This is a genomic window from Streptomyces aurantiogriseus (assembly GCF_014649375.1).
GTDB lineage: Bacteria > Actinomycetota > Actinomycetes > Streptomycetales > Streptomycetaceae > Streptomyces > Streptomyces aurantiogriseus.
Window position 1 is genome coordinate 115,344 of sequence record NZ_BMSX01000008.1, and the last position, 57,671, is coordinate 173,014.

The following is a 57,671-nucleotide window of genomic DNA, read 5'->3' on the forward strand; positions in this document are numbered from 1 at the left end:
CGCTGCTGTCGCCGTAGGAGACGGTCACCTTGGCCACCGAGGGCTCGACCGTGCCGATGAGCCCCCAGCGGAAAGGCAGCTTCCAGTTGCCCTTGTCCATGAACGACTGCTGGTAGAGCTTGCCGCTGTTGATGTCGGCCACCACCGGACCCGCGTCGGGGGGACCGGCGTCGCCCGAGCTGATGTTGATGCCGGACGCCTCTCCGTCCTTGACGGTGCAGATCACCCGGAAGCCCTCGGGCTGCTCCTTCACGGCGACGACGAAGATGCCGTCGCCGGGGGAGTTGGAGTCCCCGGTGCTCTTCATGCCCAGGATGATCCGGTAGTCCGCGGCCTTGCCCGGATCGGTCCTGCCCATGCCGGCCGAGGCGTGCTCCTTGTCGAAGCCGATGCACTTCTCCAGGCCCTCCGCGGCCTGCTCGAACGTCACCCCGTCCAGCAGCTGCCCCGCCGTGGCCGGCCCCGTGGGCCCGGCGGGCGGCTTCGTCGAGGTGGCGGCCGTGCTCTGCGGGGCGCTGACCGACGTCATCGGTGTCGCCGTGTCAGCGCCCCGCCCCCCGTTCCCCCCGGCCACGGCGTACGCCCCCGCCGGCACGGCGGTCAGCGTGACCAACGCCGCCCCCAACGCCGCCATCCGCCGCCGCCGTTCCACCACGCCCCGCCGCCGGATCGCCGGGTAGGGCGCGGGCGCGGGATGGATCGTGTGGGCGTCCTCCGCGAGCAGCTCCCGCAGCCGCTCCTCGAAGTCCCCCTCGACGCCCCGCTCGTTCTCTGCCCCGTGGTTCACTTGCCGCCTCCCTGCCCGGACACCGTGCGCTCCTGACGCGCCAGCCCGGGATACGTACGCAGTTTCGCCAGCCCCTTGGAAGCCTGGCTCTTGACCGTGCCGGTCGAGCAGCCGAGCACATCGGCCACCTCCGCCTCCGACAGGTCCTCCCAGTAGCGCAGGACCACCACCGCCCGCTGCCGGGCGGGCAGCCGGGCGAGCCCGTCGAGCAGTGACCCGCGCATCTCCACCTGCCCGGCTGCCTGGTCGTACCCCGCCCTCTCGGGCGGCGCCGCGGTCAGCGCCTCGCTGACCCGACGCTTGCGGAACCGGTCGCTGTTGCAGCTGACCAGCATCCGCCGGACGTAGGCCTCCGGGTTGTCGCTGCGGGATATCCGCCGCCACGACCGGTACGCCTTCGCCAGCGCGGTCTGCGTCAGGTCCTCCGCGTGGTGGACGTCGCCCGTGAGCAGGTACGCGGTCCGGACGAGCCGTGACCACCGCCCTCTGACGAACTCCTGGAACTGCGCCTCTTGTTCGGCCTGCATCAACCCCTCCTCGCCCTCCAGACCACCGGTCGGGCCGATTCGGTTGCCCGGGGCTCGGAGCCGGGTTGGAATGGGGCCATGGAGAAGGACGATCGGGCCTGGCAGCCGGGGCAACCCGGAGTTCTCGCGTTGCCGTCCGGGCGGCTGGTACGCGGGCGCGGCCTGCGCCGGCCCCTCGACCCGACGGCGCCCACGCCCTCGTACGGCCTCTATCTCCTCGGCTCCCCGCCCCCGCAGGTCGCCTGGGAGGCGCGCTGGATCCGCTGGCCGGACTTCCGGCTCCCCGCCGACAGGGCGGACGCCCGTGCGGCGCTCGTCGAGGCGTGGCGGCGGGCGGCCGACGACCGCGTGGAGGTCGCCTGCGGCGGCGGGCGCGGGCGTACGGGGACGGCGCTGGCGTGTCTGGCGGTGCTGGACGGCGTACCGGCCGGGGAGGCGGTCGCTTTCGTGCGCCGGCACTACGACCGGCACGCCGTGGAGACGCCCTGGCAGCGGGGCTACGTACGGAAGTTCACGCGCGAGGGCGCCGCGGACGTCACAGGCTGAGCGTCATGAGGAGGCGGTGGGCGCCCGGACCGAAGTAGTCCTGGCGGGGGCCGCCGGGGTCCGCGGTGAAGCCCAGCGACTGGTAGAGGGCGATGGCGGCGTGGTTGCGCGGCTCCACGGAGAGGGTGACGGAGTGGACGCCCTCCGCGCGTAGATGACCCAGGATCTGTGTCATCAGTTGCTTTCCGAGCCCTTGGCCCCGCAGGCCGGGAGCGATGCCGAGGCTGAGGATCCAGCTCTGCGCCGCGTTCGGCGGCGTCGACAGCACATAGCCGCCCAGTCCCTCGCCGTCGTCCAGCACGAACACGAAGTCCGGGAACGAGGCCAGCAGCTGGCGGAGCACGAAGTAGGGGTACGGGTCGGCCGGGAAGGCCTCCTCGTCGAGACGGACGATATGGGGGAGATCCTCCTCCGTGGCCGCTCTGATCCGTAAGCGCCTTACTCCGGACACCTGGCTCACTGTCGAACCGGCGACCGACGGAAAACGATCTCCGGGAAGAGGAGTCATACCGTCCCCTTGTGAAGGATCGACAAAGCAAATGGCACGTGCGGTGGCTCTCGTGCTGGCCCTTGTGCTGGCCCCTTGTACTGGCTCTTGCGCTGACTCTTGTGCGATATGCATACCTGATCGTCCATCATTGCCCGGTGCATCCACGCCTTCAAGACCTCCGCGTCCTGCTAGGCTGAACCAATGACCTCGGGACCGCGCGCCGCTGACCAAAAGCTGAATGACGAAGTGCTCTGGGACACCTTCGATCCCGACGAGTACATCAAGCGCAATTACCTCGAGATCCAGTCCGTGGACAGAGAGATCCTCACCCGCGTGCGCGATCACTTCCGTGATCATTTCGGCAAGGACGGCGGTCGCGTCGGTTCCGGTATCGACGTGGGTGCGGGGCCCAATCTCTATCCCGCCCTCGCCATGCTCCCCTGGTGCGACCGGATCACGCTCCTGGAGCGGTCCGAGAGCAACCTGCGCTACCTCAGGAGCCAGCTCTCCGGCTACGACGCCAACTGGGACCAGTTCTGGGAGGTCCTGAAGAGCGGTGACGACGACGAGGGCCAGGCGTATGCCGAGCTCGGCACGGACCCCAGAGTGCGTTTCAAGGAAGCGGTCCAGGAACCCGTCGCGGGCAGTCTCTTCGACCTCTGCAGCGGCGCGGAGCGCTGGGATCTCGGCACGATGTTCTTCGTCGCGGAATCCATCACCACCTCACTCGACGAATTCCGTCGGGGTGTGGGCTGTTTCATGAGCGCCCTGAATCCCGGCGCGCCCTTCGCTGCCGCGTTCATGGAGCATTCCGAGGGCTATCGCGTGGGCTCGCAGGAATTCCCCGCCCGTGATATCGACCGGGCCGAGGTGACATCCGCGCTCAAGGATTACGCGGAGGGTGTGAGCATCCACCGCATGGCGAATCCGAAGCAACTCGTGCGCGAGGGATACACGGGAATGATCCTGGCCTGCGGGCGACGGAAACACTGACCCGATCCGTTTCTTTTTCCGTGCTGACGGGCCTGTGCGAGGGGAATGGGCATGCAGATCAAGCCGAGACAGAATCTGCTCGAAGTATGGCAGGCCGTCGCCCGCCATTCCTTCGACGGCGGTGAATGGGACTGGGGCGAATGGGGCGGCCGCAGCAGCGTCGCCGACGCCGAGCGGTTGCTGTGCCTGCTCTACCCCGCCACCGAGATCACCGCGTTCCGTCTCGACGACCCCGACACCACGCAGCGGGACGTGGAAAGAGCGCTGAGGAGCGCGGGCGACTCCAGCGAGATTCCCGGCAACCTCGTCAAGGTCCTCAGTGAGTTCATGGAGCAGCACCGCGGCGAGGAGAGCCCCACCTTCTCCGGCGGCTACTACTTCGCCCCCGAGGACCCCCGGCAGGAACTCACCAAGGAACAGCGGGCCGTGGGGGTGGTCGACGCCTACTCCATGTCGGTCACCCTGTGCCTCGCCACCCTCGGCTTCCTCAAGGTCTACCGGGGCAAGACCCAGCGCGCGAGCACCCTCGCCCAGATCGACCGGCTCTGGGACGCCACCAGCGCCCGGCTGACCGCCGCCATGGTGAGCCTGCTGCGCTCCTTCACCGTCAACGTCGTCGACGTCTCCTCCGACCAGGGACAGGCCCTCACCCGCCTCCTCGGCCAGGGCCGGCTCTCCGAACGGCAGGTCCTCCAGCGCTTCCAGGAGCGCTTCAAGGCCCTGCGCGCCGTCATCAGCGAGAGCGTCACCCTCGGTCTCGACAGCGACATCACGGACGAACTGCGCAACGAGAACCGGCTGTTCGAGTGCGGCTGGGCCTGGAGCCTGGTGAAGGGCGCCCCCGAGGTCGAGGTGGAGCCGCAGACCGCCGAGGGCATCGGCAAACAGCCCGAGGGCGTCGCCCACCCCACGCCCTACCTGTACTTCACCGTCGTCGCCCTCGACGGCATCCCCGACCTGTTCTCCGAGCGCACCCTCGTCCTCGGTCTGCTCACCACCGAACAGCAGAAGCTGGCCGACGCGCTGCGGCTGCGCTGGGAGATCACCCAGCAGTACTGGTCGGCCATCGCCCGCTTCGGCGACGGCACCTGGCCGCTGGAGGAGATCCCCTGGCGCACCACCCTCCAGCAACTGGAGTCGCCGTACTTCTCCCTCTCCGTCGCCTCCATCCTCGTCCACGACCTGGTCCGCCGTCGGGCCACCGACGACGACCTCACCCGCACCGTCAAGGTCATGGAACGCCTCGCCGAACGCGGCCGGATCACCAGCGGCATGACCCGCGACGACCCCGCGATCGTCCTGCACAACCCCGGTGTCACCCTGCCCCTGCTGGGCAGCGACGCGCTGGGCCCCGCCATGAAGTGGACGATGACGGACTTCTCCGCGCAGCTGCTCAAGCGGACCATCCAACTGTGCTCGCTGTCGCGGAACATCGCCTCCCAGGACCGGCTGCTGCGGCTCGCCGAGGACATCCTCGACCATCTCTGGCAGCGCCGGGTCAGCGACGGCGAGGGCGTCGGCCTGTGGGACGACGTGCACGCCGTCTACCCCGAAGCCGAGGCCCGCAGCCAGGGTCCGTTGTCCTGGAGCATCACCGAGCGCGTCACCGAGTGCATGGTCGCCGCGCACGCCCTCTACGACCAGCCGCCGATCCGCAGCGCCGAACTCTCCCTGCTGGCCAGGGCGTTGCTCAGCGAGGCGGCCCACCTCTTCGGCAAGGAGCAGATGGAACAGCCCTCCGCCGCCCTCAAGAGCCCCCAGGGAGAACAGATCAAGAGCATCGAGGCGGACCTGCGCCGCGCCCGCCGCCTCGTCGACGAACAGCCCGGCACCGCCTACGCGTTGGCCCTCGGCGTCCTGACCCGGCTGGACTCCCTCGCCCGCGCCCGGGGTGACGCCGGGTCCCAGGGGGTGTGAGGCGTGCTCGTCTTCGCCGCCTCCGACAAGGGGGGCACCGGGCGCTCGGTCACCAGCGCCAACCTCGCGTACCACCGCGCGCTGGACGGGGACGACGTCTGCTACCTGGACTTCGACTTCGGCTCGCCCACCGCCGCCGCCGTGTTCGACCTGCCCGACGTCCTCTCCGAGGCCGAGGGCCGCGGCCTGCACTCGTATCTGAAGGGCAAGACCGGAGAGCCCCTGCGGGTCGACGTCTGGTCCCGCACCGAACACCCCCAACTGCGCAGCCGGCCCGGCGGATCCGGGCGACTGGTCCTGCTGCCCGGAGACCGCACCGGCGGCGAATTCGTCACCGACGACGAGAACCTGCACCGGTGTGTGGACCTCGTGCTGCGTCTGAAACGCGAATTCGACGTCATCATCGTCGACTTGAGCGCCGGACGCAGTTATGCGATGGACCTCGCGCTCGCCGCCACCTCACCGCGCGGCGGACTCGGCCGCCTGAAAACCCGTTGGCTCGTCTATCACCGCTGGACCCGCCAGCATGTGATGGCGGCCGCCGAACTCGTGTACGGCAAACAGGGAATCGTGCAGGCGGGTATCGCCATGGGCCACGAGGCCGACGCGCTTTCCGCCGCGATCCGCTTCGTACGGGCCGCCGTACCGAATCTCGAGTCGCCGCTGTGGTCGCAGGTGTCGCCCGCGCAGTACGCGTGGATGCGGCAGTGCGACACCCAACTCGAGGAAATCGCGGCCGGCCGCGGCATCGGCAAGACCCGGGTGCTGTCGTCCATTCCGCTGGAACCCGTCCTGCAGTGGCAGGAACGCCTCATCACCGACGAGGACGTGCACGACCGTCGCATCGCCAATGTGGAGACCTGGCAGAAGATGGGCGAACTCGCCCAGCGCCTGACCGACGACAAGTACTGGGGGCAGCTGTGAGCGGACCGGGAACCGTCTTCCGGGAGACCAGCGCCCAACCGGCCACCAAATCCGTGCCCTTCTCCCATCTCTCCCTGGAATTGGGCCACTTGTACATGGAGGACTTCGTCGAGGGCCCCGACCGGCTGCGCGGTCACTTCGCCGCCGTACGCCCCTGGGTGGACGCCGCCCGGGCCGGCGTCGGTTCGCTGCCGGCGGGCAAGCGGCCCAGGATCAGCACCTGCTTCCTGATCGACGACTACTTCAGCCGGCTGTCCACCCCCGCCGAGCTCATACCGCCCCTCCTGGCGGCGGCCGCCGAGGCCGGCCTCACGATCGACTACCTGGCCCGCGAGTCCGGCTGCGCCGTCTCCCAGCCGGGCCGGCGCGACCGGGCCGAACTCGCCGAGTCCGTCCTGCACCGGCTCGTGGAGTCGCCCCCGCCCGGCAGCAACGGCTTCCGCCCGCCCGTCAGCCGCACCGGCTGGCTCACCAACGGCCGGCGCGCCCCCAGCGGGCGCACCTCCGCCGCCCTGGACGCCACCGGCGCCGTCTGGGAACCGCCGAGCGAGACCGGCGCCCGCGGCCACTCCGTCTTCATGGACGTCGAACTGTGGAGCGGGCCCGAGGACGAGCGCACCTGGTCCTGCGCCTTCCTCGCCTCCGTCTGGCAGCTCGTCCGGCTCGGGCTGCTGCGGGACAACGGCGAACCGGTGCTGACCCCCGCCCCCTGGGACGCCAAGGAGTTCCCCGCCGAGTGGGACGCCCTGCCGCCCGTCGTGCGCCTCAACCCGCTGGCGGCGCCCTTCACCGCGTACGCCACCTGCAGCATCCTCCCGGCCCGGTTCCTGCCGGTCGAGCACGCCGTCCGTGTCATCCTCGACCAGGTCCATGTGGAGCCCGAGGCGTTACGGCAGGTCACCGTGCGCTCCCAGGGGGAGGGGATCACCGTCCCCGCGGCCGTCGTGGACCGCACCTCCTACGTGTTCCCGCCGGGGCTGTGACATGGGCGCCCCGGGGAAGACCACGGACGCCGTCCTCGCCTGCGGGGAGGTGCGCACCTGCCTGCTGCCCACCCGGGAAGCGGTGGACCAGCAGGTCGCCGAGCGGCTGCTGCGCCTGCGCGCCGACGAACCCGTCCGGGTCTCCAAGCGCCCCAACCGGTACGCCGTCTCCCCGGACGTCCTCACCGGCGTCGACTGCCGGCTCCCCACCGCCAACGGCTCCAAGGTCCGCGCGGTCGGCACGGTGACCTCCCGCGCGGCCCTCGTCGAGGGCCGGGTCCTCCAGGCCACCGCCTACTTCTCCGCCCCGGCCGGCGGTCCCGACCGGCGCCGGCCCTGGGGGTACTACCTGGTGCGGCCCGGCGTCCTGGTGCCGATCGGCAAGGTGTCCCCGAGGGCCGTGGCCGAAGGCTTCCTGACCCGCCATCACCAGGACGAGCTGGACGTCGGCTCCATCGCCGAAGGCCAACTGTCGAGGATCTCCCGCCTGCTGGCGGACTCCTTCGACCCGCCGCTCACCACCACCGACACCCGGGTCCGCTGGGCCGCGTCACCCGCCTCCGACGGCGACGAGCCGCCCCTGCGCTTCACGGTCGCCGAGGACGGCCTGCGCACCCTCGACCTCCGGCTGCCGCCCGGTACCGCACCGGCCGCGGCGGCCGCGCTGTGCGAGGACCTCGCCCTGCACGACTGGCTGCTGACCACCGTCGTCGACAAGCTCGACGGTCTCAGGCTCGGCTCCGCGGACGGCAAGGCCGCGCTGAAGGTCCTGCGCCCGCTCGTCGACCACCTGCTGCACCTCTGGCTGCCCAAGGCCCGCGTCGAGCGGCCCCTGGAGGCGCTGTGGGACGCGCTCGAGCAGGAGCCGGGGTTCAGCCGCCAGTGGGAGACCCAGGTGCGGCGCGTCCGCGACCAGCTGCTTCTGCAGGCCATCCTCACCCAGCGCGAGGCCCTCGGCGCCTCGCTGACGACGTCCTGAAGACATCCGCACAGATATCCGAGAAGACATCCGAGAAGACATCCGCACGACTTCTGTCCGCGCACGATCCCGACGGGGGGAGAAAGAGAGATGAGTGCACCGACGAACTCGTTCAGGGGCGGCCCGCAGCGGCGGCCCGACGGTGACAGCGCACGGCAGCTGACACTGAAACTGCTGGTCACCGTGGTGGTGGGTGGTGTGGTCTACGTCCTCACCAACGTCCTGCTGCCGAAGGAGGAGGGGCCCTGGCAGCTGGTGCTGTCGGTGCTGTGCGGCGGCACGGTGCTGATCGTGCAGTTCATGGCGTCGTTCGTGAACCAGCTGGGCGAGCTGAAGGACGTGGTCGAGAAGCGGTTCGCCGACATCGGCGAGGCCACCAAGCTCTTCAACGAGGTGGAGAAACTGCGCGGGGACGGGGTGCCCCGGCTCGCCGAACACGCCACCAAGGTGGTCTCCATGGGCCCCGACATCCTGCACGAGTTCGCGCACGAGGAGATCAACCGCCTCGCCGGACAGATGGAGAAGCTGACCAACCTCAGCGCCGAGTGCCCCGGCGAGAACCACGACTGGCTCATCAACCTCACCAAGGGCACCAGAAGCAGCATCGACGCCGTCAGCACCAGCGTCGTCGACGACGGCTTCTGGACCAGTGAACCGGCGGGCCGCTATCTCACCGCGCAGGGCCAGGCGATCGAACAACACGTCACGATCAGGCGCGTGTTCATCATGAAGGACGGCCAGGACCAGCGTTCCCTCGACGCCCTCGCCGCGATCTGCAAGGAGCAGAGCGAGATGGGCATCCAGGTCCGCGTGGTCTCCCAGGAGAAGATCGCCCGCCGCCTCGGCCGCGGCACGATGATCGACTTCATCGTCTTCGACAGGGCCATGTCGTACGAGATCAAGGCGGACCAGCTGGAGGGCATCGCGTCGACCACGGTGAACGCCCGCCCGGACGAGGTGCAGACGCTGATCCGGCGGTTCAACGTGATCTGGGAGGCCTCCAGGGACCCCGCCACCGAACCCTCCCTGAACGGCTCGCCGAACGGTGTGCCCGACGGCGTTCCCGTCCTCACCAACGGGACCGACCCGGACGGCGCGTGACGCCCCCGGGCCGGTCCCCCCGGACGTCCCTCAGCCGAGCGTCGCCGCCAGCAGCCCGGCCGTCTCGACGATCAGGTCGTGGTCGTAGGCCGCGTCCCGGTCCGGCTTGGTGAGCTGGACCACCAGCACGACCGGGGCGCCGTCAGGCGTCCAGGCGATTCCGGCGTCGTTGTTCGCGCCGTACCAGCCGCCGCCGGTCTTGTCGGCGAGCGTCCACGTAGGGGGCAGCCCCTTCCGGAAGCGGTTGACGCTCGTCTGGTTGGCGAGCATCCAGTCCGTCAGCCGCCGCCGGTCGCCGGCCTCCAGCGCGCCGCCGAGCACCAGCCGGGCGTAGGACCGGCCGATCGCGTACGGGCTCGTGGTGTCCGTCACCCGCCCCGGCTCGGCCGAGTTCAGCTCCGGCTCCCAGCGGTCGAGACGGGTGACCGGGTCGCCGATCGAGCGGGCGAAGCGGGTGATCGCGGCCGGGCCGCCCAGCTCGCGCAGCAGCAGGTTCCCGGCCGTGTTGTCGCTGCGGCAGATGGCCGCCTCGGACAGCTCGGCGACCGTCATGCCGTCCGCCACGTGCTCCTTGGTGACGGGGGAGTTCTCCACCACGTCGTCGGCCGAGTAGTGGATGCGGCGGGCCAGCACCTCGCCGTCGCGGTCCAGGTCGCGCAGGACGGCGGCGACCGCGAGGACCTTGAACAGCGAGCAGACCGGGAAGCGTTCGCCGGCCCGGTAGCGCACGGAGCGCCTGGTACGGACGTTGTGCGCGAAGACGCCGAGGCGGGCGCCGTGCTGCTCCTCCAGCGTGCGCAGACGTGCGGTGACGTCGTCCTCGGCGGCGTGCGCGGAGCCGCTCGCGAACCCGGTCAGCAGGGTGGCCGCGGTGGCGGTGCCGGCGGTGAGGAGGGTGCGGCGATGCGTCGAGCGTAAGATCGTTCTCTCCGTTCGTCGGATGCGGTCAGGAGGCCTCGGCGGTCTCTCGGGCCTCTTCCGTCACGGACGTCTCCCGACGCTGCACGGTTGCCGGCAGCAACGGCGTCGCCGGCCGTACCGCCCCCGCGAGGACGAGGACGAGGGCGGTGCGCGGGCCGGTGAGGCCGGCCAGGACGCCCCACGGGGCGGTCAGCGCACCCCAGCTCGACCGCCATGAGGCAGGTACTGCCAGGGCGCGAAGCCGCGGGGAAGTTCCCTGAAGGAGACCCCGGAAGTCTTACTGCCGACGACGGTCGGGCGCCATGCTCATGGGTCGTGTTCACCCGGGGGAGGGGCTGCGCCCGTCCCTCGTAGGCGAGAATGGGTGGCATGAGTCTGTTCCGCGACGACGGCATCGTGCTGCGCACCCAGAAGCTGGGTGAGGCGGACCGGATCATCACGCTGCTCACCCGAGGACACGGCCGGGTACGGGCCGTCGCCCGTGGCGTGCGGCGGACCAAGTCGAAGTTCGGTGCCCGGCTGGAACCCTTCTCCCACGTCGACGTGCAGTTCTTCGCGCGGGGGAGCGAGCTGGTCGGGCGTGGGCTGCCGCTGTGCACGCAGAGCGAGACCATCGCGCCGTACGGCGGCGGGATCGTCAGCGACTACGCCCGCTACACCGCGGGCACGGCCATGCTGGAGACCGCCGAGCGGTTCACCGACCACGAGGGCGAGCCGGCGGTGCAGCAGTACCTGCTGCTGGTCGGGGCGCTCAGGACCCTCGCCCGCGGCGAGCACGCGCCCCACCTCGTCCTCGACGCCTTCCTGCTGCGCTCCCTCGCCGTCAACGGGTACGCCCCCAGCTTCAGCGACTGCGCGAAGTGCGGCATGCCCGGGCCGAACCGGTTCTTCTCGGTGGCCTCCGGCGGCTCCGTCTGCGCCGACTGCCGGGTTCCCGGCAGCGTCGTACCCTCCCCGCAGACCCTGGAACTCCTCGGCGCGCTGCTCACGGGAGACTGGGAGACCGCGGACGCGTGCGAGGCGCGGTACGTGCGGGAGGGCAGCGGGCTGGTGTCCGCCTACCTGCACTGGCATCTGGAGCGCGGCCTGCGCTCCCTCCGATACGTCGAGAAGTAAGACGCCGAGAAGCAAGACATCGCCAAGCAAGACACCGCCAAGCAAGACATCGCCGAGCGAGACATCGCGAGGCAAGGCATCGCGAAGCAAGAAGGAGACGAGAGGCACATGGTCGTACGCGGGTTCCTGGGGCGGCAGCGTCGGGAGTACAAGGCACCGGAGCCGCACCCCTCCGGCGCCCGCGCGCCGAAGCTCCCCGGCGAACTGGTCCCCGACCACGTCGCGATCGTCATGGACGGCAACGGCCGCTGGGCCAAGGAGCGCGGACTGCCCCGCACCGAGGGACACAAGGTCGGCGCCGAGCGCGTCCTCGACGTGCTCCAGGGCGCCGTCGAGATCGGTGTGCGGAACATCTCCCTGTACGCCTTCTCCACCGAGAACTGGAAGCGCTCGCCCGACGAGGTGCGCTTCCTGATGAACTTCAACCGCGACTTCATCCGCAAGACCCGCGACCAGCTCGACGAGCTGGGCATCCGGGTGCGCTGGGTGGGCCGTATGCCCAAGCTGTGGAAGTCGGTCGCCAAGGAGCTCCAGATCGCCCAGGAGCAGACCAAGGACAACGACCGGCTGACCCTGTACTTCTGCATGAACTACGGCGGCCGCGCGGAGATCGCCGACGCGGCGCAGGCCCTCGCCGAGGACGTCAAGGCCGGTCGCCTCGACCCGTCCAAGGTCACCGAGAAGACCCTGCAGAAGTACCTGTACTACCCGGACATGCCGGACGTGGACCTGTTCCTGCGGCCGAGCGGCGAGCAGCGCACGTCCAACTACCTGATCTGGCAGAGCGCCTACGCCGAGATGGTCTTCCAGGACGTTCTGTGGCCGGACTTCGACCGGCGCGACCTGTGGCGGGCGTGCGTGGAGTTCGCTTCGCGGGACCGGAGGTTCGGCGGGGCGATCCCCAACGAGGAGTTGCTGGCGATGGAGGGCAAGCAGGAGTGACCCGGACCGTCTGGGGGCTGCCGCCCCCGGACGCCCGGCGCAGCTAGGCCGAGGCCGCCGCGCAGTCGGCACAGGTACCGAAGATCTCCACCGTGTGCGCCACGTTCACGAAGCCGTGCTCGGCGGCGATCGCCTCGGCCCACTTCTCCACCGCCGGGCCCTCGACCTCGACCGCCTTGCCGCAGCTGCGGCAGACGAGGTGGTGGTGGTGTTCGCCGGTGGAGCAGCGGCGGTAGACGGACTCGCCGTCGGAGGTGCGCAGGACGTCGACCTCGCCGGCGTCGGCGAGGGACTGGAGCGTGCGGTAGACCGTGGTCAGTCCGACGGAGTCGCCCTTGTGCTTCAGCATGTCGTGGAGCTCCTGCGCGCTGCGGAACTCGTCGACCTCGTCGAGCGCCGCCGCCACGGCGGCACGCTGCCGGGTGGCGCGGCCCTTCACGGGCGATCCAGCGGACGTCACCGTTGCCTCCTCACGTCTGCGCGTTGCCGGGCCATTGTGCCAGCCCGGACTGTGCGCGGTCAGACGTCGACCCCGTGGTCGGCCGCGCGGGTGGCCGGAATCGCACACTCCGCGGGATCCCCGGCGGGCTGTGCCGCGGCGAGCGCGCGGGCGCGCCGCCGGGCCAGCGGGGCCGCCAGCGCGGTCAGCGCGATGAACGCGGCGATGGTCAGCAGCACGATCGTCGCACCGGGCGGGACGTCCTGGTAGTACGAGGTCACCGTGCCGCCGATGGTCACGGTGATGCCGATGGCCACCGCGATCGCGAAGGTCGCCGCGAAGCTGCGGCTGAGCTGCTGGGCCGCCGCGACGGGGACGACCATGAGGGCCGAGACGAGCAGCAGGCCGACCACCCGCATCGCGACCGTCACCGTGACCGCCGCGGTGACCGCCGTCAGCAGGTTCAGGGCACGCACCGGCAGGCCGGTCACGCGCGCGAACTCCTCGTCCTGGCTGACCGCGAACAGCTGGCGCCGCAGACCCAGGGTGACCAGCACCACGAAGGCCGCCAGGACGCAGATCGCCGTCACGTCCGACTCCGACACCGTCGACAGCGAGCCGAACAGGTACGAGTTCAGGTTGGCGTTGGAGCCCGTCGGCGCGAGGTTGATGAACATCACGCCGCCGGCCATGCCGCCGTAGAAGAGCATCGCGAGGGCGATGTCGCCGCGGGTGCGGCCGTACCAGCGGATCAGTTCCATGAGGACCGCGCCGAGGACCGAGACGGCCGTGGCCATCCACACGGGGGACCAGGACAGCAGGAAGCCGAGGCCGACGCCGGTCATCGCGACGTGGCCGATGCCGTCGCCCATGAGGGCCTGGCGGCGCTGGACGAGGTAGATGCCGACGGCGGGGGCGGTGATGCCGACCAGGACGGCGGCGAGCAGGGCCCGCTGCATGAAGGCGTAGTCGAGGAAGTCCATCAGCTCAGCAGTCCCGTGCGGATCGGTTCGGCGCCCGCCGGTGCGTGCGGGTGTACGTGGTCGTGGCCGGGCAGCGCGTGCTGGCCGACCGCGTGCGGGGGCGGGCCGTCGTGCGTCACGCAGCCGTCGCGGAGGACGACCGCCCGGTCGATCAGGGGCTCCAGCGGGCCCAGTTCGTGCAGGACGAGCAGGACCGTGGCGCCCAGGGCCACCTGCTCGCGCAGGGTCCGGGCGAGGACCTCCTGGCTGGCCAGGTCGACGCCCGCCATCGGCTCGTCCATGATCAGCAGCTCGGGTTCGGCGGCGAGGGCGCGGGCGATGAGCACGCGCTGGTGCTGACCGCCGGAGAGGGCGTTCACGGAGTCCTTGGCGCGGTCGGCCATGCCGACGAGCTCCAGCGCGTGTCGTACGGCCTCGTGGTCGGCCTTGCGGAGGATGCCGAAGCGGGTCCGGGACAGGCGTCCGGAGGAGACGATCTCGGTGACGGTCGCGGGGACGCCGCCGGACGCGGTGGTGCGCTGCGGGACGTAGCCCACGCGCCGCCAGTCCCTGAAGCGCCGCCGGTCGGTGCCGAACAGTTCGATCCGCCCGTCGGTGACCGGCACCTGCCCGATGACACTGCGCACGGCCGTCGACTTGCCGGAGCCGTTCGCGCCGAGCAGGGCGACGACCTCACCGCGGTGCACGGTGAGGTCGATGCCGCGCAGGACCGGGCGCGAGCCGAGCTCGGCGCGGACGCCGCGCAGGGAGATGACGGGCTCGCCCTTGGTGTCCATGACGCCCTCCGTAACGATCACTTGGTTCCCAGGGCCGTCTGCAGCGCCTTGAGGTTGGCCTCCTGGACCGCGAAGTAGTCCTTGCCGCGGGACTTGTCGGTGATGCCCTCGATCGGGTCGAGGACGTCCGTCTTCAGCCCGGAGTCCTTGGCGATGGTCTTCGCGGTCTTGTCGCTGACGAGCGTCTCGTAGAACACGGTCGTGACACCGTCGGCCTTGGCCATCTTCTCAAGTTCCTTGACGCGCGCGGCACTCGGCTCCGACTCGGGGTCGAGGCCGCTGATGGCCTCCTCGGTCAGGCCGTAGCGCTCGGCGAGGTAGCCGAAGGCGGCGTGGGTGGTGATGAAGACCTTGGTCCTGGTGTTCGCCAGGCCTGTTTTGAACTGCGTGTTCAGGGCGTCGAGCTTGGCGACCAGGTCCGCGGTGTTCTTCTTGTAGTCGGCCGCGTGGTCCGGGTCGGCCTTCTCGAAGGCCTTGCCGACGCCCTCGGCGACCTCGGCGTACTTGACCGGGTCCAGCCAGATGTGGGGGTCCTTGCCGCCCTCTTCCTCGTGGTCGTGCCCGTCGTCGTGCTCGGCCGCGTGGCCGCCGACCTCGCTGCCGTGCTCCTCCAGCGTGGTGAGCTGCGCGGCGTCGATCTTCGTCTTGACCTCGGACTGGGCCACGGTGTCGTCGACGGAGGGCTGGAGGTTCTTGAGGTACAGGACCGCGTCGGACTTCTCGACCTGCACGCGCTGCTGGGCGCTGAGCTCCAGGTCGTGCGGCTCCTGGCCGGGCTGGGTGAGACTGGTGACGTTCACGTGGTCCCCGCCTATCCGCTCGGCGAGGAAGGCCATCGGGTAGAACGACGCGACGACGTCGAACTTGTCCGTGTTGCCGGCGGCGGCGCTCTCGCCGGAGCAGGCCGAGAGGGTGGCGAGGCCGAGTGCGGTGGCCGCCGCGACCGCGGTGCCCGGTATGAGTCGTCGTACGTTCATGACAGTCATTTTCAACAAATATGGAAACCGTTGTCAACAAACCTCCTGAGTGGCCGTAGCGGCCCACCGATTTGGTTGAGGGGGAGCCCCCGCCGGTACCCTGAATCATTCGCTGGAAGCAATCTCGCTTCGTCGCCCGTCGTCGTAATGAAGAGAGCACCGTGGCCGCCGACAAGATCGACACCATCGTCAGCCTGAGCAAGCGCCGTGGCTTCGTATTCCCCTGTAGTGAGATCTACGGCGGTCAGAAGGCCGCATGGGACTACGGACCGCTGGGTGTCGAGCTCAAGGAGAACCTGAAGCGCCAGTGGTGGCGCTACATGGTGACGTCGCGCGAGGACGTGGTCGGTATCGACTCGTCCGTCATCCTGGCCCCCGAGGTCTGGGTCGCCTCCGGTCACGTCGCCACCTTCACCGACCCGCTGACCGAGTGCACCTCCTGCCACAAGCGGTTCCGCGCGGACCACCTGGAGGAGGCCTACGAGGCCAAGCACAACCGTCTCCCGGAGAACGGCCTCGCGGACGTCAACTGCCCCAACTGCGGCAACAAGGGCCAGTTCACCGAGCCCAAGCAGTTCTCGGGCCTCCTCTCCACCCACCTCGGCCCGACGCAGGACTCCGGCTCCATCGCCTACCTGCGCCCCGAGACCGCCCAGGGCATCTTCACCAACTTCGCCCAGGTGCAGGTCGCTTCGCGCAAGAAGCCGCCGTTCGGTATCGCCCAGATGGGCAAGTCCTTCCGCAACGAGATCACGCCCGGCAACTTCATCTTCCGCACCCGCGAGTTCGAGCAGATGGAGATGGAGTTCTTCGTCAAGCCGGGCGAGGACGAGAAGTGGCAGGAGTACTGGATGGAGCAGCGCTGGAACTGGTACACCGGTCTCGGCCTGCGTGAAGAGAACATGCGGTGGTACGAGCACCCGAAGGAGAAGCTCTCCCACTACTCCAAGCGCACCGCCGACATCGAGTACCGCTTCCAGTTCGGCGGCAACGAGTGGGGTGAGCTGGAGGGCGTCGCCAACCGCACCGACTACGACCTCTCCGCGCACTCCAAGGCCTCCGGCCAGGACCTCATCTACTACGACCAGGAGGCCCAGGAGCGCTGGACGCCGTACGTCATCGAGCCGGCGGCCGGTGTCGGCCGGGCGATGCTCGCGTTCCTGCTCGACGCGTACGTCGAGGACGAGGCGCCCAACGCCAAGGGCAAGCTGGAGAAGCGCACGGTGCTGCGCCTCGACCACCGTCTCGCGCCGGTGAAGGCCGCGGTGCTTCCGCTGTCCCGCAACCCCGAGCTGTCCCCGAAGGCCAAGGGCCTCGCCCAGGCCCTGCGGCAGCACTGGAACATCGAGTTCGACGACGCCGGCGCCATCGGCCGCCGCTACCGCCGCCAGGACGAGATCGGTACGCCGTACTGCGTGACGGTCGACTTCGACACGCTCGAGGACAACGCGGTGACGGTGCGTGAGCGTGACTCGATGAAGCAGGAACGTGTGTCGCTGGACCAGATCGAGGGGTACCTGGCCGGGCGTCTTATCGGCTGCTAGGTGGTTGTGGCGGGTCAGCGTCTGCCTGGCTCGTGTTGTTGCCGGCTGCGGGTTCGTCGTGGCTGGTCGCGCAGTTCCCCGCGCCCTTGAGGGCGTCGGGGAACTCGGCGTTTTACAGGTCCAGGTCCGCGTACAGCGCCGCGTGGTCCGACGCCTGTGTCGCCTTCGAGGTCACCGTCGGGAACGACTTGAAGGTCCGGGGGGCCCAGATGCCCCGTCGCTCCACCTCGACGTGTTCGACGCGGTCCCACAGCGTCGGCGAGAACATGAGGTAGTCGAGCTTGTCGTCGTCGCCCGTGCCGGGGCCGTGGGTGCCGGGGTCGCCCGTGTAGCTCGGGTGGGTCATCGCTTCCTCGAGGCCGGCGTCGAGCAGGGTCCTGACCGGCGGGCTGTCCAGGAAGTCGTTGAGGTCGCCGGCGACGATGACGTGGTCCGACCGCTGGAGAGCGGCCTGGTAGATCTCCCGGACGCGCTCGGCCTGGCGTACGCGCAGTCCTTCGCCGCCGCCCCGCTTGCTCTTGAAGTGGTTGCCCAGGATCCACAGGGGCGTGCCGTTGATGGCTGTCTCGAACTCGGGGCAGTCCCTGCTGAAGAGCCGCCGGCCGCCCTGCCCGGGGTCGAAGACGTGCGACCGCACCGAGGTGATCGGGTGGCGGCTGAGGATCCCCACGTCGATGCCGCGGGGGTCGTTGCCGTCGATCAGCAGGTTGAAGGCGTACGGCTGGTGGCCCAGTGTCTCGCCGAGGACGTTGTCGTTGAAGCGCTCCAGGGTGAGGCGGTCCTCGGCCTCCACCATGAGCAGGACGTCGGCGTTGACCTCGGCGACCACGCGGGCGGTGTTCTGCACGGCCGTCCAGCTGAGGTCGCCGCGGACGAACTCGGCCCAGCCGGGCCAGTCGCCGCGGCCGTCGGCCACGATCGTGATGGTGGGGTTCGCCACGGGCCCGCTCGCCGTGAAGAGCTTGGCGCCCGACCCTTTGAGCTCGTTGATGAAGAACGGCCGGGGGCTGTCCTTCTCCCCGTTGTGGACCTGGTGGTCCTTGATGATCTCGGCGATCCGCTGCTTGTCCGCCGGCTCGTAGGTGTCCTTCTCGAGGAGGGAGGCCAGCTCGTTGAAGTCGCTGAGGATCTTGTCCCGCTTGGCGTCGTCCTCGAGGGCGAAGGCCTTGGGGCGGCGGAAGAGGTTCTCCGCGTTGAAGGTGCCGATACGGATGGTCATGACGCGCCTCCCACGGCGGCGCAGACGGCCGCGGGGCCGGCGGCAGGCGCCGCCGAGGTGACTGCACGCCGACATCTCTCATTGTCCTCGGGGTCATCGCCCCGTCGACCGGACGGATGACAGCCGGCAGATGACGGACAACAGATGGCGCATAACAGATGACAGCTTACGGATGACGGATGACAGATATTGAAATCTGTCATCCGTCATGTCATGGTGGAGGCATGACGACGACACGAACCCGTTCCCTCGGAACCACCGGCCCCCAGGTCTCCGCCCTCGGCCTCGGCTGCATGGGTATGTCCGCGCTGTACGGCGCCGCGGACCGGGCCGAGTCCATCGCCACCCTCCACGCCGCCCTGGAGGCCGGCGTGACCCTGCTGGACACCGGCGACTTCTACGGCATGGGCCACAATGAGCTGCTGATCGGCGAGGCCCTGCGCACCGCCCCCGCGGCCCATCGCGAACAGGCCCTGGTCAGCGTGAAGTTCGGCGCTCTGCGCGCACCGGACGGCACCTGGAGCGGCTACGACGGCCGGCCCGCCGCCGTGAAGAACTTCGCCGCCTACTCCCTCCAGCGCCTGGGCACCGACCACATCGACGTGTACCGCATCGCCCGCCTCGACTCGGACGTCCCGATCGAGGAGACGGTCGGCGCCATCGCCGAACTGGTCGAGCAGGGATACGTCCGGCACATCGGCCTCAGCGAGGTCGGCGCCGAGACGATCCGCAGGGCCGCCGCGACCGCGCCGATCGCGGACCTGCAGATCGAGTACTCGCTGATCTCCCGCGGCATCGAGGAGCAGATCCTGCCGACGACGCGTGAACTGGGCATCGGCATCACGGCGTACGGCGTCCTCTCCCGCGGTCTCATCTCAGGTCACTTCACCCGTGACCGGCAACTCGCCGCGAACGACTTCCGCGCGCACTCGCCCCGCTTCCAGGGCGAGAACCTCCGGCGCAACCTGGATCTCGTCGAGGCGCTGCGCAAGGTCGCCGAGCAGAAGGGCGTCACGGTCGCGCAGGCCGCGATCGCCTGGGTGCTCTCGCAGGGCGAGGACATCGTGCCGCTGATCGGCGCCCGCACCCGGGAGCGGCTGACGGAGTCGCTCGGCGCGCTGGACGTCACGCTGGACGCGTCCGACCTCGCCGCGATCGAGGACGCCGTACCGGCGGACGCGGCGGCGGGTGAGCGCTACGCGGCCGCGCAGATGGCACACCTGGACAGCGAACGCTGATCGCGGCGCCGGGTACCGTCTCTCCCATGGCACCGACCAGCGAGATCCTGACCACCGAGCGCATCCTCGAGGCGACCGAGGAGGTGCTGCGCCGCCACGGCCCCGCCAAGGCCACCGTGGTGGACGTGGCCCGCGCGCTCGGTGTCAGTCATGGCACCGTCTACCGGCACTTCCGTACGAAGGCGGCGCTGCGCGAGGCGGTGACCAAGCGCTGGCTGGACCGGACGACCGACGCGTTGTCCGGCATCGCCGCCGAGGACCGTGCCCCGGAGACCCGGCTGCGTGACTGGCTCGCCGCCCTGTTCGCCGCCAAGCGCCGCAAGTCGGGCGACGATCCCGAGCTGTTCGCCACGTACAAGGTCCTGACCGGTGAGAACGTCACCGCGGTCGGCCAGCACATCACCGAGCTGGTCGACCAGCTCACCGTGATCATCCAGGCGGGCGTCGACACCGGCGTCTTCACCGCCCCCGACCCCCGCGCCAGAGCCCGAGCCGTCTTCCACGCCACGGGCCGCTTCCACGACCCCGCTTACGCCCAGGAGTGGGAACGGCCGGACATCGAGACCGAGTTCGACGAGGTACTGGACCTGGTGCTCAGGGGCCTGCGGGCATCGGCCTAGGCCGGTCCGGGGAGCATGCCGCGGACGCGGAGTCCGGCACGCCCCTCAGCGGCGCTGTGGCTGAGCCCCTCAGCGGCGTTGTCGCCGAGCCATTCAGCGGCGTTGTCGCCGGGCCCCCAGCGGCGCTGTCGCCGAGCCCTTTGCGGCGTTGTCGCCGGTTGGCCCCGCGCCCGCCTCGCTCGGACGAGGGCCTCCCGCCCCCGCCCGCCGGGGCTGGTGTGGCCGCCGTCACCTTCCCGCGACCTCATCCGCCGGAGGCCCCGCTCACTGGGGCGAACGCCCCTCCGCCGGGTCCACCGTCGCCTGGTGCGCCTCCGCGAGGTGTTCCTCCGCCTTCAGCCAGGGCAGGAACTGCGCCGCCTTGCGCCACCCGCAGGTGTCGCATCGGATCGTCCGCTGAACGCCCGTCCGCCGGACCCGGACCACATGCTCCCGTCCGTGCTGGTCCCAGCGGCTCACCTTGCTCGTCGTCGACTGCAGCATGACGCCTCCAGCGTCCACCGTCGAAGGGGACGGACCCGGGAGCGGGCCCGTCCGTTCACGCAGCAAGGAGTGTGCAGGAAGTCCAACATCAACGGGGGATGCGCCGCACGGAGTTGACCAAGCCGTGCCCTGGCTCAGCCGATCCTCCGCGGCAGCCGCAGGCTCAGCAGCCCGGTCAGGGCGATCCCGGCTAGTTGGACCGGCCAGGAGTCGAGGGAGCGGCTGGAGAAGCTGCACGCGAGCGCCGTGGAACGGGCGGCCGCCTGGCCGGTGGGTGCAAGGGCCCCTCAACTCGCCTCGGTCGAGAGGCCTTTGGCCTGTGTTGCGGCGCTTCGGGCTGTGCTACCGTCGCCAACGAGTCTGGTGTCAGACGGACTCGACCGATTCCTCTGCTAACTGCTGCTGACTGCGCCCACGGGGCGCGGGGGTGGGACGGGGGAGTGCACACGGTGTGCACGTCATCTGCCTGCGCAGGTGGCCGGTGGTCGAGGCTGTCGCCCGCTCGCCGGTCACCCTCGGAAGAAGGAGCATCGGTGAGCGCCAATCAGAAGAGGCTCATCGCGTTCGCGTTCTGCGTCCTGACCTCGCTCGTCCTGGGTTTCGTCTCGGGACTGACGGCGGCCGTCCTCGGCGCGTCCCCGCTCGAGTCCGTCTCCGCCGGAGGGGGTGCGACGGTGGCGCTGACCGGTATCGGGGTGGCCGCCCTCGCCCTCTTCGACTTCGGCGACGACGGCCGCTCGGCACCCGGAGAGCGGAGTGTGCCGGTCAGGCGCTGACGCCCGCCGCCTCCCGGACGTCCTTCGCCTCCAGCCGCTCCGCGGTCCGCTCGGCCGTCCGCCGCGCCCACGGCCCGGTGGTCACGGCGCCCAGGACGAGGACCGCCAGGCCGCAGCCGGTGAGGATCCACCAGCCGGGCACGGCGGCGGAGACGAAGGTCTCCCGGTACGACGAGGCGCTCACGCCCGCCGCCAGGACCGCCCCGATCACCGCGACACCCAGGGTCTGGCCGAGCTGGCGGCTGGTGGAGGCGACGGCCGCCGCGACCCCGGCCTGGCTCCGGGGCATGCCGGACACCGCCGTGTTCGTGATGGGCGCGTTGACGAAACCGAAGCCCAGCCCGAACAGCAGGTATCCGAGGAACAGCGTGAGGTTGGAGGTCTCCGCCTGGAAGACCGCGAACAGCGCCCCGCTCGCCGTCATCGCCACGCCCGCGACGACCAGCGGCAGCCGCGGCCCCCGGCTCCCCACGAGCCGCCCGGACAGCGGGGCGCACAGGAAGGTCGGTACGGCCATCGGGAGCATCCACAGGCCGGCGTGGAGGGCGTCCAGGCCGCGGACGTTCTGCAGGTACAGCGTGGACAGGAACAGGAAGCCGCCGAGCGCGGCGAACGCGCTGATCGCGATCACGGTGGCCCCGCTGAACGGCGCCGACCGGAAGAACCGCAGGTCGATGAGGGGTTCGTCCCGGCGCGGCTCGTACCACAGCAGGCCGAGCAGCGCGGCCAGCGCGACCGCCGCGAAGGGCCCGCTGACCGCGAGGCCGGCCTCCGGCGCCTCGATGATCGCGTACGTCAGGGAGCCGAAGAGGGCGATGACCAGCAGTTGGCCGACCGGGTCGGGGCGGCGGGCCTTGGGCGCGCGGGACTCGGGGACGTAGCGCAGGGTCAGCAGGAGGGCGGCGAGGCCGACCGGCAGGTTGATCCAGAAGATCGCGCGCCAGCCGACCGACTCCACCAGCAGACCGCCCACCAGCGGGCCCGCGGCCATCGAGATGCCGACGACGGCGCCCCAGACACCGATCGCGCGGGCGCGCTCGCGCGGGTCGGTGAAGGTGTTGGTGATGATCGACATGGCGACGGGGTTGAGCATGGAGCCGCCGACCGCCTGGACCATCCGGGCCACGATCAGCAGGTCGAGGTTCGGTGCGAGGGAGCACAGCAGGGAGCCGAGCGAGAACACGACCAGGCCCGCCATGAAGACCTTCCTGCGGCCGATCCGGTCGGCCGTGGAGCCGGCGAGCATCAGCAGCGCGGCCAGCACCAGCGTGTAGGCGTCGATCGTCCACTGCAGGCCGGCGGTGGTGGCGTGCAGGTCGCGGCCCATCGCGGGCAGGGCCACGTTGAGGACGGTGTTGTCGAGGCTCACGATCAGCAGACTCATGCAGCAGATCGCGAGGACGAGCAGACGTCGGTGCTGGCTGAGCTCGGGCATGCGTCAATAGTACGGCTAACTAATGAATCTCGCCGCACGCCGTCCCGTACGTGAGAATGGGTGGATGCCCACGACCGCCTCGCCCCTGCAGATCGGCCCGCACACCGTCCAGCCGCCCGTCGTCCTCGCCCCCATGGCCGGGATCACCAACGCGCCCTTCCGCACGCTGTGCAGGGAGTTCAGTGGTGGCAAGGGCCTGTTCGTGAGCGAGATGATCACGACCCGGGCGCTGGTCGAGCGCAACGAGAAGACCATGCAGCTGATCCACTTCGACGCGGCCGAGAAGCCGCGCTCGATCCAGCTGTACGGCGTCGACCCGGCCACCGTCGGCAAGGCCGTCCGCATGATCGCGGAGGAGGACCTCGCCGACCACATCGACCTGAACTTCGGCTGCCCGGTCCCGAAGGTGACGCGCAAGGGCGGCGGCTCCGCGCTCCCCTACAAGCGGAACCTGCTGCGGGCGATCCTCCGGGAGGCCGTGAGCGGCGCGGGCGACCTTCCCGTCACCATGAAGATGCGCAAGGGCATCGACGACGACCACATCACCTACCTCGACGCCGGACGCATCGCCGTCGAGGAGGGCGTCACCGCGATCGCCCTGCACGGCCGCACGGCCGCCCAGCACTACGGCGGAACCGCCGACTGGGACGCGATCGCCCGCCTGAAGGAGCACGTCCCCGAGATCCCCGTGCTCGGCAACGGCGACATCTGGTCCGCGGAGGACGCGCTGCGGATGGTGCGGCAGACCGGCTGCGACGGGGTCGTCGTCGGCCGCGGCTGCCTCGGCCGGCCGTGGCTGTTCGCGGACCTGGTGGCGGCTTTCGAAGGCCGTACGGAAGCCATCGCCCGCCCGTCCCTGCGCGAGGTCGCCGACGTCATGGTCCGGCACGCCACCCTGCTCGGTGAGTGGATCGGCGACGAGTCGAAGGGCGTCGTCGACTTCCGCAAGCACGTCGCCTGGTATCTGAAGGGTTTCGCGGTCGGCTCCGAGATGCGCAAGCGGCTCGCGATCACGTCATCGCTGGAGGAACTCCGGTCCGGGCTGGACGAGCTGGACCTGGACCAGCCCTGGCCGGTCGGCGCCGACGGCCCCCGCGGGCGCACCTCCGGCAACAACCGCGTCGTCCTCCCCGACGGCTGGCTGAAGGACCCGTACGACTGCGTGGGCGTGAGCGAGGACGCGGAGCTGGACACCTCCGGCGGTTGAGCCGAAGTGCTTTGCCCACCCACCCACCCGACTCGCTCGGCCAGGAGGCGACCGTCCCTGGGGCTCCGCCCCAGACCCTGGCGGGGGCTTTGCCCCCTGTGCCCCCGGGGCTTCAGCCCTGGACCCCGGTGACGGCTTTGCCTCTTGCGCCCGCCCGACTCGGTTGGCCAGGAGGCGACCGTCCCTGGGGCTCCGCCCCAGACCGCGGCGGGGGCTTCGCCCCCTGTGCCCCCGGGGGCTCCGCCCCAGACCCCGGTGAGGGCTTTGCCTCTTGCGCCCGCCCGACTCGGTTGGCCAGGAGGCGACCGTCCCTGGGGCTCCGCCCCAGACCCTGGCGCGGGCTTTGCCCCCTGTGCCCCCGGGGCTTCAGCCCTGGACCCCGGTGACGGCTTTGCCTCTTGCGCCCGCCCGACTCGGTTGGCCAGGAGGCGACCGTCCCTGGGGCTCCGCCCCAGACCCTGACGGGGGCTTTGCCCCCTGTGCCCCCGGGGCTTCAGCCCTGGACCCCGGTGACGGCTTTGCCTCTTGCGCCCGCCCGACTCGGTTGGCCAGGAGGCGACCGTCCCTGGGGCTCCGCCCCAGACCCTGGCGGGGGCTTCGCCCCCTGTGCCCCCCTAGGCTCCGCCCCAGACCCTGGCGCGGGCTTTGCCCCCTGCGCCCCCTTGGGTTCCGCCCCAGACCGCGGCGGGGGCTTCGCCCCCTGTGTCCCCGGGGGCTCCGCCCCAGACCCCGGTGAGGGCTTTGCCCCCTGCGCCCCCCTGGGCTCCGCCCCGGATCCCGGCGAGGGCTCCGCCTCCTGCACCCCAGGAGGCCGGCCCCCCGCGCCGGTCACGGCATTTCAGCCCGTCCGGCGTTTGAGGACGAGGCCCGTTCAGGGCCGAAGCGGGGGCGGGGGGCGGTAGCCCCCAGTGGGGTTGAAGGGGCGTAGACCCTGGGGGATGGGACGGGTAGGGGCGGCGGGGGCGAGGTCGGCTGGTGCCGGGCCCGGGGTTACTCCTTCGACGCGTTCGGGACCGAGCCGTAGGCCGTCAGGAAGCGGTCGCGGAAGGAGCTCATCTTCCAGACCGGGGCGTCGGAGGCGGGCTTCAGGCCCTGCGTCCAGTTCCAGTCGGCGATCTTGTCGAGGACCTTCGGGTCCTTGGCGACGATGGAGACCGGGACGTCACGGCTGGCATTGTTGCCGCTGACGCGGGCGATGGGCTGGTGGTCGCCGAGAAAGACCAGGACGGTGTCCTCGGTGCCGTAGCGCTCCAGCCACTGGGTGAGGGCGGTCACCGAGTACTGGATCGACTTGCCGTACTCCTCCTTGGACTTGTCGGAGTCGTTGATGATCTCGGACGCCTTCGTCCCGGCCTTCTGGATGCCGTCGAAGACCGAGCCGTCGCCCAGTTCGTCCCAGCCGACCATCTTCGGGACCGGCGCCCAGGGCTGGTGGCTGGAGGTCAGGATGATCTCCGACATCAGCGGCTTGTCGCGCTGCTTGCCGTGCTCCAGGCGCTGGAACGCCTCCAGGGCGTACTGGTCGGGCATGGTCGACCAGCTGAACTTCGGCCCCTCGTAGCCCAGCTGGAAGGCGTTGTAGACCTTGTCGAGGCCGTAGAACTGCTGCTCCGGCCAGCCCTTCTGCACGCCCGGCATGATGCCGACGGTGTCCCAGGCGCCGGTCTTCTGGAAGGCCTTGGTGAGGGAGAGGTGGTCGCTGGCCATGACCGTGCGGTAGCGCTGCTGGGTGTCGACCCACAGGCCGGACAGGGCGGTGGAGTGGCCGAGCCAGCTGCTGCCGCCGAAGGTCGCCGACGTCAGCCAGCCGCTCCGGGCCTGGAAACCGGCCTTCGTCAGGGCCTGTGCGCTCGTGTCGAGGGTCTTGTCGACGCCGGGCGCGATGCCCGGGTCCTCGACGGCGCTGCGGCCGTAGCTCTCGATGAAGGCGAAGATCACGTCCTTGCCCCGCAGATCCGGCACGAGCTGCGCGGGCGGGGTGTTGCCGAAGGTGTCGATGCGGGCCTCCTTCGCGAACGCGGCCTCGTCCCGCAGGGTGTCCCGCACCCGCCTGGCCTCGGAGACTAGCGAGTGGGCGACCCGGTCGGAGGCGACCGGCAGCCCCGCGTACTGCAGGCCGAGGACGGAGCAGGTGATCCAGACCGTCCCGGAGATCAGCGTGCCCCGGGTCGCCACCTGGGTGTTGCGCGCCAGCAGGTTGGCCAGCCGGACCGTCGCCAGGGCCATCACGGTGCACAGCAGGGCGATGAGAAGGAAGATGCCGACCGTGGCGGCGATCGCCGTCGTGCGGCCCATCGAGTCGGCGACGTACGACTGGGCGTCGTCGAGCAGGCCCCAGTCCAGGACGAGGTTGAAGTCCCGGCCCAGATACTCGACGAACCCCATGTCGAGCATGTTCAGCACGGTCAGCAGGCCGAGGAACACACCGGTCAGCGCTGCCACGACCACCCGCGGCCGGCGGGGCAGCGCCAGCAGCACGACCGCCGCGACGATCGCCTCCCCGGGCAGCCGCACGAACCGGTTGAGCTGCAGCGCGAACAGCCGGTTCGGCAGCAGCAGCGCCCCGAGCACCAGTACGACCGACAGCACGGTCGCCGTCCACCACAGCACCCGCCCGGCGACGGGATACCGGCTGCGCCAGGCCCGCCAGTGCGCGAGACGGGCCTTGAAGGAGCGGGGGGTGCCGGGGGCGCCCTCGACCTCGCTCCCGGCTTCGGCGCTCCCGGCCTCGGCGCTCCGGGCTTCGGTGGTCTCTGCCTCGGCGGTCTCGGCTTCGGCGGTCCCGGCCTTGGTGGTCTCGGCTTCGGCGGTCCCGGCCTTGGTGGTCTCGGCTTCGGTCTCCGCGGCTTCGTCGGTCTCCGCGGCTTCGTCGGCTTCCGCCCCGTCGACGGCCTCCGCCCCGTCGACGGCTTCCGCGGCTTCCTCGGTTTCCAGGGCGTCCTCGCCGGTCGCAGGGGTCTCGTCGGGCGAGTCGGGCAGGTGACGAGAGCGAGTGAAGACAGGCACCCGAGAGTCCTTCCGTACGAAGCCGGGTGGATCCGGCGGATCCGATGTGGGGGAATCGGATCCGCCACCGTTTCGTACGGCTTGCTCCCGGCCGGTGTTCACCCCGCTCGGCCAGCGGTCGGCAAACACCGTGCAAACGCCCCGCCAAGTACCCCGCTACGCGCCGCCCACCGCCGTGAGCAGCGCCAACGGGGCCGCCGCGGCGCGGGATTCCCGTACGCACGCGTGAGGGTACGGCACCGGCTCGGCGTGCGTGTCACGGCCGTAGCCCGCGAGGACCTCGGGGAGGCGGTGACCGGTCGCGGTCGCCGCGTCGACCAGGCCGTGCGCGACCGTCCGCGCCTCGTCGTGCAGCCCGTAACGGGCCAGGCCCAGCGTGATCAGCGCGTTGTCGTGCGGCCAGACAGAACCGCGGTGGTAGGAGAGGGGGTGGTACGCCGACTGGCCGGAGGCCAGCGTGCGCACGCCCCAGCCGGAGAAGAAGTCCGGCTCCAGCAGCCGCCGGCCGACCAGCTTCCCGTACTCCTTGTCCAGCAGCCCGGACCAGAGCAGATGGCCGGCGTCCGAGGCCAGCGCGTCCACCTGGCGGCCGTCGCCGTCGAGCGCCAGCGCCGGGAAGGAGCGCTCCTCCATCCAGAAGTCGCGCTGGAAGCGGTCGCGCAGATCGGCGGCGGCCTGCTCCAGCAGGGCCGCGTACGTCTCGTCCTCCCACACCGTCCGCGCCACCCACGCCGTGCGGCGCAGCGCGTCGTACGCGTAGCCCTGGGCCCCCGCCGCCATCACCGGGCCGGTCGGGCGGGTGCCGTCGGCCGAGCAGATGGCGCCGGGGGAGTCCTTCCAGTTCTGGTTGGCGAGGCCGCCCTGGTCGGCGCGGTAGACGAGGTAGCCGCGCGAGGTGAGGCCGCCGTGGTCGAGCATCCAGCCGATGGCCGCGCGGGCGTGGGGCTCCAGGCGGCGGGCCAGGGCCGTGTCGCCGGTCTGCTCGACGTACGCGCCGAGCAGGACGAGGAACAGCGGGGTGGCGTCCACCGAGCCGTAGTAGCGGCCGTAGGGGACCTGACCGAAGTGGGCGAGCTCGCCGTGCCGCACCTCGTGGACGATCTTGCCGGGTTGGGCGACCGACTCCGGGCCGGCCTCCGTCGCCTGGGTGGCGGCCAGCGCCGGGAGCGTGGTGGCGGCCAGGTGGGGGCGGTACGGGAGGGCGAAGAGCGAGGTGAGCAGGGCGTCGCGGCCCAGCAGGGTCAGGAACCAGGGGGCGCCGGCCGCCGGGACGCGCAGCTCCTCGCCGTCCGGGCCGCTCGCCGGGACCTGGAGTGTGGCCAGGTCGGCAAGACCGCGCGCGCAGGCGGCGGCCAGTTCGGGCCAGCCCGTCGGGAAGGCCACGCCCTCCACGAACTCGCCCTCCTGCGCGAGCAGCTTCTCGTTCAGTGCGGCCGGGGAACGGGGCACCCGCAGTGCCCGCTTCTCGCCGTGCGGCCGGGCCATCACGCGCAGGATCAGCTCGGTCGAGCCGTGCGGCTCCAGTTCCAGCCTCCACACCAGGCGGCGCGCCCCGGTGCCCGTCTCCTCCACGGCGTCCGGGGCGGGCTCGGCGGTCACCGTCGTACACGACCGCCACTCGCCGCGCCGGTAGGTGAACTCCAGGCCGTGGTCGAGGACCTGGCGGTGGCGGACGGCGCCGGTCTTGGAGTAGGTGCGGTGGTCGGAGCGGAGCTCGAACTGGTCGGTGAAGTCGGCGTCGACGGTGAGCGCCAGACGGACCGTCAGCGGCACCGGACGGTTGCTGACGACTTGCAGCGACTCCACGAACGAGCTCTCGCCGACGGCCTGTTCACGGAAGAGCGTGCAGGACGGCGGCTCGCTGCGGCCTCCGCGCGGGACGAGCACACAGCGTGCGACGTCCCCGTCCGCGACCGGCGCGAGCACCTCCGGTACGGCCCCGTCGACCGTGAGCTGCCAGCGGCTGAGGTGCCGTGCGTCCCTGACGAACAACCCGTCGGGAGCGCCGGCGCCCCGCACGCCGCTGATGTCCCCGCGGTCGCCGACGGCGGCGAACGTCCCGCCGTACACGAGCAGATGATGCCGGTCGGTCATCCCCGGTCCCCTCCCTTGAGTGCGGTGCCGTCCGTGTCGTGCAGGTCGTTCGTGTCGTGCAGGTGGTCCGTGTGGTTCGTGCCGTGCGGGTGGTTCGTGTCGTGCGGGTGGTCGGTGTGGCTGTCCGTGTCGTGCAGCAGGTCGAGCGTGAGCGCGGCGGTCCAGCTGAAGCCGGTCGTCCCGCAGGCCTCGCCGGTGTACGGGTCGACGTACTCGGCGAACTCCGACGTGCCCGCGATCTCCAGCACGGCCTCGCGCAGCGCGTCCGCCCGCGACCGCTCGCCGTGCACCCGCAGACCCCGCTCCAGCAGCCAGCTCGTGTTGAACCAGGCCGGCCCCCGCCAGTAGCGGTGCGGGTCGAAGGCCTCGCCGAGCAGGTCGTAGCTGGGGGCGAGGCGGGTGGCCGTGCCCAGCCCGAAGTGCGGCCCGCGCAGGGTCCGTACGAGGGCGGCGGCCACCTCGCGCGGCAGACCGGGCAGGAGCAGCGGGACCAGGCCGGAGACGCCGCGCTCGCGGATGAGCTCCCCGCCGCGCACGTCCCGGCAGAAGAACAGGCCCTCCACGGGGTCCCACAGCCGTTCGACGAGCGTCGCCGTCAGCCGCGCCGCGCGCGCGTGCCGGGCCGTACCCGTGGCCCCCAGCTCGTGCGCGATGCGTGCCAGCGCGTGCTCGGAGGCGATGAGCAGGGCGTTGAAGGAGGGATCCTCGACGGCGAACTCGCTGTGCCCGACGCCGTGGCCCTCGCCCGGCCCGTCCCGGTACCCCCCGTCCCGGTAGTCCGTCGCCAGCCGCACGTACCGCCCGTAGTCCAGATCCGTCGGCCGGTCCTCCGCCGCGCCGTGGTCGAGGTCGGCCCGCCGGAAGGAGCGGGCCGGGGCCGGGGTGATCCGGGAGAGCGGGGCGTCCCACGAGGGGGCGTTGTCCATTCCCTGCTCCCAGGGATGGACGACGGACACCAGCCCGCCCCCGCCCAGGTCCCGCCGGTGCAGCAGATAGCGGTGCCAGGCTGCCAGCCGGGGATACACCCGGGCGAGGAAGCCGCGCGCCCGTGACAGCCCGGGGTCGGCGCAGTGCACCAGCCAGGCCGCCAGCGCGTGCACCGGTGGCTGCACGATGCCGGAGGTCTGTACGGTGCGCGGGGCGCCCGCAGCGCGCCCCGCGGTCGAGGAGCGCCAGAAGTCGGGGCTCGGGAAGTACGCGTCGAGCGGCACGGAGGGGTTGAAGACGATGTGCGGGATCCGCCCGTCGTCCCACTGGGCGTCCAGCAGCGTCTCCAGCTCCGTCTGCGCCCGGCGCGGCGAGACGTGCCTGAGGCCGATTGCGATGAACGCCGAGTCCCAGGACCACTGGTGCGGGTACAGCCCGCGGGAGGGCACCGTCGACGCTCCCGTCCAGTTGCCCTCCAGCACCTCCACCGCTCTGAGGTGCAGCGACCCGGCCGGTGTGGCGGGATCGTATACAGCGGGGTACTCCGCTGGGCGGGCGACGAGCTGGGCGGTGCGATCCACTCGGGGCTCCCCGAAGACGTTGCTGCCGACCGGGTTCGGCAGTGGCTACCGTAGGGTTACGTCTATTTAACACGCAAAACTCAATATGTAATGCAGGGTTGAGAAACACAAGGGGGTGCGCATGACCGGACGGCCGGGTCGGACGGGCAGAGGTGGCGGTCAGGCCGGCGCCGGAGATCTGCTCGCGCTGGTACGCACCGGGCGGGCGACGACACGCGGTGCCCTCCAGCAGGCGACCGGCCTCTCCCGGGCCACCGTCGGCCAGCGCCTGGACCGCCTCTTCCGCGCGGGCTGGCTGCGCGAGGGCGCCGGCGGCCCCGTCGACTCCCCGCTGGGCGGCCGCCCCTCGATCACCCTGGAGTTCGACGACGCCCACGCGGTCGTCCTCGCCGCCGACCTCGACACGCGGCACGCGCGCGCGGCCGTCCTGTCCCTGACCGGCGAGCTGCTGGCCGAGCACAGCGGCACCCTGGTGGTCGAGGACGGCCCGGACACCGTCCTCGGTGAGCTGGGCCGCTGGTTCAGTGAGCTGCTGGAGAAGGCCGGCCGTCGCGCGGACGAGGTCTGCGGCATCGGCCTCGCCGTCCCCGGCCCGGTCGACAGCGAGACCGGCCGGGTCGTCCAGCCGCCGATCATGCCCGGCTGGGACGGCTACGACATACGCGGCCGCCTGGCCAGGGCGTTCACGGAACACACCGGCGCGCCACCGGTGCCGGTCCTCGTCGACAACGACGCCAACCTCATGGCGTACGGCGAACAGCGCACGGCCTACCGTGACTGCTCGGCGTTCGTCCTGGTCAAGGTGTCGACGGGCATCGGCGCGGGGGTCGTCGTCGACGGCGCGATATACCGGGGCGTCGACGGCGGCGCCGGCGACATCGGCCATATCCGCGTGGGCGCGGACGCCCTGTGCCGCTGTGGCTCCCACGGCTGTCTCGCGGCCGTCGCCAGCGGTGGCGCCGTGGCGCGGAAGCTGGCCGAGACCGGGGTCCCCGCGGCCTCGGGCTCGGATGTGCGGGACCTGCTGGCCGCCGGACACCCGGGGGCGGCCGCGCTGGCCCGGGAGGCCGGGCGCCGGGTGGGGGACGTCCTGGCGACGGTGGTGACGTTGCTCAACCCCGGGGTGCTGATGATCGCCGGAGACCTGGCCGGGACCTCCTTCCTCACCGGTGTGCGCGAACTGCTCTACCAGCGGGCGCTGCCGCGCTCCACCGCCCGTCTGGAGGTGGTGACCTCGAGGCTGGGGGAGCGGGCGGGGCTGGTGGGGGCCGGGGGACTGGTCGTGGAGTACCTGTACGCGCCGGAGCGGGTGGAGGAGCGGTTGGTGGCGCTGGGGGTGTGAGTCCGAGACGAGTCTTTCCGGACACCGTCAGTGGTCACAGTCGGGCAGCGAGAACTGGCGGACTTCTTGAACACCGGTCGGCCGGAAAGCACAGCCGCCGGGCACCCGTTGTGGGTGCCCGGCGGCTGTCGTTCACTGGTCACGGCGGTCCGTCACCGGACCGGGTCACCAGGTGCCCGGCTCCGCGTACCAGGAGCGCTGCGGGTTCTCGAACGTGCCGTCCTCCCGCGTGGGGAAGGTGAACGCCCGGGTGGCCCCGATCGCGTAGTTGTACATGATCAGGACGTCGGCGCGACCGTCGCCGTCGGCGTCACCGGAGAGGGGCATGCCCGAGCTGCTGGCGTACCAGTTCGCCAGCTCGGACTTCCAGCCGGCGACAGGCGCGTTGAAGCCGCCGTCCGACTTCGCCGTGAAGGTGAACAGCGCGGTCACGCCCTCGTCGTACCGGTACATCACCGCGACGTCGGCGCGCTTGTCGCCGTTGTGGTCGCCGCTGGTCAGCTCGACGCGGTCGCGCTCCCAGCTGCCCGGCTCCACGTTCCACGACTTGACCGGCTGGTCCAGGGTGCCGTCGGCCTTGGCGGGGAACGTGAACAGGGCGGCGGCGCCGGTGCTGTAGCCGTAGAAGGCGATCAGGTCGGCGCGGCCGTCTGCGTTGGCGTCGCCCATGGTGTAGCGGGCGTTCTTGGCCCACCACTTGCCGTCGCCGGAGTTCCAGCCGCGGACGGGGTTGTCGAATCCGCCGTCGGCGCGGGCGAGGAACTTGTGCACGCCCGTCTGGCCGTCGTCGTAGTCGTAGACGGCGGTCAGGTCGGCGCGGCCGTCACCGTTGACGTCACCAGCCTGAAGCGCGATCACCCGGTCCATGTGCCAGCTCTTGGCCGGCAGCGCGGCGCTCTTGAGGGTACGGAATCCGCCGTCCTTCTCGGCGATGAACGTCCACACGGCGACCGATTCATCCGCGTAGCCGTAGAACGCGACGACGTCGGCGAGCTTGTCGCCGTTGACGTCGCCGGCCGTCCACTTGGCGCGGGTGGCGTCGAAGCCGCCGCGGCTGCTCGTCCAGGCCTCCTTCGGCGGACGGACCCCGCCGTCGGCGTCGGTGGTCAGCACGTGGATACCGGTGGACGCGTTCCCGTAGTCGTAGACCGTGATCATGTCGGTGCGCCCGTCGCCGTTCACGTCACCGGCGAGGTCCGTCCGCAGGTGCGCGGTTCGGTCGTCCGGCTTGTGCTCGGTGGTCGTGCCGCTCGTGCGGTTCCAGCGGATGTAGCCGTTCTCGAAGTCGGCCCGGACACCGCCGGCCACCTGGTACTCGCCGGACGTGGGGAAACCGAGCCAGCCGTTCTCCGACTTGAGCTCGATCCACTTGCGCATGATGGCGTTGTGGACGGGCCAGGCACCGGTGGCCTTGCTCCAGTAGATCGACGTGCTGTACGTCTCCTCGTCGCGGAACCGGAACCGCTGGTACGTGCCCGCCTTCGGTGTGGTGGCCTGCTCGTCGTCCATCGGGTAGCCGACGCGCCGGGGGCCGCCCAGCGCGAGGTATCGGCTGTAGATGGCGCCGCGCACCGCATGGGCGCCGATTCCGGAGGAGTAGTAGATGGCGCTGGCCCGGCCGGCCTTGCTGAAGGTGCTGAAACGGCCGACGCCGTCGCTGGTGGGGCGCTCGTCGGAGGTCGGGTAGCCGAGGACGCCGCTCTCCCGGCCCATCTCGGTCCATGTGGCCCAGATCGAGCCGTGGACCTCCCAGGCGCCGGTGTCCGGGCTCCAGTAGATGGACCGGTTGTTGGCGGTGGTGCCGGGCGCCTGGAAGTGCGCGTACCGGCCGACCTTGTCGGGGGCGGTGACGATGTCGGTGCCCGGGTAGCCGAAGCCTGCCGGGCCGCCGAGCGCCTTGTACTTGGCGAGGACCGGGCCGCACAGCGTGTGCTTTCCGGTGGCCTTCGACTCGAAGGCCTCACAGGTGCCCCAAGGGGTGCCGCCGGTCACGAGCGGGCGGGCCGGGCCGAAGGCGGAGCCGTCGGCGAACGCCTTGCCGGGGAACTCGACCGCGCTGCCCTCGCCGTCGCGGGACCACAGGTCCGGGAACCCGTCGCCTTCGAAGTCGCCGTTCGTGGCGAGGTGCGGATGGGCGGAGCCGGTGAAGCCGCTGCCGATGGACGTGGCGCGCACGGCCGGGTCGGCGTACACGGTCAGGTCGGTCGCGGTGACGTCGTCCTGGACCGGGTTCTTCCGGCTGGCGTACTGGTGGATCTTGCCGCTCTTGACATCGCGGGCCCACAGCTCGGGCAGTCCGTCGCCGTTGAGGTCGCCGGGGGCGAGGAGCGTCATGTTCTGCCAGTCGGCGTTGCCGAGGGACATCGGCTCGACGTCGTCGATCAGCGGGCTGCCCTGGCTGCCCAGGTAGAGCCACAACTCGGCGCCGGCCTTGACGAGCAGGTCGGGTGCGTCGTTCTCGTCGACCTTGCCGTCGGCGTTGTCGTCGTTCACGCTGCCGATCGCCAGCACCTGGTCGGCGTTCGTCCAGTGGTTGGCCTCCTCGACGGCGACCTCCAGCGGCCAGCGGCCGGTGTCGGCGCCGCCGAGATCACCGTCGCCGCGGTTGGTGTAGACCCACAGTTCCTTGACGGCTGGGTCCTCCACGCCGGGGCGCAGTGCCAGGAGGTCCTCGTAGTAGTCCTCGTTCCAGCTGCCGCGGTGGGTGAGGACCGCGTCGCCGAAGGACTCCTCGTCGGCCTGGCGGCCCACCCCGAACTTGCCGTTGCCCTGGCCGGGGTGGAGCCACAGCGCGCCGCTGCCCGGGTCGACGGACCACATGTCGACGGTGGTGTCGCCGTTGAGGTCGCCCGGCTTGTCCCGCTGAGGTGCACGCGTCGGGTAGAAGAGGTATGTCTTCAGGTCGGACCGGTTGCCCGCGGCGTCGAGGCTGCGGACGTACAGGTACTGGGGCCCGGCGTTCAGCGGCTTGTGCGTCACCGGCTCCTTGGCGGGGCCGCCGGCCTTGGTGGCGTCGACGAACCGCTCGCGGGTGTCGGAGTCGGTCCACCAGACGTACCGGACCACGTCGGTCACACCGCCGGCGGTGAAGTGGAACTTCCCGTCCGTGCGGGCCGGGTTGCCGTCCTTCTCCTCGGGGAACTCGGGCGAGGTCACACCGGGCAGCTTCGAGGGGCGGGTCTTGTCGAAGGTGAAGCTGCACCGGCCGGCCCAGGGGCCGTTCGCGGTGCCGTCACTGGCCCGCACGTCCCACCAGTACGTGCCGGAGCTCAGGTTCTTGGTGGGGATGCGCAGGCTCGCCACCGAGCCGCGGCTCGCCTTGACCTTGCCGACCTCGGGCGAGGAGTCGCCGTTCGGCGCGTAGTGGAACTCGGCGACGAGGTTGTTGTCCTCGGCGTCGTTCACCTTTGCACGCAGAGTGATGTAGTCGGTGGTGCCGAAGGTGCCGCCGGTGCAGGGTACCGACGGGTCGGTCGACAGGCCGCTCGGCTTGGCCGGAATCGTGTTGAGGTACGTCGACACGCGCACCGAGTGCGGGTCGAACTTCCGCCAGGAAGCATCGACTTCGGAGCTCTTCGACGACAGGACGAAGGCCCAGGAGCCCCATTTCTCCTTGGCCGCCTTGCTGATCGCGTCGGTCACGTCGAATTCGACGAGTCCGGCACTGTCGGAGGGGCAGTTGCGGCCGCCGAAGGATTCACCCGAGGAATCGATGAGTGCGCCCCACTTGGGCTGCCTGTTCCACGTGATGTTGGTGGGGAGGGTCTTGCCGATCGTGCGGACCTGCACGGCGCCGGATTTGCAGGACCAGGAACCGGCGTGGGTCTGCTTGATCCGCAGCGTCGACCGGATGATCTGCTTGTTCCAGATGTTCGAGGTGGAGACCCGGAAGTACGTGTTCGCCCGGACCGTCCCGCCGCGCTGGGTGTCGTTGGCCACGCCGACGCGCGCGAAATCGGAGATCGTGCCGCCGTTCCAGTAGACGGTGTCGTCGGAGTTGGCGACGTTCGAGTGCTTGTACGCGATGGACCATGCGTTCTTCCAGGCGTCCTTCGCCCACACGGGGTCGATGACGACCGGGAACACGGTGCCGGGATCGCTCAGCAGCTCCTTGTCCGGGCGCAGGGTGAGCGCACGGTCCGTCAGCTGGACACCGAGGCCCGCCTGTCGGGAGCCCTCGGTGGCGCCGGCCAGCGTCTCGGTGAGCGGGCGCGGCGTCGCGTCGGCCGAGGCGTCGGCCGAGGGCGCGGAACGGGCCGTGCGGGCCTTCGCGGCGCTCTTCACGGTTCCCGTCGTGGTTCCCGTCGCGGGCGCGGCGGCCGGGTCCTCGGAGCCTGCCGAGTCCCACATCCGCGGCTGCGGTGCGGAGAAGACGGCCGTGCCGGTCGGGTCCACGGCCTCCAGCCGGCCGTCCGCGCCGGCCTTGAGGTCGAGGCCCTTGCTCGTGTAGCCGAAGGTGATGGCGTCCAGTGCGGGGTTCTTGGCGGCCTCGGCGTTCTTCACCACGAGCGCGTGGGAGAAGGAGTCCACGTCGACGGTGGCCGTGAGGTCGACGCCCGGCAGTACGTCGGGGTAGGTGGCCGTGCGGCCGGAGACTACCGGTTCGGGCAGTTTGCCCGGCCATGAAAGGGAGACCTCGCGGCCGTCCCTGACCATGGTGGCGAAGGCTTCGTCACCGCCACCGGAGAAGGAGACGGACATGCCGGCGGCCCTGGGGGCGACCCGGCCGTCCTCCGTCTCGGACAGACGGGTGTCGACGGGGACGAGCTTTCCGTTCTGGCGTACGCGCACCGGGATCAGCGCGCGCTCCACCGTGAACGTTCCGTCCGGATTCGCGAACGTCTCGTCTGTTTCCGTCCGTTCGGACTTGATCTCGACGCGACGGCCGGTTTCCGCCGCCTTTTTGACGGCCGCGTCGGTCTCCGTGCGCCGCTGCTCGGGCAGCGTCGCGCCGGAACGTTCCGGCGCCGTGGTTCCGGCCGCGGTCGCGGCGGCCGGTGAAAGGGTCACCATTCCAGCGGAAAGGGCTATCAGCAATATTGCTGACATCGCCTTTCTGGAAATTCCCCCCGGGTCGCTGACGACCCCTCTCGGTGTGTTTCTCATGCGGTTTTCCCGCCTGTTTCCTCGCGGTGAATCGGTCAATGTGCGTGGGGTGGCGCACGGGCGTTCCGGAATGGAGTGTTCCGGCTTCCCCCGCCCTTGTACCGTCGTCGCTCAGTGTGACGAACGGCGGATATGCGACCCCTCAACCGTGCTTTCTAGCAGGCCTGATGGCCCGGAGGCGACCCAGGTCCCGGGTCGGGGCACGCGGTGGGCCACCGAAGCGACTCGGTGGTAACTTCACGCCGACTGTTTTTCACGGGGGATGAAACCGGGGAAATATCTATGCTAAAACGGGGTGGGCGCAGCCATGCCCACAGACGAATACGAAGAGCGATACGCTGGTCGTTGCCGGCGCTCGCCACATCGCTTCTGCTGACCGGACTCCCGGCCATGGCCCCGGACGCGCGCGCGGCCGGCGGAACCCTGCCCGAGTCGCAGAAGCTCGTGAACGTGCCGGGCAAACCGGCCAAGGGGGGTTCCGGGGGCAACGCGGTGCCGAAGCGGACCTGGACCGGGTCCCCCTCGGTGACCTGGCCGACGGCCGGCTCCGCCGAGGTCCGGCCGGCGGCGCGGGCCGGTGCCCCGGCCCCGCGCGTCCGCGCCGGCTCGCTGCCGGTTCGCTTGACCGCCGCTCAGGGGAGCGCGGCGGCAGGCCGGCCCGTCACCGCCCAGGTCGAGGTCGCCGACCGTACCGCGACCGACAGGGCCGGCGTCGACGGCGTCCTGCTGCAGGTGCAGCGCACCGACCAGGCCCCGGCGGCCGCGCCGGTGCAGGTGGAGCTCGACTACAAGGGCTTCCGCAACGCCTACGGCGGCGGCTGGGGTTCCCGGCTGACGTTCGTCGCGATGCCCGCGTGCGCGCTGACGACACCGCAGAAGGCCGAGTGCCAGACCCGTACGCAGGTCGCCACGACCAACGACCCGGCGAAGGGCATCCTGACGGCCACCGTCCAGGCGCCACCGACCACCACGGCCGCGCCCAACGGCGCCTCGGCCCGTACCGCGTCCGCGACGTCGGCCGTGTCCGCACACGCCGCCACGCCCACGGCGGCCCGCGCCGGCGCCATGGTGCTGGCCGCGACAGCGGCGCCCAACGGCCCGTCCGGCGACTACCGCGCCACCTCCCTGAGCCCCTCCGGCTCCTGGCAGGCGGGCGGCTCGTCGGGCGACTTCACCTGGTCCTACCCGATGGAGATCCCGTCCTCGCTGGGCGGCCCCGGCCCCACCCTCGGGCTGAGCTACTCGTCCGCGAGCGTCGACGGCCGCTCCTCGGCGTCCTCGCAGCAGAGCAGCTGGGTGGGCGACGGCTGGGACACGGGTGCCAACTTCATCGAGCGCCAGTACGTGCCCTGCTCCAACGACCGCAAGGAGGGCTCGGGGTACAACAACCCCAAGCACCCCACCGGTGACCTCTGCCAGGGCCCGCCCGTCGTCACGCTGTCCCTGAACGGCAGCTCCACGCAGCTCGTCCTCGACGACAAGTCCAAGAAGTGGGTCCCCGCGAGCGACGACGGCTCGCGCGTCGAACTCCTCAAGGGCGCCGCCAACGGCGACAAGGAGAAGGAGTACTGGCGCGTCACCAACGAGGAAGGCGTCCAGTACTACTTCGGCATGGACCGGCTGCCCGGCTGGGCGTCCGGCAAGGCGGAGACCAACTCGGCCTGGTCCGTGCCGGTGTACGGCAACCACGCGAACGAGCCCTGCCACCAGGCCGCGTACGCCGACTCGGTCTGTGACCAGGTGTACCGCTGGAACCTCGACTACGTCGTGGACCTGCGCGGCAACGCCATGACGTACTGGTACGCCAAGGAGCGCAACCACTACGGCTCCAACGTCACCCGCGAGGGCAAGTCGACCAACCGCGCCTACGACCGCGGCGGTTGGCTCAAGCACATCTCCTACGGCCTGCGCAGCGACGACCTGTTCGCCGCCGCCCCGGCCCGGGTGGTCTTCGACGTCGCCGAGCGCTGCGTCAAGACCACCGCGTTCGACTGCGCGGAGAACAAGCTGACGTCCGAGGCCAAGTGGGAGGTCACCCGCAACTGGCCCGACGTCCCGGCCGACCAGCTGTGCGCCGAGGGCAAGGACTGCAAGGACCGCTACGCGCCCACGTTCTTCACCCGCAAGCGGCTGACGTCCGTCACGACCGAGGTCCTCAAGGACGGCAAACCCCAGCCGGTCGACACCTGGACCCTCACCCAGGACTTCAAGTCCACGGGTGACGGCGGTGTAGCGGGCGACTACCCGCTGTGGCTCAACGCCATCCAGCACACCGGCAAGAACGGTACGCCCGTCTCGCTGCCCGCCGTGACCTTCCAGGGCAAGCAGCTCCCGAACCGCGTCGACAACGACAGCGACGGCAACCCGCCGTTCCTGCGCTGGCGCGTGGAGACCATCCAGACGGAGACGGGCGCGCGCATCGCGGTCGAGTACGCCAAGCCGGAGTGCTCCACCGAGACGGACCCGAAGAAGCTGCCGTCGGCGCCGCACACGAACACCATGCGCTGCTACCCGGTCGTCAACGAGGTCCCCGACCCGACCGACGAGACCGGTCTGAAGAAGAAGTACTCCACGGACTGGTTCCACAAGCACCGGGTCGACGAGGTCCGCGAGGAGGACAAGAACGGCACGTCGCCGACGAAGGTCACGACGTTCCAGTACATCGGCGACCCGGCCTGGGCGTACGACGACGACAGCGAGCTGCTCAGCGAGAAGGCCCGCACCTGGTCGCAGTGGCGCGGCTACGAGAAGGTCCGCACCCTCGTCGGCACCGCCCCGGACAAGCGCTCGCAGGTCGAGACGGTCTACTTCCGCGGGATGGACGGCGACAAGCTGCCCACCGGCAAACGCGAGGTGAAGATCAAGGACAGCGAGGGCGGCACGGTCGACGACCACAGGCTCTTCGCCGGCCAGATCCGCGAGTCGCTGTACTACGACGGCGAGGGCGGCCCCCTGCAGTCCGCCACCCTCTACACCCCCTGGGTGCGCGGCCCCACCGCCACCCGCAAGCGCACCGAGGGCGCCGAGCCGCTCCAGGCGTGGGTGACCGGCACCTCGAAGATCGCCTCCCGCACCGTCCTGTCCGACGGGCGCGGCCAGCGCCGCACGGCGGTCGAGCACGCCTACGACAGCCGGGGCCGCGTGGAGCACACCACGGACCATGGCGACCTGGCCAGGACCGACGACGCCACGTGCACCCGCTACGAGTACGTCAACGACGCCGACAAGTACGTGTACACGCCGCAGAAGCGCGTGGAGACGCTCACCAAGGCCTGTGACGCCAAGGACATCGCCCGCCCGGCGGACGTCGCCACCGACAAGGTGATCCACTACGACGCCGCGTACAACGTCACCAAGGTCGAGTCGCTCGCCGACTACAAGGACGGCAAGCCGGTCTACCGGCTGGACGCCTCGTCGACGTTCGACAAGCACGGCCGCGTCACGTCCGTGACGGACATCCACAACAACACCACCCGCACGACATACGTGCCCGCCGCCGGCTCCGTACCGGTCAAGACCGTCGTCACCAACGCCAAGGGCCACACGGAGACCACCGAGCTCGATCCGGGCCGTGGCCTGGCCCTGGCCAAGGAGGACACCAACAAGCGCCGGCAGGTGCTGGAGTACGACGCGCTCGGCCGCCTGGTGAAGACCTGGTCGCCGGACCGCGACCCGGTCACCCAGACCCCGGACGCCGAGTTCAGCTACACCGTCACGCCGGACAAGCCCGTCGTCGTCACCACCAAGAAGCTCCTGGAGCGCGGCGACTACCGGGTCACGTACGACATCTACGACGGCGCGCTGCGCCTGCGGCAGACCCAGCAGCCCGCGCTCGACGGCGGCCGGGTCATCACCGACACCTTCTACGACAGCCGCGGCCTGGTCTGGAAGGAGAACGGCGCCCACTTCAACGACAAGGACCCGTCGCCCGAGCTGTGGACCTCGGACGACAACAAGGTCCCGGCCTCGACCCGCACCGAGTACGACGGTCAGGGCCGTCCGGTCGCCACGATCGCCCGCAAGTTCGGCGAGGAGACCTGGCGGACCACCACCTCCTACGGCGGCGACTGGGTCGCGGTGGACCCGCCCAAGGGCGAGATCCCCACGATGTCCCTGGTCGACGCCCAGGGCCGCAAGACGGAGCTGCGCCAGTTCAAGGGTGAGGGCCCATCCGGCGCGTACGACCGCACGCGCTACACGTACGAGCGGCGCGGCATGCTGGAGTCCGTCACGGACCAGGCCGGCAACGTCTGGTCGTACAAGTACGACCTGCGTGGCCGCATGTACGAGTCGAAGGACCCCGACAAGGGCGTTACGAAGACCTCGTACGACAAGGGTGACCGGGTCCTGACGACCACGGACGGCCGCGACCCGGCGAGGACGATCGCGTTCGAGTACGACACGCTCGGCCGGACCACCGGGACGTACGAAGGCTCCCTCAAGGGCCGCAAGCTCACCGAGCAGACGTACGACACCCTGCCCGGCGCGATCGGCCTGCCGGTCTCCGCGACCCGCTTCGTCGACGGCAACGCCTACAAGCAGGAGGTCACCGGCTACGACCAGGAGTACCGCCCGCTCGGCTCGAAGATCACCATCCCGGCATCGGAGAACAAGCTCGCCGGCGAGTACGAGTACAGCAGCACGTACACCAAGACGACCGGCATGGCCCAGACGATGACGCAGCCGGCGGTCGCCGGCCTGCCGAAGGAGCGGACGTCGGTCGGCTACAACGGCCTCGACATGGTCACCACCATGGCGGTCGCGGGCAAGACGTTCGTGGCCGGTACGGAGTACACGCCGCTGGGCGATGTGGTCCGCACCCGGGTCGGCCCGGCGGGCAAGCAGCTCATCACCAGCCGCGAGTTCGACGAGCAGACCCGCCGCCCGCTGCGCACGGTCTTCGACCAGGAGGTCGGGACGACGGGGACGGCCCGGATCAGCGATGTCCGGACGACGTACGACGCCTCCGGCAACATCCTCAAGATCACGGACGCCCAGGGGGTCAACCCGACGGCGGCCACGACCGACACCCAGTGCTTCGCGTACGACTACCTGCGCCGGATGACGGACGCCTGGACGTCGGCCAAGCCCGACGAATGCACGAACCTGGCGAGCCGACCGGCCCAGCCGCAGGTCGGTGGCCCGAACCCGTACTGGACGTCGTACACGTTCGACGCGGCCGGCAACCGGAAGACGGAGGTCAAGCACGACGTCACCGGTGACACCACCAAGGACGTCTTCCGCGACTACGAGTACGCCGAGGGCGGTACCACCACCAGCAAGCTCATGAAGGTCCGCACCGAGGGACCCGAGGGCGAGCGTGAGGACTCCTTCGGCTACGACGAGGTCGGCAACACGACCCGCCGCACGGTCATGGGCACCACGCAGAGCCTGGAGTGGGACGCCGAGGGCCGCCTGGAGCGGGTGACGGAAGGCACCGGCGACACGGCGAAGAAGACCGAGTACGTCTACGACGCGGGCGGCAACCGCCTGATCCGCCGCGATCCGAACGGCACGACCCTGTACCTGCCGGGTACGGAGGTCCAGCTCGACAAGGCCGGAAACGTCGTCAAGGGCACGCGCCACTACCAGCACCCGGCCGGCCCGGCGATGGTGCGCACCGCCGAGGGCGGCAAGGTCACCACCGCCTACCTCCTCTCCGACCACAACGGCACGGCGACCACGGCCGTGGACGCCACCTCGGGCGCGGTGACGCGCCGCGCGTTCACCCCGTTCGGCGAGCCGCGCGGCCAGAAGCCGTCGATGTGGCCAGGTGAGAAGGGCTTCGTCGGCGGCACGATGGACGAGTCCACCGGACTCACCCACCTCGGCGCACGGGAGTACGACCCCGCGATCGGACGGTTCATCTCGGTCGACCCGATGATGGACGTGGCCGAGTCGCAGACGATGAACCCGTACGCGTACGCCAACAACAGCCCGGTCACCTTCACTGACCCGTCCGGCCAGTTCTGGGGTATCCCCAAGCTGTTCCAGGCGGCCGTCAAGCTGTACAAGAAGGCCTACGCCGCACTGACGGGCGGCACGCCCCCGGCCCCGTCCAAGCCTGTCCCGAGCGTCAGCAAGAAGGACGTGGAGCGGGCCAGGTGGCTGAAGAAGCAGTCCAAGATGGACATGGTCATGCACGTGGCCAAGGAGGCGGTGAAGGAGGCCAGCGGCTACAACGACATCGTCGACTGCCTCAACGGCGACGTGGGCACCTGCGCCATGCTCGCCCTGGAGGCCGCGGTCCCGTTCGCGGGCAAGGCCAAGCGCGTGTTGAAGGCCCTGGACAAGGCCTGGAGTGCCTACCGCAAGTGGGAGGACGAGGTCCGCTGGGCCACCGGCATCGTCAAGCGGGCGGACGCCGACGCGAAGGCGATGGCCAAGTACACGGAGGACATGGCCGAGTGGCAGAAACAGGCTGACGCCGCGAAGGCAGCCAAAAAGGCGAAAGCCGACGAAGTCGAAGCCACAGCCGCCAAGAAGGCCGACAGCAACGGCGACGGCGGCGGGGGCGACGGCACGCAGTCCGGTGCCGGCGAGTCCTGCCGGGTGAACAGCTTCGTGCCCGGGACCAAGGTCCTCATGGCCGATGGGAGCACCAAGCCCATCAAGGACGTGAAGCCCGGCGACAAGGTGGTGGCGAAGGACCCCAGGACCGGCAAGACGGCGGCCAAGGAGGTCACCGCCCAAATTGTCGGCAAGGGTGCGAAGAACCTGGTCGAGATCACCATCGACACCGATGCCAAGAAGGCCGAGAAGACCGCCAAGACCACGGCCACGGACGGCCACCCGTTCTGGGCGCCCGAGCTGCGCAAGTGGGTCAAGGCCACGGACCTGGAGTCCGGCGACTGGCTGGAGACCGGCGCGGGCACCCGCGTCCAGGTCACGGCCGTCCAGCGCTGGACCCAGCCGGCCACGGTCTACAACCTGACGGTCGCCGACATCCACACGTACTACGTGGTGACGGGGGCGGCTTCGGCCCTGGTGCACAACTGTGGAGACCTCGACAAGGACCAGGGAATTCAGGGCGCACACCCCAAGGATCACCTGGACATCTCCGACCAGGACTTGATCGACCGTGCGCAGACCGACCCCCACACGAATGTGGCTTCCATGCTGCCCTCCGCTACGGCGCAGGACAGCATCAACGCTGTCGTCAATCACCACCGAACGGCGATCAATAAGTGGGCGGCCAAGGCTTCGATCGGGGAGCGCAGAGAGTACAGTCTGGGCTTCGAGTCGGCGATCGGCCGGGTTGCCAACAGCTCTGGAGCGGTGGGGGACGCCAGGAAACTCACGCTGGTGCTCATGAGGGTTGAGAAGGGGTATCAAGGCCACAAGGGTGCATGGGTGTTGTTCACCCTCAAGGCATCCTGAAGCAACTGGCCATCCTCGTTACTCGCCGCATGCCGTCCGGGGCGCTCACCTCGGACGGCATGCGGCCGTTCAAGGAGATCGGAGAGCAGCATTGTTGTCCGCCAGGCAGCAGGTATCAGCCTTCCTGCTGGATATCGATCGATACCAGAAGCAACTTGCTGATTTCACCCTCGACCTCTTCGTGGCGTTCCCGTTCGGGGAAGAAGCGACTCTTGTCCACCAGATTCTCATCGATTCCCGGAACGGATTGAGAGTCACCCTGTATCACTCCATCCGAATTCCCGATCCCGACTACGCCTACGAGCCCGGAGAATTCGATTTCACCGCCACTCTGGCGTTTTCCGAATCCGGCTGCGACATCGAGACGCTGATCGGAGCCAGTCTGGAATGCGCGGTCGGTGCAGCCGCCCCTGGGGCGTACACAATTCACCGGACGCGGGATTCCCGCCTCGAACTGGACGAGGCCCTGAACACTCTGGGGCGACGGGTCGACGAAATGTGTGAAATCCGTGATGCCCCGGAGCGGATCGGATTCGTCCGAAGATCGTGACATCAAGGCTGTTCCCTCTGTCCTGGATCGAGCATGACAGGCGTGGAAAAAGATGGAGTGTGCGATGACACCTCGACCCCTCTGAACTTTATCCGGCCGGAAATCGACCTCGCCCTGCTCAGGGCAGCGGTGGACGTCTTCCGGGAGGAGTTCTTCGAACCCAGGTGGGCGTCAGGAGCCCCCTGTCCCCCTTGGTGAGAGGCGCGCGTGTGAAGCGGTAGTGCGGTGTCACCGAAACGGGTCCCGCCGAGAACGCCTCGGCGGGGCCCTGCGCTCTGCGGGAGCGACCCTGCTTCCGAGGTGCCCGCCGCAACGAGGTCCATGGCTGCGCCCACCGGGGCCCGCCTGAGCACCATTGGCGCGGCGTGTCGGGAATGTTTCCATCCGGGTACCCGTCCGCATGGTGAAATCCCGCCGCCTGTGGGAGCGTGATTCTCACCACCCTTGATAAGGGTTGCGCTCAGATGAGCGGATCGTGGGCGGTTGCACTTCATCAAGGGGTGGCACTGAGTGCCACCTCTTGATCGTTCATCGATCGAAATCAAACGCGCATGACCCTCGCTCATCTGAGCGCGATGCGAACTCTACGAGCGTTGATGCGTTCAAGAAGTGAAGACATCGGCTGTCTCGTGCTGCCCATGCCTTGACTTTTGATCCGGTGGCGGACGGCGGGTTACGAGCGCATGACGCACAAGTGGACGTACCCAAGTGCCTTCGATCTGGGTATGTTCCTCGCCGTCAGGGCAGCCACCGCGTCCTCGAGGAGTCGAGACCCGTGTCGGAAAACAAAGATCCCCACGTAGCTCAGCCGGCAACGAGCGTTGAGGGCGTGAAGTTCGTTTACGACTTCACCGAGGGCAACAAGGACCTCAAGGACCTCCTCGGTGGCAAGGGCGCGAACCTCGCCGAGATGACCAACCTCGGCCTGCCGGTCCCTCCCGGCTTCACCATCACCACCGAGGCCTGCAAGGTCTACCTCGACAGTGGCGAGGAGCCGGCGGCACTGCGTGACGAGGTGAGTGCGCACCTCGTCGCCCTCGAGGAGAAGATGGGCAAGAAGCTCGGCCAGGCCGACAACCCTCTGCTCGTCTCCGTCCGCTCCGGCGCCAAGTTCTCGATGCCCGGCATGATGGACACGGTCCTCAACATCGGCCTGTCCGACAAGTCGGTCCAGGGCCTGGCCAAGCAGGCCGGCGACGACCGCTTCGCCTGGGACTCCTACCGCCGTCTCATCCAGATGTTCGGCAAGACTGTCCTCGGCGTCGACGGCGACCTCTTCGAGGAGGCGCTGGAGGCGGCGAAGGCGGCCAAGAAGGTCACGGTCGACACGGAACTGGAGGCGGCCGACCTCAAGAAGCTGGTCACCAAGTTCAAGAAGATCGTCAAGACGGAGGCCGGCCGCGACTTCCCGCAGGACCCGCGCGAGCAGATGGACCTCGCGATCAAGGCCGTCTTCGACTCCTGGAACGGCGACCGCGCCAAGCTGTACCGGCGCCAGGAACGCATCCCGCACGACCTGGGCACGGCGGTCAACGTCTGCTCGATGGTCTTCGGCAACCTGGGCCCCGACTCCGGCACGGGCGTCGCCTTCACCCGCGACCCCGCCTCCGGCCACCAGGGCGTCTACGGCGACTACCTCCAGAACGCCCAGGGCGAGGATGTGGTGGCGGGCATCCGCAACACCGTCCCGCTGGCCGAGCTGGAGCAGATCGACAAGAAGTCGTACGACCAGCTGCTCGGGATCATGGAGACGCTGGAGAACCACTACAAGGATCTCTGCGACATCGAGTTCACGATCGAGCGCGGTCAGCTGTGGATGCTCCAGACGCGCGTCGGCAAGAGGACCGCCGGTGCCGCCTTCCGCATCGCCACGCAGCTGGTGGACCAGGGCCTGATCGACGAGACCGAGGCGCTCCAGCGCGTCACCGGTGCCCAGCTGGCCCAGCTGATGTTCCCCCGCTTCGACGAGCACGCGAAGACCGAGCAGGTCGGCCGGGGCATCGCGGCCTCGCCGGGCGCGGCCGTCGGCAAGGCGGTCTTCGACTCGTACACGGCCGTGAAGTGGTCGCGCTCGGGTGAGAAGGTCATCCTGGTCCGCCGCGAGACGAACCCCGACGACCTGGACGGCATGATCGCGGCGGAGGGCATCCTCACCTCCCGCGGCGGCAAGACCTCCCACGCGGCGGTGGTCGCGCGCGGCATGGGCAAGACGTGTGTGTGCGGCGCGGAGGAGCTCGAGGTCGACACCAAGCGCCGCCGGATGACCGTGCCGGGCGGCCACGTGGTGGAGGAGGGCGACGTCATCTCGATCGACGGCTCCTCCGGCAAGGTCTACCTGGGCGAGGTCCCGGTGGTCCCGTCCCCCGTGGTGGAGTACTTCGAGGGCCGTATGCACGCGGGCGCCGACGACGCGGACGAGCTGGTCGAGGCGGTCCACCGCATCATGGCCTTCGCGGACCGCAAGCGCCGCCTCCGCGTCCGCGCGAACGCGGACAACGCGGAGGACGCGCTGCGGGCACGCCGCTTCGGCGCGCAGGGCATCGGCCTGTGCCGCACGGAGCACATGTTCCTCGGCGACCGGCGTGAGCTGGTCGAGCGCCTGATCCTGGCGGACACGGAGACCGAGCGCGAGGAGTCCCTCAAGCAGCTCCTGCCGCTGCAGAAGAAGGACTTCGTGGAGCTGTTCGAGGCGATGGACGGCCTGCCGGTCACCATCCGCCTGCTCGACCCGCCGCTGCACGAGTTCCTGCCCGACATCACCGAGCTGTCGGTGCGTGTGGCGCTGGCGGAGTCCCGCCAGGAGCCGCACGAGAACGAGCTGCGCCTGCTCCAGGCGGTCCACCGCCTGCACGAGCAGAACCCGATGCTGGGCCTGCGGGGCGTACGCCTGGGCCTGGTCATCCCCGGCCTGTTCACGATGCAGGTCCGTGCCATCGCCGAGGCGGCGGCCGAGCGCAAGAACGCCAAGGGCGATCCGCGCGCCGAGATCATGATCCCGCTCGTCGGCACGGTCCAGGAGCTGGAGATCGTCCGCGAGGAGGCCGACCAGGTCGTCGCCGAGGTCGAGGCCGCCACGGGCACCAGCCTGAAGCTGTCGATCGGCACGATGATCGAGCTGCCTCGGGCCGCCCTGACGGCGGGCCAGATCGCGGAGGCGGCGGAGTTCTTCAGCTTCGGTACGAACGACCTCACGCAGACGGTGTGGGGCTTCAGCCGGGATGACGTGGAGGCCTCCTTCTTCACCGCGTACCTGGAGAAGGGCATCTTCGGTGTCTCCCCGTTCGAGACGATCGACAAGGACGGCGTGGGCTCGCTGGTGAAGGCCGCGGCGGAGGCGGGCCGCCGGACCCGCCCCGACCTGAAGCTCGGCGTCTGCGGCGAACACGGCGGCGACCCCGAGTCGGTCCACTTCTTCCACGAGGTCGGCCTGGACTACGTCTCCTGCTCGCCGTTCCGGATCCCGGTGGCGCGGTTGGAGGCGGGCCGGGCGGCCACGCAGTCGGCGGGCAGCGACCACCGCTGAGTCGAGGCCGGCCCCGACCGGCCTCACCTGACCCCGGAGCCGCTGCGGTCCCCGACCCTCAGCACCGATCGCGGCGGCTCCGGTACGCAAGAGGAGGGCGGCACCCTGTGCGGGGGTGCCGCCCTCTTGCGCATGGCCGATCCGGGGCCCTGGCGGGGCGACGACGGCCCGGACCGCACTGCGGGTCCTGGAGGGCGGCCACGCCCCCGGCCGCAGGGCGCCGGACGTCGCACCGGCGAGGACTGACCCACTCGACGCGCCGCCAGGGCTTGCCCTGCCCGGGGGCGAGGATCCGGGGCGCCCCCTCCCGGCCCGGCTTGCGCGACCCTGACCCTGCGGTCGCCGTGGGGGTGCGTCAGGTCGATGTCCGCGCCGGCACCAGGGCGAGGACCGGGACGGTGACGGCCGCCACGTACACGGGCAGGGCAGCGATCGATCTCACCGCACAGAGGCGATGCCCGGCGCTCCGGGCCGGGAGCCGGGGACCGCAGTACGGTGGAGCCGCGCAGGCGGCGCACCTGCGTGAACGACTCCCGGACACAGCCGTTCTCGCGGCCGCACCCGCCGCCCGTCCTCCGGAGCTGCCGACGTGACCGAACAGTCCGCCGCACACGACGCCGCAGTCACCGACCGGGGCCGCCTCGCCGGAAGTGCCTACAGCAGCGACCGAGACCTGGCCGCCCGCCAGTCGCTCTACCAGTGGCAGACGCCCCGCTACGACCTGCCCGGCATCGTCGCCGAGAAGCTGAGCGGCGTGCGCGGGGGAGGGCGCGTGGTCGATGTCGGTTGCGGCAACGGCACGTTCATCCAGCGGCTCCGGCAGGACCGGCCCGACCTGGAACTGCTTGGCCTGGACATCGCACCCGGCATCCTCGCCGGCGTTCCCGGCCCGGTCGCCGTGGCGGAGGCCACGTGCCTGCCGCTGGCCACGGGGAGCGTCGATGCTGCCTTGGCGCTGCACATGCTGTACCACGTCCCGGACATCCCGCATGCGGTCAGGGACCTGTCCCGCGTCCTTGCCCGAGACGGGCTGGTGATCGCGTCGAACGGACCATCTTGGCGCTCAAGAACTCCCGCGCCGTGGCCACCAGGTTCGACAAGCGCGCCTATGTGTTCCACGGCACCGTCACCCTCGCCTCGATCCGGCTCTGGCTCCGCTCGTGACCCGCACGACAGGTCTTTAGGCGCCGGTCCGCCCGTCGACGAGCTCACGCACGACGTCGAGGTGGCCGTTGTGGCGGGACGTCTCCTCAATGAGGTGGAGGATCACCCAGCGGAGGTCGACGTGGCGGCCGTCGCTGATGGGACGCTTGGCCGTTGAGTTCAGCTCGTGGTCGGACACCAGGCGACGATAGCGGGCACTCTGCTCCTCGTACTCGGCGAGAAGCTGGGGCAACGGGATGTCGACTGCTGTCCGCATCTCAGGATCGGGATCATCGTCGGTCGCCTCGGAGAGCGGCCCCGCAAGCTCCTCGCCCAGAAATATCACTTGGAACCAGTAGTACTCGACCCACCGCAGATGGCTGATCAGCCCGCACACCGTCATCAGCGGCGAACTCGGGAGTGGGCCCTTGCGAGCGTCTTCGGCGGACACGCCCTCACACTTGGCTCGCGCGGTGTCACGGGCGTAGTCCAGGAAGGTGGCCAGCTGCGTACGCTCGTCCCACGCGGGAGGCGTGTCGGTTCGTTGAGGCATCGCGGGGAGTTTCCCGCAGTTCGGAACGGGTGTCGACTTAATTGATCGAAGTACCGTCAAGTGCCACAGCACCGGCTGTGCTCAGCGAGAGCTTGGCAAGATCCGCCGGACAGACCCTAGGCATCTCATGTCGTCGGTGGGTCAAATCGAGGCGTGAACGATGACGAGTCCAGGCCGCTTATGCCTCCCCGCGCGGTCGGGTGGTCGAGGGAGGCGGTAGCGTCCTCGGCATGCTGGACGGCCCTGACCTGTCGGTGGTGCTGCGGGGCGGGGTGCGAACTCGCTCCCAGGCCTGGGACTTCGTGCGCTGGTTCGCCGATGCATGGATGGGTTGCCGTCTGCGATGGGAAGACGGTTGTGCCGAGGACGAGTTGGCGACTGCGGAGGCTGATCTAGGCTTCGAGCTACCGGCTGCCTTGCGTGAGGGTTTTGAGCTCTTCGGCCGGCGGGACGACCTGACCCGACAGCAGGACCCTCTGGTCCGGCCGACTGGGCTCTACGTCGATGAGGCCTTGAACGGTGTTCTGGTCTTCCGGCGCGAGAACCAGGACTGCGCGTTCTGGGGAATTCCGCTGGACGAGATCGAGCAGGAGGATCCGCCGGTGGTGGTGGAATCGCACGAGGGTTGGATTCCCTTCTTCGATCGAATGTCCTTGGCCTGGGTGGAACTCGTGCTGAGCGAGTCGCTCTTCGGGGCGGACAGCCTCTACGACGCCTGCGAGCTCCCGGACGCGCTGGTGCCGAGCCTCCACGCTCGCTATGCGCGGGTGGACCTGCCTGACCATCCGATGTGGGCGAGCACGGACGACTCACCAGTGCGCTGGTATGCGGCTCCTGGCCGACTGGTGCGCCGGGACGGCATCGAGGACCAGTCCTGGATTCACGCGCGTGGACGTACACCTGCCGACCTCGAAACCATTCGGGCAGAGCTCCCTGGGCCGTGGGTCTGCTGATCCCAAGCCGAGGCAAGCGGTGTCAAGCGTCAGGTGAAGCCGCAGTGTCAACCATCAACCGAGACAGGACAAACCCCAGACGCCCGTGTCTGATCCCAGTGGGACAGAACTTTCCCTACTTCATCACGTGCCCGCGCACGGCGCGGGCGCGCGCCGCCTCTGCGGCGCGGCCTGCCTCCGCCGGAGCTTACGGGGCCATGATCACTCGCCCCAAACAAGCTCCAGCCCAAAGTCGTTCCGCCGACCTCACGTGGTCTCGGATAGCCACGCTTGCGTGATCAAGCCTCCTGCCTGCGGATTTGCCTAGGCGAGGGGTTTGATCGCTGTTACTCTCCGGCAGATCGTTGCATCGATATGTCGATGCGTCTTGAGTTGGGGGCAAGGTGCAGAAGAAGCACAAGGTGGGGCTGGCCGCGGCTGCGGCGGTGCTCGTGGCGGTGCCCGGCGGGCTGGTGGTGAAGAGCCAGGCCACGGCGGCCGAGCAGGAGGCGGAACAGAAGTCTCTCGAGCAGGCTGCCGAGGAGGTTTTCCAGCGGCGCGCGGATGCACCTCAGGCGTACTGGCGGAAGTACGCCCCGCCGGGGGGCAAGGTCTGGAACCAGGCCGACGCCAGAGCCGACGTGACGGAGGTGGAGAGGAAGGGCGCCAAATTCACGGTGGACGTCAATGAGATCACCACTCCGTACGTTTCCGACACGTATGGCAAGGGACTGGAGCCAACCACGCCTTATGTGGGGTCCCACCGGTTCGTCTTCGAGCGGAACGGGGACGACTGGCGTCTCGTCAAGGACCTGACGGAACAGCTATCGAAGTAGCGCGCCTGCCTGCGTGTCCGCCCGTTCAGCCGCCACAGGCGGTCCAAAACCAAGTCGGCCTGCGGAGCGGGCTGGGACTTGGCGGCGGTCTGGCATTCATGGATCCTCGCACCAGCCGAGGGCAGCAGCCCGAGCGGGCTCGGATCGAAGTCCTTGCTCTCTGGGGCAGATGCTGAACGAGGCCCTCGATCACGCCGTAGTGCATCACGGAGGGGATCAGCGGATCAGGGGATCTGGGGAACGAGGGCCGATGAACAACGCGACTGAGGTGTTCCAGCCACTGCAGGCGGACGATCCGCCCCAGGTGGCCGGTTACCGTCTCGCGGCCCGGCTCGGCGCGGGGGGCATGGGACGGGTCTACCTGTCGCACACGCAGGGCGGCCGGCCGGTGGCGATCAAGGTGGTACGCCCGGAGCTGGCCGACGACCCGGACTTCCGGCGGCGGTTCGGCCGGGAGATCAAGGCGGCCCGGCGGGTCCGGGGCGCGTACACAGCCGAGCTGATCGACGCCGACGCGGACGGCGTGCCGCCCTGGCTGGCCACGCTGTACGTGCCCGGGCCCTCCCTGGCGGAGGCCGTCGCCCGGCGTGGACCGCTGCCGGTGCCGGCGGTGCTGTGGCTGATGGCGGGGGTGGCCGAGGCGCTGCAGGCCATCCATGGTGCGGGAATCGTGCACCGGGACCTGAAGCCGTCGAACGTGCTGCTGGCGGCCGACGGGCCGCGTGTGATCGACTTCGGCATCTCGCTGGCCTCCGACGTCACCTCGCACACCGCCACGGGTGCCGCTGTCGGCACGCCCCAGTTCATGGCTCCCGAGCAGGCGACCGCGGGTGAGGTGACGACGGCGACCGACGTCTTCGCGCTCGGCCAGACAGCGGCGTTCGCGGCACTGGGCGAGCCGCTGTACGGGGGCGGCCCCTCGCACGGCGTCCTGTACCGAATCGTGCACTCGGAACCCGACCTGTCCCAGCTGCCCGAGCAACTGCGCCCTCTGATCGCACGGTGCCTGGCCGCCGCTCCGGAGGAGCGGGCCACCCTGGCGGAGGTCGTCGAGTGGTGCCGGCAGCGGCTGGGCCCGGAGGCCGACGCGGGCGCCGGGCCGACCGTCTGGCGGGAGGTCGCGGGGCCGGAGGTGACGGTTCCGGCCCCGGCGCCCGATCCCACCCCGGTGCCCGATCCCACCCCGGTGCACACGCTGCCGTTGATCGCACCGCCGTATCCGTATCCGGCGGTCCAGGTCGACCGGCGGGCCCGTCGAAGACGCGCCGCGTTGATCACGGCCGCCGCCGTGGCCGCGGGTGGGGTGCTGGTCGCCGGCCTGGCGTGGACGGTGTCGGAGGTGAGGGACCGGCTCCGCGACCGCGACCGGGACACCGCGGCATCCTCGACGCCCGGTCCGACAGCATCCGAACGGTCGTCGGCATCCGCGCCGACGGAGGGGTCCGCCCCGGCGGCGGGGTCCGCGGCGGCGGGGTCCGACGGTCAGCAGCCGGATGCGTCCCACCCCTCCGCAACCGAGTCCAGGACGCCACAAGCCGTGCCGTACGCCCAGCGAATGCTGGACGAGAAGAACTCACTGCGCATCGAGGACGGGGTCCTGCTCGACAACCGCAAGGGCGACATCCGCTTCGTCTGCGAGGAGATCGGCTGCGCGCTGGAGAGCGACACCAGCACGATCACCCAGCTGTTCGGCGTCACGGGAGCCACCTTCGACGAGTGTCGCCTCCTCGCGGGGGGCGCCACGGCCCGCCGCTTCCCGCTGGCCGCTGCGGCGGCGGGCAGCGAGTTCTGCGTCAAGCACCGCAACGGAGACATCGCGCTGCTCGTGGTCCAGCAGAAGTCGACCGCGTTGTGGGACTCCCCGGGGATCAGCTTCCTGACCGCGGACATGACGGTCTGGCGGGCGGCCTAGCCGACGATCCGGGGCTCGCGCGGGCTGAGCCCGCAGTGGGCCGGGCGGCACCCGACGGGGGTGCCGCCCTTTCGGAGTGCCGCTACTCGCAGCCCGTGCCGTCCCCGTCCCGGTCGAGGTGGCGCCCGTAGCCGGGATCCCCGGCATGCACGGGTGCCGCGCCGGCGGCTCGGGCCTCGCTGCAGTTTCCGTAGTACACGTCGGCGGAGTTGCCGGAATCGCCGGAACCGCTGTCGTCCTCCGCTGCGGCCGCCGCGGTGACCGTCTTCGTCACCTTCACGGTCTTCGTCGCCGTCGCCGTCACCGTGACCGCCGGTTCCGGAGCGGCCGTCGCCGTGGCCGTGGTGGTCACGGTGACCGTCGGCTGCGGCGATGCGGCCGACGGCTTGGCGGCCGTCGGCTTCGCGTCGGTGGTCGTGTTCTCGTCGCTGCTGCCTATGCCCACGCCCAGGAACAGGGCGAAGGCCAACGCGGGCAGGACGTAGCGCTTGCGCGCCCACTTGGGGGCCGGGCGCGGTGCGGGCGGGGTGGGATACGGGTGGGTGTACGGGTTGGTCATGGTGTCCCCCCAGGGCTGTGGCTTGTGGGGGACGAGGGTATGGCCGGAAATCGATGCGTGGAGGAAGGATGGCTAATTTGTGATGATCATGTGTTCGTTCCGGTCACCAGCCCTCCGCGCCCTCTCCCAGTCGTCGGTGCCACCAGGGGGCCGTCTGGTCCGCCCTCGGGTCCGGCAGGGTGCGGAGTCTGTAGCGGTGGTCCAGTCTTCTCAGGGTGCGGGACAGTTCCGCCCGGGCACTCGGGGGCAGGTGACGCACCGTCTCCTCCAGGACGTCCCGTGCCTCGCGGACGTCGTCCAGGCCGCAGCCGGGGCAGGCGGGGCAGACCGCCGTGCGGGGGTAGAGGGTGCGTCGGCCGGGCGTCGCCAGGAACTCGCGGTAGCGGCGCAGGGCGCGTTGCGTGGCGCCGGGGGAGAGGTGGTAGGAGCCGGTCGAGTCGTGTTCCGCGCGGTGGATGGCCAGCGTGGTGCGGGTGGACAGGCCGGGGATGCGTGGGGGAGGGGGCATCGCCCGTACGCGGGTGACAGGAGTCCGGAGGGCGCGCAGGGCGCCGGGGCCGTTACGCGGCATCTGCCTTTCGGCAGGTGGTGAGCATCAGCATGGGGTCAGCATGCCAGGTGGGGGAGGGATGCGGGCGGCCCTTTGTCGAACCAGTGGGCCGCCCCGCCCCTGTTCGTCAGAGCTGTACCGCCACCCCCGTGAACGTCGTCTCCGGGGTCTGCGGGCTCGTGAAGCGGGCGTTGACCAGGTAGAGGCGGTTGCCGTAGCGGGCCGCCGTGGTCGGGACGTCGAAGTCGGGGGAGGTGATCGTGCGGGTCAGGGTGGCGGTGGTGGACGTGCGGTCCAGGTGCCAGACGGTGACCTTGTTCAGGCGGTTCTGTACGACGTAGAGGGTGCGGCCGATGCGGACCAGACCGTCGCCGTTGGTCACGTCGGTCGCGCCGGCCAGCGTGATCCTGGTGGCGTGGCCGGTCCTGAGGCTCACGTTGTACAACTGGCCCGCGTTGACGACGATCAGGCCGCGGCCGTCGGGGGTGGCGACGAGGCCGTTGGCGCTGTTCGTTCCGGCGGGCGCCTGCACCCACTCGCCGGTGAGGGGGAGGGCGCGGATGTCGCCGGTGCGGCCGCGCGGGACGCCGTAGAGGACGTCGTCGCGGGAGTCGGTGAACCAGGCCCGGTCCTGGTGCAGGACGACGTCGTTGATGAACGGGGCGGTGTTCTGCGTGAGCTGGTAGGTGGTGAGCAGCTTGCCCGAGCGGGAGTCGATGATCTTCGCGGTCCCGCCGGCGCCGCCGCAGACGTACAGCAGGCCGTCGTCGTCCAGCTTCAGGCCTATGGAGGCGAGGCCGGCGCCGCCCTCGTGGAGCACCTTGCCCTCACCGGTGCGCAGATCGGTGCGGTAGATGCCGCCGTTGGCGCGGGAGCCCATGTAGGCGTACGGCCTGCTGCCGATGGTGATGCCCTCGGGGAGCCAGCCGTCGGGGAGGGGGAAGACCGTGGGCCAGGTCGCCGTGCCGGACTGGGACCTGGCCTCGGCGGGGGCTGCCGTGGCGGCCAGGGTCAGGGCGGCCAGGGTGCCGCCGAGGACGGTTCGGCGGGACAGGTCGGGGGTCATGTCGGTGCCTCCGGGGGTGGGGTCGGGCGGCGGGCTCGTCATGCTCGACTTGCTTCCATCTTGTACTTCGTTGGCGAGTAACGAGCCGCCGTCCGACCGTGTTCCTCCGTTTGCCTGTCAGGTTCCTTTCAATTCCGCTGTCGGATTCCTGTCGGTCCGGCCTCGCCCTCGGCGACGGCCTCCCTCGGAGCCGGCCTTGCTACGCCCGGAACGGGCCCTTCACCTCGTACGTGATCCCGCCCGACGAGCTGCCCGACGTGCCGCGCTGGCTGGAGAAGTACAGGCGGGTGCCGTCGGGGGAGAACGCCGGGCCGGTGATCTCCGAGCCCGACTGGCCGTCGATGCGGAGGAAGGGGGCGATGACGTCGGTCGGGGTGATCACGCAGATCTCCATGTTGCCGCCGTCCTCCGCCACGAACAGGTCGCCGGAGGCGGAGCCGGTGATGTTGTCGACTCCGGTGAGGGGTGCCGTGCCGGAGGTGACCAGGGAGTCGTCGTACGCCAGCTCGTAGGTGTTGTTCGTCAGGTTGAGCTGCCAGACCCGGTTGTCACCCTTCGTCGTGAACCAGACCGTGTCGTCGGCGTAGTGGCAGCCCTCGCCGCCGTTGAAGGACTTCGAACCCGACACCTGGGTGCGGGTGGTGGTGGGGGAACCGTCCGGGTCGGGGACGTTTGCCCAGGTGAAGGAGCCGGAGGTGCCGGAGCCGGCGACCATGACCTGCAGGGTGCCGGAGGACAGGTCGCCCCAGGTCGTCGGCACGAAGCGGTAGAAGCGGCCGTTCGTCTCGTCCTCGGTCAGGTAGATCACCTTGCGCACCGGGTCGGCGGCCGCGGCCTCGTGCTTGAAGCGGCCCATCGCGTCCCGGCGGATCGCCGCCTTCGTGCCCCACGGGTCCGTCTCGTAGACGTAGCCGAGGGAGACCTCCTCGCAGGACAGCCAGGTGTTCCACGGGGTCTTGCCGCCCGCGCAGTTCTGGCGGGTGTTGGAGAGGATCCGGTACGCGCCGGTGATCGCGCCGGTCGAGGAGAACTTCACCGCGCTCGCGCCGCCGGACGGGTTGATCTCCGAGTTGGAGACGTAGATCCAGCCCGTGCCGTCGGCGTAACAGGCGCCGCCGTCGGGGGCGTTGTGCCAGGTGTACGACGTTCCGGAGACCGTCTGGCCGGAACGGGCGATCACGCGGCTGGTGAAACCGCTGGGGAGTCGGATGCCGTTGGCGTCGGGTGCGCCGAGCGCCCCGTACGGGCTCGTGCCGGGCTGCGCCGGCGCGGCGTACGCGGCGCCGCGCCACAGGGTTCCGCCGAGCACGGCGGACGAGCCGCCGATGACGGCCGCACGCAGGAGGGTACGACGTTCCACTCTTGCTCCAGGGGTGCTGGACCGCCCCGCCGCCGGTCGGCGGCGGGGTGCGGGGGGTGCGGTCGGGAGGCTAGGAGCGCAGGGTGGCCGTATCGTGCACGCATAGTGACGGGGAAGTGCGGGCCAGGTGGCCAGGCGTCCTAGGGTGGAGACAGCAGCGGAGGGAGTACGCCATGTCGTCGAGAGCGTCCGGCTGGAGCACGTACGACATCCCCGACCAGAGCGGTCGTACCGCCGTCGTCACCGGGGCCAACAGCGGTCTGGGGTACGTCATCGCGCGGGAGCTGGCCCGGAAGGGGGCGCGGGTCGTCCTCGCCTGCCGCAGTGA

At 70.2% G+C, this 57,671-nt stretch carries 42 protein-coding genes and 2 pseudogenes (2 of these 44 cut by a window edge); 24 read left to right on the plus strand and 20 right to left on the minus strand.

Annotation, left to right across the window (positions count from 1 at the left end):
• Together IE263_RS18730 and IE263_RS18735 are read right to left on the minus strand one after the other, a co-directional pair.
• On the minus strand, window positions 1-787 hold the 5' portion of the coding sequence (locus IE263_RS18730; protein ID WP_189937870.1) for a hypothetical protein. The gene continues 152 nt to the left of window position 1, outside the view; only the first 787 of its 939 coding nucleotides appear in the window; the start codon lies at window positions 785-787; its stop codon lies beyond the left edge, outside the window.
• Window positions 784-1,314 carry a SigE family RNA polymerase sigma factor gene (locus IE263_RS18735; protein WP_189937872.1) on the minus strand — a complete coding sequence of 177 codons (531 nt, stop codon included), beginning with the start codon at window positions 1,312-1,314 and terminating at the stop codon, window positions 784-786. Before IE263_RS18735 ends, IE263_RS18730 begins: the two co-directional genes overlap by 4 nt.
• A 78-nt stretch (window positions 1,315-1,392) precedes the next feature.
• Between IE263_RS18735 and IE263_RS18740 the strand changes: the two genes are divergently transcribed.
• Complete coding sequence (locus IE263_RS18740; RefSeq protein WP_189937874.1) at window positions 1,393-1,860, plus strand: phosphatase domain-containing protein; 468 nt, start codon at window positions 1,393-1,395, stop codon at window positions 1,858-1,860.
• On the opposite strand, the gene IE263_RS18745 is transcribed toward IE263_RS18740, so the two are convergent.
• Window positions 1,850-2,311 (minus strand): GNAT family N-acetyltransferase, encoded by a 462-nt coding sequence (locus IE263_RS18745; RefSeq protein ID WP_229911048.1) that lies wholly within the window; start codon window positions 2,309-2,311, stop codon window positions 1,850-1,852. The two genes, IE263_RS18740 and IE263_RS18745, sit on opposite strands and share 11 nt — an antisense overlap.
• Before the next feature lie 240 nt (window positions 2,312-2,551).
• On the opposite strand from IE263_RS18745, the gene IE263_RS18750 reads away from it, so the two are divergent.
• From IE263_RS18750 to IE263_RS18775, 6 genes are all read left to right on the plus strand, one after another.
• The gene (locus IE263_RS18750) at window positions 2,552-3,343 is read left to right on the plus strand and encodes an SCO2525 family SAM-dependent methyltransferase (RefSeq protein WP_189937876.1); all 792 of its coding nucleotides are present in this window, start codon (window positions 2,552-2,554) and stop codon (window positions 3,341-3,343) included.
• A 51-nt stretch (window positions 3,344-3,394) separates the two neighbouring features.
• Window positions 3,395-5,260 carry an SCO2524 family protein gene (locus IE263_RS18755; RefSeq protein WP_189937877.1) on the plus strand — a complete coding sequence of 622 codons (1,866 nt, stop codon included), beginning with the start codon at window positions 3,395-3,397 and terminating at the stop codon, window positions 5,258-5,260.
• A gap of 3 nt (window positions 5,261-5,263) precedes the next feature.
• On the plus strand, window positions 5,264-6,184 hold the full coding sequence (locus IE263_RS18760) for an SCO2523 family variant P-loop protein (RefSeq protein WP_189937878.1): 921 nt from the start codon (window positions 5,264-5,266) through the stop codon (window positions 6,182-6,184).
• On the plus strand, window positions 6,181-7,167 hold the full coding sequence (locus tag IE263_RS18765; protein WP_189937879.1) for an SCO2522 family protein: 987 nt from the start codon (window positions 6,181-6,183) through the stop codon (window positions 7,165-7,167). Before IE263_RS18760 ends, IE263_RS18765 begins: the two co-directional genes overlap by 4 nt.
• Window position 7,168: 1 nt before the next feature.
• Window positions 7,169-8,146, plus strand: a complete 978-nt coding sequence (locus tag IE263_RS18770) for an SCO2521 family protein (RefSeq protein ID WP_189937880.1) — start codon at window positions 7,169-7,171, stop codon at window positions 8,144-8,146.
• Window positions 8,147-8,236: 90 nt separating this feature from the next.
• A complete protein-coding gene (locus IE263_RS18775; RefSeq protein WP_189937881.1) occupies window positions 8,237-9,247 on the plus strand; it encodes a hypothetical protein in 1,011 nt (336 codons plus the stop codon).
• A gap of 30 nt (window positions 9,248-9,277) precedes the next feature.
• Here IE263_RS18775 and bla read toward each other — a convergent pair whose 3' ends face one another.
• On the minus strand, window positions 9,278-10,189 hold the full coding sequence (bla, locus tag IE263_RS18780; protein ID WP_189938316.1) for a class A beta-lactamase: 912 nt from the start codon (window positions 10,187-10,189) through the stop codon (window positions 9,278-9,280).
• A gap of 348 nt (window positions 10,190-10,537) precedes the next feature.
• On the opposite strand from bla, the gene recO reads away from it, so the two are divergent.
• Both recO and IE263_RS18790 read left to right on the plus strand, forming a co-directional pair.
• Window positions 10,538-11,284, plus strand: coding sequence for a DNA repair protein RecO (gene recO, locus IE263_RS18785; RefSeq protein ID WP_189937884.1), 747 nt, complete (start codon window positions 10,538-10,540; stop codon window positions 11,282-11,284).
• A gap of 108 nt (window positions 11,285-11,392) precedes the next feature.
• A complete protein-coding gene (locus IE263_RS18790) occupies window positions 11,393-12,226 on the plus strand; it encodes an isoprenyl transferase (protein WP_189937887.1) in 834 nt (277 codons plus the stop codon).
• A 43-nt stretch (window positions 12,227-12,269) separates the two neighbouring features.
• Here IE263_RS18790 and IE263_RS18795 read toward each other — a convergent pair whose 3' ends face one another.
• Genes IE263_RS18795 through IE263_RS18810 form a run of 4 tightly spaced genes read right to left on the minus strand, consistent with a single transcriptional unit; the run spans window position 12,270 to window position 15,401 of the window.
• Window positions 12,270-12,686: a Fur family transcriptional regulator gene (locus IE263_RS18795; RefSeq protein WP_189937889.1), complete on the minus strand. Its 417-nt coding sequence runs from the start codon at window positions 12,684-12,686 to the stop codon at window positions 12,270-12,272.
• Between the two features lie 59 nt (window positions 12,687-12,745).
• Entirely contained in the window at window positions 12,746-13,648 is a 903-nt protein-coding gene (locus tag IE263_RS18800) for a metal ABC transporter permease (protein WP_189937891.1), read from the minus strand.
• Entirely contained in the window at window positions 13,648-14,424 is a 777-nt protein-coding gene (locus tag IE263_RS18805) for a metal ABC transporter ATP-binding protein (protein ID WP_189937893.1), read from the minus strand. Before IE263_RS18805 ends, IE263_RS18800 begins: the two co-directional genes overlap by 1 nt.
• Before the next feature lie 17 nt (window positions 14,425-14,441).
• Window positions 14,442-15,401: a metal ABC transporter substrate-binding protein gene (locus tag IE263_RS18810; protein ID WP_189937895.1), complete on the minus strand. Its 960-nt coding sequence runs from the start codon at window positions 15,399-15,401 to the stop codon at window positions 14,442-14,444.
• A gap of 161 nt (window positions 15,402-15,562) precedes the next feature.
• On the opposite strand from IE263_RS18810, the gene IE263_RS18815 reads away from it, so the two are divergent.
• Window positions 15,563-16,945, plus strand: a complete 1,383-nt coding sequence (locus IE263_RS18815) for a glycine--tRNA ligase (protein WP_189937897.1) — start codon at window positions 15,563-15,565, stop codon at window positions 16,943-16,945.
• A gap of 112 nt (window positions 16,946-17,057) precedes the next feature.
• On the opposite strand, the gene IE263_RS18820 is transcribed toward IE263_RS18815, so the two are convergent.
• Entirely contained in the window at window positions 17,058-18,164 is a 1,107-nt protein-coding gene (locus tag IE263_RS18820) for an endonuclease/exonuclease/phosphatase family protein (protein ID WP_189937899.1), read from the minus strand.
• Between the two features lie 224 nt (window positions 18,165-18,388).
• Between IE263_RS18820 and IE263_RS18825 the strand changes: the two genes are divergently transcribed.
• Window positions 18,389-19,402 carry an aldo/keto reductase gene (locus tag IE263_RS18825; protein WP_189937901.1) on the plus strand — a complete coding sequence of 338 codons (1,014 nt, stop codon included), beginning with the start codon at window positions 18,389-18,391 and terminating at the stop codon, window positions 19,400-19,402.
• Window positions 19,403-19,428: 26 nt separating this feature from the next.
• A complete protein-coding gene (locus IE263_RS18830) occupies window positions 19,429-20,022 on the plus strand; it encodes a TetR/AcrR family transcriptional regulator (RefSeq protein WP_189937903.1) in 594 nt (197 codons plus the stop codon).
• 264 nt (window positions 20,023-20,286) lie between these two features.
• On the opposite strand, the gene IE263_RS18835 is transcribed toward IE263_RS18830, so the two are convergent.
• On the minus strand, window positions 20,287-20,505 hold the full coding sequence (locus IE263_RS18835; RefSeq protein ID WP_189937905.1) for a hypothetical protein: 219 nt from the start codon (window positions 20,503-20,505) through the stop codon (window positions 20,287-20,289).
• 533 nt (window positions 20,506-21,038) lie between these two features.
• On the opposite strand from IE263_RS18835, the gene IE263_RS18840 reads away from it, so the two are divergent.
• Window positions 21,039-21,281, plus strand: coding sequence for a hypothetical protein (locus IE263_RS18840; RefSeq protein WP_189937907.1), 243 nt, complete (start codon window positions 21,039-21,041; stop codon window positions 21,279-21,281).
• Here the strand turns inward: IE263_RS18840 and IE263_RS18845 are convergent.
• Entirely contained in the window at window positions 21,271-22,716 is a 1,446-nt protein-coding gene (locus tag IE263_RS18845) for an MFS transporter (protein WP_189937908.1), read from the minus strand. The two genes, IE263_RS18840 and IE263_RS18845, sit on opposite strands and share 11 nt — an antisense overlap.
• Before the next feature lie 64 nt (window positions 22,717-22,780).
• On the opposite strand from IE263_RS18845, the gene dusB reads away from it, so the two are divergent.
• Window positions 22,781-23,923, plus strand: a complete 1,143-nt coding sequence (dusB, locus tag IE263_RS18850; RefSeq protein WP_189937910.1) for a tRNA dihydrouridine synthase DusB — start codon at window positions 22,781-22,783, stop codon at window positions 23,921-23,923.
• 990 nt (window positions 23,924-24,913) lie between these two features.
• Here the strand turns inward: dusB and IE263_RS18855 are convergent.
• The 3 genes from IE263_RS18855 to IE263_RS18865 form a co-directional block, all read right to left on the minus strand.
• Complete coding sequence (locus tag IE263_RS18855; RefSeq protein ID WP_229911049.1) at window positions 24,914-26,929, minus strand: LTA synthase family protein; 2,016 nt, start codon at window positions 26,927-26,929, stop codon at window positions 24,914-24,916.
• Between the two features lie 156 nt (window positions 26,930-27,085).
• Window positions 27,086-29,023 (minus strand): amylo-alpha-1,6-glucosidase, encoded by a 1,938-nt coding sequence (locus IE263_RS18860; protein WP_189937912.1) that lies wholly within the window; start codon window positions 29,021-29,023, stop codon window positions 27,086-27,088.
• Window positions 29,020-30,531 carry an MGH1-like glycoside hydrolase domain-containing protein gene (locus tag IE263_RS18865; RefSeq protein WP_189937914.1) on the minus strand — a complete coding sequence of 504 codons (1,512 nt, stop codon included), beginning with the start codon at window positions 30,529-30,531 and terminating at the stop codon, window positions 29,020-29,022. Before IE263_RS18865 ends, IE263_RS18860 begins: the two co-directional genes overlap by 4 nt.
• Before the next feature lie 121 nt (window positions 30,532-30,652).
• On the opposite strand from IE263_RS18865, the gene IE263_RS18870 reads away from it, so the two are divergent.
• Window positions 30,653-31,873: an ROK family protein gene (locus IE263_RS18870; RefSeq protein WP_189937916.1), complete on the plus strand. Its 1,221-nt coding sequence runs from the start codon at window positions 30,653-30,655 to the stop codon at window positions 31,871-31,873.
• Window positions 31,874-32,038: 165 nt separating this feature from the next.
• Here the strand turns inward: IE263_RS18870 and IE263_RS18875 are convergent, their stop codons facing one another.
• A complete protein-coding gene (locus IE263_RS18875; protein WP_229911050.1) occupies window positions 32,039-36,886 on the minus strand; it encodes an FG-GAP-like repeat-containing protein in 4,848 nt (1,615 codons plus the stop codon).
• Between the two features lie 483 nt (window positions 36,887-37,369).
• Here IE263_RS18875 and IE263_RS18880 point away from each other — a divergent pair, with 483 nt between their 5' ends.
• The 5 genes and pseudogenes from IE263_RS18880 to IE263_RS48635 all read left to right on the plus strand — a co-directional run.
• Complete coding sequence (locus tag IE263_RS18880) at window positions 37,370-44,359, plus strand: polymorphic toxin-type HINT domain-containing protein (protein ID WP_189937920.1); 6,990 nt, start codon at window positions 37,370-37,372, stop codon at window positions 44,357-44,359.
• Window positions 44,360-44,453: 94 nt separating this feature from the next.
• Window positions 44,454-44,909, plus strand: a complete 456-nt coding sequence (locus IE263_RS18885; protein WP_189937921.1) for a hypothetical protein — start codon at window positions 44,454-44,456, stop codon at window positions 44,907-44,909.
• Between the two features lie 775 nt (window positions 44,910-45,684).
• Window positions 45,685-48,432, plus strand: coding sequence for a pyruvate, phosphate dikinase (gene ppdK, locus IE263_RS18890; RefSeq protein ID WP_189937923.1), 2,748 nt, complete (start codon window positions 45,685-45,687; stop codon window positions 48,430-48,432).
• Window positions 48,433-49,204: 772 nt separating this feature from the next.
• A pseudogene (locus IE263_RS48630) lies at window positions 49,205-49,453 on the plus strand (class I SAM-dependent methyltransferase); the annotation flags it as partial.
• Window positions 49,454-49,470: 17 nt separating this feature from the next.
• A pseudogene (locus IE263_RS48635) lies at window positions 49,471-49,596 on the plus strand (IS5/IS1182 family transposase); the annotation flags it as partial.
• 16 nt (window positions 49,597-49,612) lie between these two features.
• Here the strand turns inward: IE263_RS48635 and IE263_RS18900 are convergent.
• Window positions 49,613-50,128 carry a DinB family protein gene (locus IE263_RS18900; protein WP_189937925.1) on the minus strand — a complete coding sequence of 172 codons (516 nt, stop codon included), beginning with the start codon at window positions 50,126-50,128 and terminating at the stop codon, window positions 49,613-49,615.
• 230 nt (window positions 50,129-50,358) lie between these two features.
• Between IE263_RS18900 and IE263_RS18905 the strand changes: the two genes are divergently transcribed.
• From IE263_RS18905 to IE263_RS18915, 3 genes are all read left to right on the plus strand, one after another.
• Window positions 50,359-51,081 carry an SMI1/KNR4 family protein gene (locus IE263_RS18905; RefSeq protein WP_189937927.1) on the plus strand — a complete coding sequence of 241 codons (723 nt, stop codon included), beginning with the start codon at window positions 50,359-50,361 and terminating at the stop codon, window positions 51,079-51,081.
• A gap of 383 nt (window positions 51,082-51,464) precedes the next feature.
• Window positions 51,465-51,896, plus strand: a complete 432-nt coding sequence (locus IE263_RS18910; RefSeq protein ID WP_189937929.1) for a hypothetical protein — start codon at window positions 51,465-51,467, stop codon at window positions 51,894-51,896.
• Between the two features lie 250 nt (window positions 51,897-52,146).
• Complete coding sequence (locus tag IE263_RS18915; RefSeq protein ID WP_189937930.1) at window positions 52,147-53,808, plus strand: serine/threonine-protein kinase; 1,662 nt, start codon at window positions 52,147-52,149, stop codon at window positions 53,806-53,808.
• An 82-nt stretch (window positions 53,809-53,890) separates the two neighbouring features.
• Here the strand turns inward: IE263_RS18915 and IE263_RS18920 are convergent, their stop codons facing one another.
• From IE263_RS18920 to IE263_RS18935, 4 genes are all read right to left on the minus strand, one after another.
• On the minus strand, window positions 53,891-54,367 hold the full coding sequence (locus IE263_RS18920; protein WP_189937932.1) for an excalibur calcium-binding domain-containing protein: 477 nt from the start codon (window positions 54,365-54,367) through the stop codon (window positions 53,891-53,893).
• A gap of 103 nt (window positions 54,368-54,470) precedes the next feature.
• Window positions 54,471-54,938, minus strand: coding sequence for a hypothetical protein (locus IE263_RS18925; protein ID WP_189937934.1), 468 nt, complete (start codon window positions 54,936-54,938; stop codon window positions 54,471-54,473).
• 106 nt (window positions 54,939-55,044) lie between these two features.
• Window positions 55,045-55,983, minus strand: a complete 939-nt coding sequence (locus tag IE263_RS18930; RefSeq protein WP_189938318.1) for an SMP-30/gluconolactonase/LRE family protein — start codon at window positions 55,981-55,983, stop codon at window positions 55,045-55,047.
• A 199-nt stretch (window positions 55,984-56,182) separates the two neighbouring features.
• Complete coding sequence (locus IE263_RS18935; RefSeq protein WP_189937936.1) at window positions 56,183-57,343, minus strand: alkaline phosphatase PhoX; 1,161 nt, start codon at window positions 57,341-57,343, stop codon at window positions 56,183-56,185.
• Between the two features lie 173 nt (window positions 57,344-57,516).
• Here IE263_RS18935 and IE263_RS18940 point away from each other — a divergent pair, with 173 nt between their 5' ends.
• Window positions 57,517-57,671 carry the 5' end (the start) of an oxidoreductase gene (locus tag IE263_RS18940; protein WP_189937946.1) on the plus strand. 778 nt of this gene lie beyond the right edge of the window, so the window shows 155 of its 933 coding nt (coding positions 1-155); it begins with the start codon at window positions 57,517-57,519; its stop codon lies off the right edge, out of view.

Coding starts and splice junctions, on each gene's coding strand:
- IE263_RS18735 (WP_189937872.1), bottom strand. CDS start 1,314: ATGCAGGCCGAACAAGAGGCGCAGTTCCAGGAGTTCGTCAGAGGGCGG.
- IE263_RS18740 (WP_189937874.1), top strand. CDS start 1,393: ATGGAGAAGGACGATCGGGCCTGGCAGCCGGGGCAACCCGGAGTTCTC.
- IE263_RS18750 (WP_189937876.1), top strand. CDS start 2,552: ATGACCTCGGGACCGCGCGCCGCTGACCAAAAGCTGAATGACGAAGTG.
- IE263_RS18755 (WP_189937877.1), top strand. CDS start 3,395: ATGCAGATCAAGCCGAGACAGAATCTGCTCGAAGTATGGCAGGCCGTC.
- IE263_RS18770 (WP_189937880.1), top strand. CDS start 7,169: ATGGGCGCCCCGGGGAAGACCACGGACGCCGTCCTCGCCTGCGGGGAG.
- IE263_RS18775 (WP_189937881.1), top strand. CDS start 8,237: ATGAGTGCACCGACGAACTCGTTCAGGGGCGGCCCGCAGCGGCGGCCC.
- recO (WP_189937884.1), top strand. CDS start 10,538: ATGAGTCTGTTCCGCGACGACGGCATCGTGCTGCGCACCCAGAAGCTG.
- IE263_RS18790 (WP_189937887.1), top strand. CDS start 11,393: ATGGTCGTACGCGGGTTCCTGGGGCGGCAGCGTCGGGAGTACAAGGCA.
- IE263_RS18800 (WP_189937891.1), bottom strand. CDS start 13,648: ATGGACTTCCTCGACTACGCCTTCATGCAGCGGGCCCTGCTCGCCGCC.
- IE263_RS18805 (WP_189937893.1), bottom strand. CDS start 14,424: ATGGACACCAAGGGCGAGCCCGTCATCTCCCTGCGCGGCGTCCGCGCC.
- IE263_RS18810 (WP_189937895.1), bottom strand. CDS start 15,401: ATGAACGTACGACGACTCATACCGGGCACCGCGGTCGCGGCGGCCACC.
- IE263_RS18820 (WP_189937899.1), bottom strand. CDS start 18,164: ATGACCATCCGTATCGGCACCTTCAACGCGGAGAACCTCTTCCGCCGC.
- IE263_RS18825 (WP_189937901.1), top strand. CDS start 18,389: ATGACGACGACACGAACCCGTTCCCTCGGAACCACCGGCCCCCAGGTC.
- IE263_RS18830 (WP_189937903.1), top strand. CDS start 19,429: ATGGCACCGACCAGCGAGATCCTGACCACCGAGCGCATCCTCGAGGCG.
- IE263_RS18835 (WP_189937905.1), bottom strand. CDS start 20,505: ATGCTGCAGTCGACGACGAGCAAGGTGAGCCGCTGGGACCAGCACGGA.
- IE263_RS18845 (WP_189937908.1), bottom strand. CDS start 22,716: ATGCCCGAGCTCAGCCAGCACCGACGTCTGCTCGTCCTCGCGATCTGC.
- dusB (WP_189937910.1), top strand. CDS start 22,781: ATGCCCACGACCGCCTCGCCCCTGCAGATCGGCCCGCACACCGTCCAG.
- IE263_RS18860 (WP_189937912.1), bottom strand. CDS start 29,023: ATGACCGACCGGCATCATCTGCTCGTGTACGGCGGGACGTTCGCCGCC.
- IE263_RS18870 (WP_189937916.1), top strand. CDS start 30,653: ATGACCGGACGGCCGGGTCGGACGGGCAGAGGTGGCGGTCAGGCCGGC.
- IE263_RS18875 (WP_229911050.1), bottom strand. CDS start 36,886: ATGGTGACCCTTTCACCGGCCGCCGCGACCGCGGCCGGAACCACGGCG.
- IE263_RS18880 (WP_189937920.1), top strand. CDS start 37,370: ATGGCCCCGGACGCGCGCGCGGCCGGCGGAACCCTGCCCGAGTCGCAG.
- IE263_RS18900 (WP_189937925.1), bottom strand. CDS start 50,128: ATGCCTCAACGAACCGACACGCCTCCCGCGTGGGACGAGCGTACGCAG.
- IE263_RS18905 (WP_189937927.1), top strand. CDS start 50,359: ATGCTGGACGGCCCTGACCTGTCGGTGGTGCTGCGGGGCGGGGTGCGA.
- IE263_RS18915 (WP_189937930.1), top strand. CDS start 52,147: ATGAACAACGCGACTGAGGTGTTCCAGCCACTGCAGGCGGACGATCCG.
- IE263_RS18920 (WP_189937932.1), bottom strand. CDS start 54,367: ATGACCAACCCGTACACCCACCCGTATCCCACCCCGCCCGCACCGCGC.
- IE263_RS18925 (WP_189937934.1), bottom strand. CDS start 54,938: ATGCCGCGTAACGGCCCCGGCGCCCTGCGCGCCCTCCGGACTCCTGTC.
- IE263_RS18930 (WP_189938318.1), bottom strand. CDS start 55,983: ATGACCCCCGACCTGTCCCGCCGAACCGTCCTCGGCGGCACCCTGGCC.